49 protein-coding genes (2 of these 49 cut by a window edge) are annotated in these 57671 nt (G+C 42.6%); 24 read left to right on the forward strand and 25 right to left on the reverse strand.

From position 1 onward, the window contains the following. The 4 genes in view from AC4IFO_RS04320 to AC4IFO_RS04335 are tightly spaced (at most 14 nt apart) and all read left to right on the forward strand, a layout consistent with a single transcriptional unit that may run on beyond the window. On the forward strand, positions 1-645 hold the 3' portion of the coding sequence (locus tag AC4IFO_RS04320) for a fimbrial biogenesis chaperone (RefSeq protein ID WP_490732144.1). It extends 48 nt beyond the left edge of the window; only the last 645 of its 693 coding nucleotides appear in the window; its start codon lies beyond the left edge, outside the window; the stop codon is at positions 643-645. Positions 646-659: 14 nt separating this feature from the next. After that, positions 660-3170 (forward strand): fimbria/pilus outer membrane usher protein, encoded by a 2511-nt coding sequence (locus AC4IFO_RS04325; RefSeq protein ID WP_490732146.1) that lies wholly within the window; start codon positions 660-662, stop codon positions 3168-3170. 11 nt (positions 3171-3181) lie between these two features. Then, positions 3182-4261 carry a fimbrial protein gene (locus tag AC4IFO_RS04330; protein ID WP_490732148.1) on the forward strand — a complete coding sequence of 360 codons (1080 nt, stop codon included), beginning with the start codon at positions 3182-3184 and terminating at the stop codon, positions 4259-4261. 14 nt (positions 4262-4275) lie between these two features. Beyond that, positions 4276-4968 carry a fimbrial biogenesis chaperone gene (locus AC4IFO_RS04335; RefSeq protein WP_490732150.1) on the forward strand — a complete coding sequence of 231 codons (693 nt, stop codon included), beginning with the start codon at positions 4276-4278 and terminating at the stop codon, positions 4966-4968. A 42-nt stretch (positions 4969-5010) separates the two neighbouring features. Here AC4IFO_RS04335 and AC4IFO_RS04340 read toward each other — a convergent pair whose 3' ends face one another. Beyond that, the gene (locus AC4IFO_RS04340) at positions 5011-6162 is read right to left on the reverse strand and encodes a 3-phenylpropionate MFS transporter (RefSeq protein ID WP_490732152.1); all 1152 of its coding nucleotides are present in this window, start codon (positions 6160-6162) and stop codon (positions 5011-5013) included. A gap of 80 nt (positions 6163-6242) precedes the next feature. Then, positions 6243-7496, reverse strand: a complete 1254-nt coding sequence (gene glyA / locus AC4IFO_RS04345; protein WP_490732154.1) for a serine hydroxymethyltransferase — start codon at positions 7494-7496, stop codon at positions 6243-6245. Between the two features lie 464 nt (positions 7497-7960). Between glyA and hmpA the strand changes: the two genes are divergently transcribed. After that, positions 7961-9160 carry an NO-inducible flavohemoprotein gene (hmpA, locus tag AC4IFO_RS04350; protein WP_490732156.1) on the forward strand — a complete coding sequence of 400 codons (1200 nt, stop codon included), beginning with the start codon at positions 7961-7963 and terminating at the stop codon, positions 9158-9160. A gap of 186 nt (positions 9161-9346) precedes the next feature. Here hmpA and glnB read toward each other — a convergent pair whose 3' ends face one another. From glnB to AC4IFO_RS04375, 5 genes are all read right to left on the reverse strand, one after another. After that, a complete protein-coding gene (gene glnB, locus AC4IFO_RS04355) occupies positions 9347-9685 on the reverse strand; it encodes a nitrogen regulatory protein P-II (protein ID WP_004912721.1) in 339 nt (112 codons plus the stop codon). A 12-nt stretch (positions 9686-9697) separates the two neighbouring features. Further along, positions 9698-11320 (reverse strand): NAD+ synthase, encoded by a 1623-nt coding sequence (locus AC4IFO_RS04360; RefSeq protein ID WP_490732158.1) that lies wholly within the window; start codon positions 11318-11320, stop codon positions 9698-9700. A 74-nt stretch (positions 11321-11394) separates the two neighbouring features. Beyond that, positions 11395-12735 carry a two-component system response regulator GlrR gene (gene glrR, locus AC4IFO_RS04365; protein WP_490732160.1) on the reverse strand — a complete coding sequence of 447 codons (1341 nt, stop codon included), beginning with the start codon at positions 12733-12735 and terminating at the stop codon, positions 11395-11397. After that, complete coding sequence (gene qseG / locus AC4IFO_RS04370; protein ID WP_490732162.1) at positions 12732-13541, reverse strand: two-component system QseEF-associated lipoprotein QseG; 810 nt, start codon at positions 13539-13541, stop codon at positions 12732-12734. The genes glrR and qseG overlap by 4 nt, the downstream gene beginning before the upstream one ends. After that, entirely contained in the window at positions 13541-14980 is a 1440-nt protein-coding gene (locus AC4IFO_RS04375; protein ID WP_490732164.1) for a sensor histidine kinase, read from the reverse strand. The genes qseG and AC4IFO_RS04375 overlap by 1 nt, the downstream gene beginning before the upstream one ends. A gap of 981 nt (positions 14981-15961) precedes the next feature. On the opposite strand from AC4IFO_RS04375, the gene AC4IFO_RS04380 reads away from it, so the two are divergent. From AC4IFO_RS04380 to fbpC, 7 genes are all read left to right on the forward strand, one after another. Continuing rightward, complete coding sequence (locus tag AC4IFO_RS04380; protein ID WP_490732166.1) at positions 15962-16993, forward strand: methyltransferase; 1032 nt, start codon at positions 15962-15964, stop codon at positions 16991-16993. Positions 16994-17147: 154 nt separating this feature from the next. Then, positions 17148-17777 (forward strand): response regulator, encoded by a 630-nt coding sequence (locus AC4IFO_RS04385; protein ID WP_490732169.1) that lies wholly within the window; start codon positions 17148-17150, stop codon positions 17775-17777. Positions 17778-17781: 4 nt separating this feature from the next. Beyond that, complete coding sequence (locus AC4IFO_RS04390) at positions 17782-19308, forward strand: MASE1 domain-containing sensor histidine kinase (RefSeq protein ID WP_353243404.1); 1527 nt, start codon at positions 17782-17784, stop codon at positions 19306-19308. Between the two features lie 106 nt (positions 19309-19414). Then, positions 19415-20734 (forward strand): MFS transporter family glucose-6-phosphate receptor UhpC, encoded by a 1320-nt coding sequence (gene uhpC, locus AC4IFO_RS04395; protein ID WP_490732173.1) that lies wholly within the window; start codon positions 19415-19417, stop codon positions 20732-20734. Positions 20735-20754: 20 nt separating this feature from the next. Continuing rightward, positions 20755-21786 carry an ABC transporter substrate-binding protein gene (locus AC4IFO_RS04400; RefSeq protein ID WP_206082490.1) on the forward strand — a complete coding sequence of 344 codons (1032 nt, stop codon included), beginning with the start codon at positions 20755-20757 and terminating at the stop codon, positions 21784-21786. 203 nt (positions 21787-21989) lie between these two features. Further along, on the forward strand, positions 21990-24068 hold the full coding sequence (locus AC4IFO_RS04405) for an ABC transporter permease (RefSeq protein ID WP_353243406.1): 2079 nt from the start codon (positions 21990-21992) through the stop codon (positions 24066-24068). A gap of 16 nt (positions 24069-24084) precedes the next feature. Then, positions 24085-25125 (forward strand): ferric ABC transporter ATP-binding protein, encoded by a 1041-nt coding sequence (gene fbpC, locus AC4IFO_RS04410; protein WP_490732175.1) that lies wholly within the window; start codon positions 24085-24087, stop codon positions 25123-25125. Between the two features lie 113 nt (positions 25126-25238). On the opposite strand, the gene ulaG is transcribed toward fbpC, so the two are convergent. Together ulaG and ulaR are read right to left on the reverse strand one after the other, a co-directional pair. Beyond that, positions 25239-26306, reverse strand: coding sequence for an L-ascorbate 6-phosphate lactonase (ulaG, locus tag AC4IFO_RS04415; protein WP_273838170.1), 1068 nt, complete (start codon positions 26304-26306; stop codon positions 25239-25241). Between the two features lie 113 nt (positions 26307-26419). Beyond that, a complete protein-coding gene (gene ulaR / locus AC4IFO_RS04420) occupies positions 26420-27175 on the reverse strand; it encodes an HTH-type transcriptional regulator UlaR (protein WP_490732178.1) in 756 nt (251 codons plus the stop codon). A gap of 402 nt (positions 27176-27577) precedes the next feature. On the opposite strand from ulaR, the gene AC4IFO_RS04425 reads away from it, so the two are divergent. From AC4IFO_RS04425 to AC4IFO_RS04445, 5 genes are all read left to right on the forward strand, one after another. Beyond that, on the forward strand, positions 27578-29329 hold the full coding sequence (locus AC4IFO_RS04425; protein ID WP_490732180.1) for a PTS ascorbate-specific subunit IIBC: 1752 nt from the start codon (positions 27578-27580) through the stop codon (positions 29327-29329). A 69-nt stretch (positions 29330-29398) separates the two neighbouring features. Further along, positions 29399-29875: a PTS sugar transporter subunit IIA gene (locus tag AC4IFO_RS04430; RefSeq protein WP_219246953.1), complete on the forward strand. Its 477-nt coding sequence runs from the start codon at positions 29399-29401 to the stop codon at positions 29873-29875. Between the two features lie 14 nt (positions 29876-29889). Beyond that, the gene (locus AC4IFO_RS04435) at positions 29890-30711 is read left to right on the forward strand and encodes a Cof-type HAD-IIB family hydrolase (RefSeq protein WP_490732182.1); all 822 of its coding nucleotides are present in this window, start codon (positions 29890-29892) and stop codon (positions 30709-30711) included. Positions 30712-30715: 4 nt separating this feature from the next. Continuing rightward, positions 30716-31363 (forward strand): 3-keto-L-gulonate-6-phosphate decarboxylase UlaD, encoded by a 648-nt coding sequence (locus tag AC4IFO_RS04440; RefSeq protein ID WP_490732183.1) that lies wholly within the window; start codon positions 30716-30718, stop codon positions 31361-31363. 151 nt (positions 31364-31514) lie between these two features. Beyond that, complete coding sequence (locus tag AC4IFO_RS04445) at positions 31515-31931, forward strand: hypothetical protein (RefSeq protein ID WP_490732184.1); 417 nt, start codon at positions 31515-31517, stop codon at positions 31929-31931. An 82-nt stretch (positions 31932-32013) separates the two neighbouring features. Here AC4IFO_RS04445 and purL read toward each other — a convergent pair whose 3' ends face one another. Beyond that, entirely contained in the window at positions 32014-35901 is a 3888-nt protein-coding gene (gene purL / locus AC4IFO_RS04450) for a phosphoribosylformylglycinamidine synthase (protein WP_490732185.1), read from the reverse strand. Positions 35902-36174: 273 nt separating this feature from the next. On the opposite strand from purL, the gene mltF reads away from it, so the two are divergent. Then, on the forward strand, positions 36175-37842 hold the full coding sequence (gene mltF, locus AC4IFO_RS04455; RefSeq protein ID WP_490732186.1) for a membrane-bound lytic murein transglycosylase MltF: 1668 nt from the start codon (positions 36175-36177) through the stop codon (positions 37840-37842). A gap of 29 nt (positions 37843-37871) precedes the next feature. Here the strand turns inward: mltF and tadA are convergent, their stop codons facing one another. After that, positions 37872-38363: a tRNA adenosine(34) deaminase TadA gene (gene tadA / locus AC4IFO_RS04460; protein WP_490732187.1), complete on the reverse strand. Its 492-nt coding sequence runs from the start codon at positions 38361-38363 to the stop codon at positions 37872-37874. A 98-nt stretch (positions 38364-38461) separates the two neighbouring features. Next, on the reverse strand, positions 38462-39106 hold the full coding sequence (gene leuE, locus AC4IFO_RS04465; RefSeq protein ID WP_490732188.1) for a leucine efflux protein LeuE: 645 nt from the start codon (positions 39104-39106) through the stop codon (positions 38462-38464). Between the two features lie 532 nt (positions 39107-39638). Here leuE and AC4IFO_RS04470 point away from each other — a divergent pair. Then, entirely contained in the window at positions 39639-39899 is a 261-nt protein-coding gene (locus tag AC4IFO_RS04470; RefSeq protein WP_490732189.1) for a YfhL family 4Fe-4S dicluster ferredoxin, read from the forward strand. A gap of 76 nt (positions 39900-39975) precedes the next feature. Here the strand turns inward: AC4IFO_RS04470 and acpS are convergent, their stop codons facing one another. From acpS to rpoE, 11 genes are all read right to left on the reverse strand, one after another. Further along, positions 39976-40371 (reverse strand): holo-ACP synthase, encoded by a 396-nt coding sequence (gene acpS / locus AC4IFO_RS04475; RefSeq protein ID WP_490732190.1) that lies wholly within the window; start codon positions 40369-40371, stop codon positions 39976-39978. After that, positions 40371-41102, reverse strand: a complete 732-nt coding sequence (gene pdxJ / locus AC4IFO_RS04480) for a pyridoxine 5'-phosphate synthase (RefSeq protein WP_490732191.1) — start codon at positions 41100-41102, stop codon at positions 40371-40373. Before pdxJ ends, acpS begins: the two co-directional genes overlap by 1 nt. A gap of 319 nt (positions 41103-41421) precedes the next feature. Beyond that, the gene (gene recO, locus AC4IFO_RS04485) at positions 41422-42150 is read right to left on the reverse strand and encodes a DNA repair protein RecO (protein ID WP_490732192.1); all 729 of its coding nucleotides are present in this window, start codon (positions 42148-42150) and stop codon (positions 41422-41424) included. Positions 42151-42161: 11 nt separating this feature from the next. Further along, complete coding sequence (gene era, locus AC4IFO_RS04490; RefSeq protein WP_219246923.1) at positions 42162-43070, reverse strand: GTPase Era; 909 nt, start codon at positions 43068-43070, stop codon at positions 42162-42164. Beyond that, complete coding sequence (rnc, locus tag AC4IFO_RS04495; RefSeq protein ID WP_206082511.1) at positions 43067-43747, reverse strand: ribonuclease III; 681 nt, start codon at positions 43745-43747, stop codon at positions 43067-43069. Before rnc ends, era begins: the two co-directional genes overlap by 4 nt. Before the next feature lie 303 nt (positions 43748-44050). Beyond that, entirely contained in the window at positions 44051-45016 is a 966-nt protein-coding gene (lepB, locus tag AC4IFO_RS04500; RefSeq protein WP_353243423.1) for a signal peptidase I, read from the reverse strand. Between the two features lie 17 nt (positions 45017-45033). Further along, a complete protein-coding gene (lepA, locus tag AC4IFO_RS04505; protein WP_490732422.1) occupies positions 45034-46830 on the reverse strand; it encodes a translation elongation factor 4 in 1797 nt (598 codons plus the stop codon). A 385-nt stretch (positions 46831-47215) separates the two neighbouring features. After that, positions 47216-47680, reverse strand: a complete 465-nt coding sequence (rseC, locus tag AC4IFO_RS04510; protein WP_490732195.1) for a SoxR-reducing system protein RseC — start codon at positions 47678-47680, stop codon at positions 47216-47218. Positions 47681-47683: 3 nt separating this feature from the next. Next, positions 47684-48634: a sigma-E factor regulatory protein RseB gene (gene rseB / locus AC4IFO_RS04515; RefSeq protein ID WP_490732196.1), complete on the reverse strand. Its 951-nt coding sequence runs from the start codon at positions 48632-48634 to the stop codon at positions 47684-47686. Continuing rightward, complete coding sequence (rseA, locus tag AC4IFO_RS04520; protein WP_490732198.1) at positions 48634-49257, reverse strand: anti-sigma-E factor RseA; 624 nt, start codon at positions 49255-49257, stop codon at positions 48634-48636. The genes rseB and rseA overlap by 1 nt, the downstream gene beginning before the upstream one ends. A gap of 59 nt (positions 49258-49316) precedes the next feature. Continuing rightward, a complete protein-coding gene (gene rpoE / locus AC4IFO_RS04525; protein ID WP_219246909.1) occupies positions 49317-49895 on the reverse strand; it encodes an RNA polymerase sigma factor RpoE in 579 nt (192 codons plus the stop codon). A 393-nt stretch (positions 49896-50288) separates the two neighbouring features. Between rpoE and nadB the strand changes: the two genes are divergently transcribed. Then, positions 50289-51884, forward strand: coding sequence for an L-aspartate oxidase (nadB, locus tag AC4IFO_RS04530; protein ID WP_490732200.1), 1596 nt, complete (start codon positions 50289-50291; stop codon positions 51882-51884). A 35-nt stretch (positions 51885-51919) separates the two neighbouring features. Here the strand turns inward: nadB and trmN are convergent, their stop codons facing one another. Then, the gene (trmN, locus tag AC4IFO_RS04535) at positions 51920-52654 is read right to left on the reverse strand and encodes a tRNA(1)(Val) (adenine(37)-N(6))-methyltransferase TrmN (RefSeq protein WP_490732202.1); all 735 of its coding nucleotides are present in this window, start codon (positions 52652-52654) and stop codon (positions 51920-51922) included. A 155-nt stretch (positions 52655-52809) separates the two neighbouring features. On the opposite strand from trmN, the gene AC4IFO_RS04540 reads away from it, so the two are divergent. The 4 genes from AC4IFO_RS04540 (at position 52810) to srmB (ending at position 57479) form a co-directional block, all read left to right on the forward strand. Next, the gene (locus tag AC4IFO_RS04540) at positions 52810-53541 is read left to right on the forward strand and encodes an IclR family transcriptional regulator (protein ID WP_490732204.1); all 732 of its coding nucleotides are present in this window, start codon (positions 52810-52812) and stop codon (positions 53539-53541) included. Between the two features lie 2 nt (positions 53542-53543). Next, complete coding sequence (gene hutG, locus AC4IFO_RS04545; protein ID WP_490732206.1) at positions 53544-54461, forward strand: formimidoylglutamase; 918 nt, start codon at positions 53544-53546, stop codon at positions 54459-54461. A 294-nt stretch (positions 54462-54755) separates the two neighbouring features. Then, complete coding sequence (gene gltS, locus AC4IFO_RS04550; RefSeq protein ID WP_490732208.1) at positions 54756-55961, forward strand: sodium/glutamate symporter; 1206 nt, start codon at positions 54756-54758, stop codon at positions 55959-55961. A 180-nt stretch (positions 55962-56141) separates the two neighbouring features. After that, positions 56142-57479: an ATP-dependent RNA helicase SrmB gene (gene srmB, locus AC4IFO_RS04555; RefSeq protein ID WP_490732210.1), complete on the forward strand. Its 1338-nt coding sequence runs from the start codon at positions 56142-56144 to the stop codon at positions 57477-57479. Between the two features lie 35 nt (positions 57480-57514). On the opposite strand, the gene AC4IFO_RS04560 is transcribed toward srmB, so the two are convergent. After that, on the reverse strand, positions 57515-57671 hold the end of the coding sequence (locus AC4IFO_RS04560; RefSeq protein ID WP_490732212.1) for an ankyrin repeat domain-containing protein. 1289 nt of this gene lie beyond the right edge of the window; the window shows 157 of its 1446 coding nt (coding positions 1290-1446); its start codon lies beyond the right edge, outside the window — the gene reads right to left on this strand; the stop codon is at positions 57515-57517.

Genomic DNA, 57671 nt, shown 5'->3' on the forward strand with positions numbered 1-57671 from the left:
ATATTTGCGAATGTCATCATCACAGGAACTCGCGTTATTTACCCCGAAAATGCAGATAGCATTGCTGTGCAATTAACCAATAATAGTCAAACTGTTTCTCTTGTTCAGTCATGGATTGATAATGGCGATGAAAACTCGACTCCCGAAAATTCGGATGCTCCTTTTTACCTGTCCCCCCCTATTGTTAAAATTGAAGGTTTACAAGGACAACAACTTAAAATTAAAAAAATAGATAAGGCGCTACCAAGCCGTATTGAAAGTGTGTTTTATTTAAATGTATTAGATATCCCTAAAACACCCGATACCGCTAAAGGTAAAAATACGATTCAGTTAGCCACACGGTCTCGAATAAAAGTTTTTTATCGTCCTATAGGATTAACCGAATCACCTGACGAAGTTATTAATAAAATTAATTACCAATTAAACAATAACACCCTATTAATAAAAAACAATTCGCAATATCACTTTACGGTTGCTGCACTGACAACAATAAACGATAAAAAAAACTCACTTATTGATTCGGGGATGATATCCCCAATGTCTTCCCTTGAGTTTCCATTAAAACATGCATTAAAAAACCGTGACCTTGTTTTAATTTATGTCGATGATTATGGCGTTTTCAAATCTCACAAAATTAAACTTTAAAAGAAGATATCATCGTGAAAAAAGAAAACTATCTCTATTTCCTAATTCTATTAGGGCTGCAAAGTTGTCTCAAAAACGCGATAGCGGATGAATTTGAGACATCCCTATTGGTCGGTAAATCCGCACAGGGCGATATTTCACGATTTTATACAGACAGTAAAATTCCTTCGGGTAAACAGTTAGCGGACCTTTATGTAAATAATAACTGGAAAGGCCAATTTGAAATTGAGGTTGATAATGACGGTAAGCTCATCAGCCTTTCTTCTGACGATGTGGAAAAATTAAATTTAAACTTATCACCAAGTGTGATTGAAAAAATTCAACAGCAAAACGTTATTCCTATTAATTCTTTAGTGCCAAATGTTCATTACAAATTTAATATCAATGAATTACGCCTCGACATGACTGTGCCCCAGGTGGCATTAAAACAATCCGAAGCCAACTATGTTGACCCGAGTTTATGGAATTACGGCGAACCCGCAATTATATTTTCTTATAATACAAACTATTACAGCTACAAAGAAAAGAAAAACGCCAAAACCAGCAGTGATAATTTTTATGCAACACTCAATTCGGGGGTTAATTTAGGGGCATGGCAATTTAGGGACGAATCAAGTTATCGCAATAGTTCCCATGGTACGTCAAAATGGAAAAATAATACGCGTTATGCCTATCGGCCTATTAGCCAAATAAAATCGGGGGTTAAAGTCGGTGATTTTTACACCCCTGCAGCACTGTTTAACAGCCTGCGAATTCGCGGTATTGCATTGGCGACCGAAATGGGCATGTACCCCAATTCGAGCCAAAATTTTGTTCCTATCATTCGCGGTGTTGCTCAGACCAACGCATTGGTGAGCGTGTATCAAAATAATAACTTGGTTTACCAAGAAAACGTCCCACCGGGTGAATTCACCTTTAACGACCTTCAACCCAGCGCAGGCGGGGGGGATTTATTTGTTGTGGTGCAAGAGGCGGATGGCCGCAAAGAAACCTTCACCGTCCCTTATTCTGCGGTTCCTGACATGCTTAAAGAAGGCATTTATACCTACAACCTTCTTACTGGAAAAACGAAAATTGAAAGCACGCACTACCAGCCTAATTTTACACAAGGTGAAATACACTATGGTCTGAATAACCTCGTCACTCTCTATGCTGGCATGTTATTCAGTGAGAAATACTATTCCGGCGTTGTGGGAAGTGGTTGGAACTTTAGTTTTGGTGCCATTTCTGCCGATGTGACACACGCGAATGCAAAACTAGACGCTGGCTCTCAGAGTGGACAAAGTTACCGGCTGACTTACAGCAAATACATTAATTCAACCTCAACCAATTTAACGTTGGCGTCTTACCGTTACTCAACGAGCGGTTATTATAGCTTTATGGATGCTATCTACGCCCAAGATAACTATCGTGCGTGGAAATCCTATCAAGATGATCTCTCCCAACAACAGGGAAATGATGCCCCTTCCGACCTCTCATTGAGCAATTTTGATGCCCTACGAGGGTCTCGCGCAAAAAATACCTTTACCTTGAATTTAAATCAACAACTCGCGGATGGCTATGGCTCTATTTTTGTTTCTGGTACCCATCGCGATTATTGGAATACCCATGGCAGCAGCCGTGAATACCAAGCTGGTTATGCCAATAACTACAATGATGTGGCCTACAGCGTGTCAGTTTCCCGTATTCGTAATTATGATAATAAAGAAGAAACACGGGTGTATGCGAATGTCAGCGTGCCATTCTCATTGTTTGAAAAACGCGCCAATATTAATCTCGGCAGTTACTTTACCGATTCACATTACCAACAAACGGCGTTGAGTGTTAGCGGCATTGCGGGTAAAAATGATCAAGTCAATTATACCGTGACGGCAACCAACCAAAGTGGCGGAAATAATTTAGTGGGTGCAAATGCCAGTTATCAACTGCCATCGACGACCCTGTCAGGTTCATATACCGAAGCCAATAACTACCGCCAAGCGGGTTTAGGGGCAAGGGGAGCGGTGGTCGCCATTCCTGAACATATTGTTTTTTCAGGGGAAACAGGCCAAACCTACACCATTATCGAAGCGCCGTTGGCCAATAACATGATGGTCAATTCGGATAAAACCACCCTCACCAACCAGCAAGGTGTTGTGTTGGTTGCGAATTCCACACCTTATCGAACAAATACCTATACCCTTTCTGATACTGACAAAACATCAGGCGCAGAAGTCCTCGGCAATATGGGTAATGTGAGCCCATATCAAGGTGCCGTGAATTATATCAAGCTCGAAACGGACACGCGTCAAACTTACATATTCAGAGCATCACTGGCTAATGGGGAGTCCCTACCATTTGGGACTGAAGTGAATAATGCACAACAACAAAATATAGGTTATGTAGGGCAATCTGGGGTGATTTATATCAAGAGCGATCAGTGGCCTTCAGCCTTGTATATCAAGCTCAACCCTAAGGAAAAATCAGAGTGCGTGATTAAGGACCCCGTTAATACGATGGATAGAAACCGTAACTTTTGTCGATAAAGGACGTTATGATGAAAAAGACGCTATTGGCACTCCTCTTACCCGCATTATTACTCGCAAGCTATGATGTTGCTGCCAGTTGCAGCAACTTGGGAGAAAAAAATGTGCCACCACTCAACTTTGACATATCCACGGAACTTACAAGCACATCAACCACGGTCAGCAAGTCAGCTCGAACAGGATTCACGGGGCAATATACCTGCGTAGCACCGGGGCTACTTTTGTCCAATACGGTGGGTATTGATAGCCCATTTCGCCAATCCACAGTCGCGATTGGCTTTAATGGTGGGAAACAAGTGGTTTCTATCTCGGTCAGCGGTATTAGTCAATCAAGTGTAAATAATATACCCCCGGGTACCTACCCCGCCTCTAATTTAGACACAAATTTTACGATTCAATTTAAATTACTCAGCAGCCCACCTGCAAATAATTACAAAGAAGTTGCAGGTAACAGTGTGTTAATCAGCCCAGTGATGATGGCAACGGATGTAACAGAATTAGGCCTTATCCCTTGGCTGCTGCGCCTTGTCTCAGACTTGGTCACGTTTCTCTTAACCCTAAACTGGCCAACACATGCTGAGGATATGTTTTACCAACCAATCACGTTAACCTACGACCCAATCCTAACAACCTGTAATTTTACTAATCAAGGGCTAGTCGTTTCACTTCCGCCTGTCAGTATCAATACAGTCAAAAATGCGACTCGAGCAGGCTACACCCCCTTTACGCTGAATTTCACATGCAAAGATTTCCTCGCGGGTAGCACCGCTTCTCGCGATGTGTCTATGTTTCTATCCAGCGGTAGCTTACTGTCAAATGATAAAGCCACGATAAACAACACCCTCTCCCAAGGTGCTAAAGGTGTTGGTTTTCGGCTCGTCAAAGCGGATAACCTCGCCACCCCTTTATTCCTTTCTGACAGTGTGACGACACAAAACACCGCCACAAGTATTTTTTCTGTCCTAAAAGGTAACCCAATTTCACCGTCCTTTTCCGTCAATTTAGGGGCTTATTATTATCCTTATAACCCCAGTATTGTCACTCAAGGGGCAGTATCTGGTACGGCAACCCTTGTGATGTCTTACAACTAAAAAAGGTGCGAGTGATGAAATACTTAGGGGGAATTGCCTTATTGTTAATAAGTTTACAAACACCTGCAAGCCTTGTATTACAGGGAACTCGGGTTATCTTTCCTAGTGATAAGAAAATGGTTAGCATCCAGATGACTAATTACAGTGAACAGCCGACGTTGACCCAAAGTTGGATAGATGAAGGGAATATTAATTCAACACCCGAAACAACCAATGCACCCTTTATTGTCACCCCCCCTATTAACAAAATAGCCGCGAATGACGGCGTTCAGCTGCGCATTCGTTTTCTCGGCAATAATTTGCCCATGGATAGAGAGTCTGTTTATTATTTAAATGTTTTGGATATTGCGCCAAAACCTAAAAATACCCAAGGTATGAATACACTGCAGCTGGCGATTCAAACCCGGATCAAAGTGTTTTACCGCCCTATATCGCTGTTACCCCTTCCTGATACATTACTGGATAGCGCTAAGTTTTATACCGATAAGGGGTTATTAACCGTAAATAACCCAACACCTTATTTTCTTAGTATTGCCAATATCTACACTGCAAATAACGCCAATGATTCGATTGCTAAAAGTTTAATGATCGCACCATTTTCGACGCAGACAATCCCCTCAGGGAAAAAAGTGGTTAATGGAGAGAATATTACAGTAGTTTATATTGATGATACTGGGCAACAAATTGCGTATCAAGCCAAGCTATAAATACTGATATTTCATCGCATTTATAGCCCAGCAATAGAAATGTTATGACTGAGCAGTGACTTTAGGGCGAATAAATAACGCAGGTACAGCAAGTAACGCCATCAAGTAAAAGACTACGCCGTGGTGAGCAGGCACTCGCTCATAAATATAGCCGACAATAATCGTTAACACGGCTAAACCGCCTCCCGTAGCCAATGCTGAATAAACGCCCTGCAAAGGAATAATTTCATTTTCTTTACGTGCACTGATAAAACGCATTGCCGCAAGATGACAAACCGTAAACGTTCCGCTGTGTAATATTTGTACAATAATAAGCATGGGTAATGCGGTAAATGCCCCCATCATTCCCCAACGGATTATTCCACAGAATGCGGATAACAACAGTAAGTTACGTGCACTCCAGCGCCTAAATAAACGGTGACTCAGCATAAAAACGATCACTTCTGCGACAACGCCCAGTGACCATAAGTTACCAATTACTAAATCTGAATAGCCTGCTTCTTTCCAGAACAGTGATGCAAAACCATAGTAAGCTGCGTGAGCACCTTGCAATAAAGTTACACAAATCAAAAATCTGACTACATTTTTATCAGCAATCAATTGTTTGAATGTAACTTTATTGCCATTGTCCGCTTTTGCGGCTCCAGAAGGCATGATTGCAGGTCTTAACATGGCTCCTAGCAATAAGGCTAAGCAACTGATAATTAAAGCAACCATAATTGATTTATGGCCCCAGACACCGGCCAAGTAGCCCATTAACGAAGAACCTATAATGAAGGCTATCGAGCCCCAAACACGGATTTTGCCGTAATCGAACGTAAATTGCTTCTGCCATGTTCCTGCCAAGGAATCCCCTAATGGAACCATTGGAGCAAAAAATAAGTTAAAACCAATCATCACAAAAAGCAGCCATGCCCAATGTGAGCCAAAGGCAAAGCCAATGGAAAAAATTAAGGACGATGCAGCTAATAGACGTAGCGCGGTAATTAGCTTGGAAGGTTCTTTAACTAATGGGGTGATAAACATCGCACCAAGAAAACGAGCCGCAAGGCCTACCCCAAGCAAAACACCAATCATTTCTGCATCAATACCCTCGCCTTGTAACCAAACCGACCAAAACGGCAAGAAAATACTGTATGCAAAAAAGTAGGTAAAATAATCAATTGCTAGCCAGCGCGTTGATGGAATGACCATCATCCCTCCATTTTTTCAATGCAAAAAACCCGCTCATACTTAACAGTAGAAGCGGGTTTCGATAACTAAAAGTCGTTGTATTATGCGTAAACTGGGTATTTTTTGCAGATTGCTAATACTTTTTGTTTTACGCTCTCAATGGTCGCTTCGTCATTGAGGTTGTCTAGAATATCACACATCCAGCCAGCTAGCTCGCGCGCTTCAGCTTCTTTAAAGCCACGACGGGTAATTGCTGGAGAACCGATACGTACGCCTGAAGTCACAAATGGGCTCTTCGGATCGTTTGGTACGCTGTTTTTGTTTACGGTGATATTTGCACGGCCTAATGCAGCATCAGCATCTTTACCCGTGATATCTTTGTCAACTAAATCAACTAAGAATAAGTGGTTCTCAGTTCCACCAGAAACAACTTTATAACCGCGTTTTTGGAAAACTTCGACCATGGCTTTCGCGTTTTTCGCAACTTGTTGTTGGTAAACTTTGAACTCAGGTTCCATCGCTTCTTTCAATGCAACTGCTTTACCTGCAATCACGTGCATTAAAGGGCCGCCTTGGGAGCCTGGGAATACCGCTGAGTTGATTTTTTTGTACAGCTCTTCGTCACCGCCTTTCGCGAGGATCAAACCACCGCGTGGACCTGCTAACGTTTTGTGGGTTGTGGTTGTCACAACGTGAGCATGTGGAACTGGGTTTGGATAGACACCTGCTGCAATCAGACCCGCAACGTGTGCCATATCAACAAATAAATAAGCGCCAATGGCATCTGCGATTTCACGCATTTTAGCCCAATCAACCACGCCTGAATACGCAGAGAAACCACCGATAATCATTTTTGGTTTATGTTTTTCAGCTTGCGCTTTGATATCGTCGTAGTCAATCTTACCGCTTTCATCGATACCGTAAGGGACGATGTTGTACAGTTTACCCGAGAAGTTAACTGGGGAGCCGTGCGTTAAGTGGCCACCGTGCGCAAGGTTCATACCCAGCACAGTATCACCTGGTTGTAACAGTGCCATGTAAACTGCCGCATTCGCTTGTGAACCAGAGTGTGGCTGCACATTTGCGTAGTCTGCACCAAATAATTCTTTTGCGCGGTCAATCGCTAATTGCTCAACCACATCGACGTACTCACAACCGCCGTAATAGCGCTTGCCTGGATACCCTTCTGCATATTTATTGGTTAGCTGAGAACCTTGAGCCTGCATGACTCGTGGACTGGTATAGTTTTCAGAAGCAATTAATTCAATGTGTTCTTCTTGACGTTGTACTTCTTGCTCCATTGCTTCCCATAATTTTGGATCATAGTCTGCAATATTCATTTCACGCTTTAACATTCGCTTCTCCTGCCTCAGCAATTCAATAGGTTGACAATCAATTCATCGCAATAGCACACAGTGTAAACTCTTTTTCGTTCTTGAGATAGCCCTAAAGAAAAAATATACGCAAACGATTGCATTAATTTTTTTCACGTCATTTAGCACTCTTCGCCTCATTATAAAATAGCCCAAATTTCAAATTTTGACGTATGAATCTCTGGTATTGCGAGTCCCTTCTCATTATGTGTCTATTTTTGCCCTATTTTGTCTGTTTGCGTCTTTACAGATACCCTTAAATATTATAAGTTGTATTTAAAATGCATGTTTATAAATAAACTTTATGTCTCTCAAAAAAAGTATAGGTTTTCGGGAAAAAACCCTGCTATCTCGATGAAAACACAGTGTTATGCTTTTTGATAGCTTAGGAAAAATGCCGGAACCCTTCCTGACTGAGAACATGAAAATAATTCAGGAGCACCTGTATGTTAGACAACCAAACAATCGCCATTGTTAAATCAACCATTCCTGCTATCGCCGCTACTGGGCCTAAACTTACTGCACATTTCTACGACAGAATGTTTAATCAACATCCTGAGTTAAAAGATATTTTCAACATGACCCACCAAGCTAATGGTGCACAACGTGAAGCATTGTTTAACGCCATTTGCGCCTATGCGGTTCATATTGAGACCCCTGAAGCCTTAATCTCAGCTGTTGAAAAAATCGCTCAAAAGCACGTCAGTCTAAATATCAAACCTGAACATTACCCAATCGTTGGCGAAAACTTACTCGCGGCAATTGATGAGCTACTCAATCCCGGCCAAGAAGTACTTGATGCATGGGGGAAAGCCTACGGTGTATTAGCGGATATTTTTATTGGCCGTGAAGCCTCAATCTACCAAGAAAATGCTGACAAAAGTGGCGGTTGGGAAGGTTTACGAGAATTTAAACTAAAACAAAAACAACCACAAAGCGATGTTATCACCAGCTTTGAGTTCGTTCCTGTTGATGGTAAGCCAGTCGCAGGCTATCGCCCAGGTCAATACATCACGATTTATATTAATCATGATGGATTTGAGAACCAAGAGATCCGCCAATACTCCTTAACAACAGCACCTAATAGTCAAAGTTACCGCATCGCAGTAAAACGCGAAGACCAAGGCGCGGTGTCTAATTTCTTACATCAGCATATCAATGAAGGTGACAGTGTTTATTTAGCTCCGCCATGTGGTGATTTCTTTATTGATGTTGATAGCCAAACGCCTGTTACATTGATTTCCGCGGGTGTTGGCCTAACGCCAATGTTGAGCATGTTAAATCACCTCACACAACAAGGCCATGAAGCAACCATCAATTGGCTACATGCGGCGGAAAATGGTGCTGTTCAAGCATTTAACCATGAAATTGAACAATTAATGGCAAGACAGAAAGCTGGCCATAGCGCAATTTGGTTTAATCAGCCTCGGGATAATGACCGCCTCGGCTTTGATTATCAATATGAAGGGTTAATGGATTTACAGAAAGTGCGTGAATGGATTGACCAGCCGAATATGCAGTTCTATTTCTGTGGCCCAGTTGGCTTTATGCAGTATATTGGCCAGCAATTAATTTCAATGGGCGTTAATGCAGATGCAATTCATTATGAATGCTTTGGCCCTCATAAAGTGCTAACCCTCAATTAAGAGATAAAAAAATGCTCTTCGAGTAAGAAGAGCACTTCCTGAAACGTATCAGCCAACAGAAACTGTTCTAATGGCTGGGTGTTTGAAGTTTTTTCACAACTTAGCGGTAACGGGCTCGCATAAAAAATACACTGTTCTAATCCCATTCCTGTGTATTTTACCGTTACCGCCTTTTAATTCAACAGACTAAATCGCTTCTTCGTCCTGTTCTCCCGTACGGATACGGATCACGCGGGCTACATCGTAAACAAAGATTTTACCATCACCAATTTTGCCAGTTTGCGCTGTTTGCATGATAGTTTCAACGCAGTTTTCCACGATATCGTCAGGCACTACAATTTCAATTTTAACTTTCGGTAAAAAGTCCACCATATACTCTGCACCACGGTACAGTTCAGTGTGCCCTTTTTGACGGCCAAACCCTTTCACTTCTGTGACCGTCATACCGGTGATCCCGACTTCGGCCAGCGCTTCACGAACATCATCAAGTTTAAATGGCTTTATAATTGCATCAATTTTTTTCATAAATAGTTCCTGTTATGACCAGTTTTTACGGCCAAAACCTGAAGTGATCGGATAACGGCGGTCTTTACCAAAATTCCGCATGGTAATACGCGGTCCAACAGGTGCTTGTCGGCGTTTATATTCATTAAGATCGACCAAACGCACCACTTTACGGACAACCTCTTTATCAAAACCTAACTTGATAAGGTCATTAACGGATAAGTCTTTTTCAACATAACCTTCTAAGATAGCATCTAATATCTCATAAGGCGGTAAGCTATCTTGGTCTAACTGCCCCGGAGCCAATTCCGCTGACGGTGGCCTATCAATCACACGCTGTGGAATTGCTGGTGAAAGCGTATTGCGGTATTTAGCCAGTTCAAAAACCAGTGTTTTTGGCACATCTTTTAATACATCGAAGCCACCTGCCATATCACCATACAATGTTGAATAACCGACGGCAGATTCGCTCTTATTACTGGTTGTTAAGACTAAACGACGACGTTTATTGGACATCGCCATTAAGATAACAGCGCGGCAGCGTGCTTGTAAGTTTTCTTCAGTGGTATCAACCGCCGTACCCTCAAACATTGGGCTTAACTGCGCCATGAAGGAGTCAAACATCGGTTCGATAGAAACAATATCAAATTCCACGCCTAATAACTCAGCCTGTTCTTTGGCATCATGAATGCTCATTTCGGCAGTATAACGGAACGGCATCATCACCGCTTGTACTCGTTCTTTACCAATAGCGTCTACCGCGATAGCAACGGTTAAACCCGAATCTATCCCACCTGATAGTCCAAGGATTGCACCATTGAAGCCATTTTTATTGATATAATCACGAGTCGACATCACTAAGGCTTGGTATACCTGTGCGACAGGGTCATTTTCAATAAACACACTCCCTTCGCTCACCAATTCCAACTCATCAAATTGTACCGTGACAACTTGTTCTTTGAATTCAGGCAGCTTAAAGGTTTGTTTGCCTTTATTTGCAATGACTTTCGAACCACCATCAAATACTAATTCGTCTTGTCCACCCACTTGGTTAAGGTAAACGATAGGCATGTGGGTGCGTTGGCAATGGTCAATCAATAAGTCGCTACGGATATGTTCTTTGTGAATATCATAAGGCGATGCATTGATTGTTAATAATAACTCAGCGCCAGCGCCTTTAACTGCATCTACAGGCTCGTCATACCAAATGTCTTCACAAATCAATAAGCCTAATTGATAGCCTTTAAATTCCACTACGCAGGTTTTTTCAGCTGCACTGAAATAACGTGGTTCATCAAAAACGCCGTAGTTTGGGAGTTCTTGTTTAAAATAGCGAGCATGCAATTTTCCTTGGTAGAAGAAAGAGAGTGCATTGAAGATTTCATCCCCTTCATAACAAGGGTGACCAACAATAATCGCCGTTTCTGTACTCGCCTTTTGTAAACGTTCAAGCTGAGCTTCACATCTGTCTTCAAAATCTGCGCGGAAAATTAAATCCTCTGGCGGGTACCCCGTCAAAGACAGTTCTGAAAACATCACAATATCGGTTTGTGAGGCTTGTTCACTCACCACTTGCAACATACGATCGCAGTTACCTTCGATGTCACCGACTAACCAGTTAAGTTGTGCGAGTGAAATATTAAGCTTACGGCTCATAACGTGTTTCTTCTCCCGAAGCGTGAATACGGTTTACCTTGTCCACGTAGATTATGTAGACAAATAATAGTTAATTATTCTTTAAAATCATTAGCTTCTAAATCGTGGCGACCAAGCAATTTATAAAACTCGGTACGATTTCGCCCTGCCATGCGTGCAGCTTGTGTGACATTGCCTTTTGTCATCTGCAATAACTTGCGTAAATAATTCAATTCAAATTGATTACGTGCTTCGACAAAGGTTGGCAATGCGGTATTTTCACCTTGTAGCGCTTGGCTGACAAGGGCTTCACTAATAACAGGTGATGTCGTTAACGCCACACATTGTTCAATCACGTTAACCAATTGGCGTACATTACCCGGCCAAGTTGCTGTCATTAGGCATTTCATCGCATCACTTGAAAAACTGCGCACAAAAGGCTTATGCCGAGACGCAGATTCCCTCAATAAATGATTTGCTAACAATGGAATATCTTCTGCACGCTCATTTAGTGCAGGAATGCGTAAATTAACTACATTCAAGCGATAATAGAGATCTTCACGAAATTCATTTTTTTCCATCGCTTTCGGTAAATTACGGTGCGTTGCAGATAAAATACGTACATCGATATCTAAGTCGCGGTTACTCCCTAAAGGACGAACTTTGCGTTCTTGTAACACACGTAATAATTTTACCTGCAAAGGCATTGGCATATCGCCAATTTCGTCAAGAAACAGTGTCCCACCACTTGCGGCAAAAAATAGCCCTTCACGGTTACTCACTGCTCCCGTAAAAGCGCCTTTTGCATGGCCAAATAGCTCAGATTCTAAAAGTTGTTCTGGTAATGCGCCACAGTTGATAGCAATAAATGGTTTACGTGCTCGAGGGCTTGCTTTATGAATGGCTTGCGCTAACACTTCTTTACCCGTCCCACTCTGGCCGTTAATCAGTACGCTAACGTCTGATTGAGCCACCATATGTGCTTGCTCAAGAAGGCGGATCATTAAAGGGCTACGAGTGACTATCCCTGAGCTCCAGGCTTCATCGCTCATGGGTGATGAAGACAATGCTAACGCTTCATCGATTGCTTTATATAAAGCGTCTTTATCGACAGGTTTAGTTAAAAAGCTAAACACACCACGCTGTGTAGCCGCTACAGCATCAGGGATTGAACCATGTGCCGTTAATATAATAACGGGCATATTAGGATGGGCTTTTTGCACTTCATCAAACAGCGCCATGCCATCCATTTCATCCATGCGCAAGTCACTTATCACTAAATCTAACTTTTCTTTCTGTAAGATTTTGAGTGCTTCTGGGCCACTTTCCGCGGTGGTGACTTTAAATCCTTCGCTACTTAGTCGCATCCCTAGCAACTTAAGTAAGCTTGGGTCATCATCCACCAGCAGTAAATTTGCCGACTTACGGTTTGTCATTGTTGCACGTTCTCCGATGAAGGTTGTTCTGCGGGTTTTGGTGCTTCAGATGAGGTCTCTTTATCGCCTTCAACAACGCTTTCGACTTCTTTTTCCGTTTCATTAGTGCTTTTTTTCCGTGAGGAAAGTTGGCGCTCAATGTCTGTTAAATTTTCGAGCTTACGCGATGTCGTATTCAGCTCAAAAGCCAATTTGGCGTTGTCCTCTTTTAGACGATCAAGCTTAGTATCCATTTCTTGCTGTAAGCGTTTATAACGCACACCCGCATCAGAAAGGTTAATAATTTGCACTTGCTGCTCACGCCATAGCTGTAATAACGGGCGTACTGCCGTAGGAAAACTAAGGCTGTAGGAATTAATGCTATCAAGCATTTTACGCCGTTCGGCAATCGTTGGGTCTGCGGAGTTCAACAATATATTCTGTTGAAAGGCCTCTGACCAATTCGTAACATCTATTTTGCTCGCATTTTCACGCGCTTGCGAAGTCTCTGTGCGATCTGCACAGTCCATCATTCGCAACCAGAATAACGCATTTTCGCGAGCGGCTGGTTGCTCATTATCCCAAATCGTATCGCATGGTGCATAACGATAATCAGTGACTCTGACTTCAGGCACAACCACTTGTGCCAGCGTTTCCAGTGGTGATTGACCATTTTTTGCTACGCATCCACTTAGGATAAGGGTAAAAAATACCGCCCCAAAGCTAAACCCAGTTCGTCTCATCACAAACGGGTTTTTTTGATTAAGTTTATTTGGCAGTGCCTTACGATAGAGCACCGTCAAAAAATCTGTAGACCGATTGACCATTATTCATTCTCTGCTGTTAGAGGCAGCTCAATTCTAAAACAGACATCTGCTGATTTATATGGGACTAATGAGAGTTCTCCGCCCATTTGTTTTATACAGTCTTGTGCAATACTCAGCCCCAATCCACTCCCTTTTACCGCACCTTTTCTTTGTAAGGACCCTTGGTAAAAAGGCTCAAAGATCATGCTTTGCTCAGATTCGGGAATTGGCGTACCTGTATTCGCAACTTCAATCAGTAGTTTATTGCCTGTTTGACGACTCGTGATCCAAATATTACCTGATTCGCCGCCATAGTGCACCGCATTGGAGTAGATATTATCAATAACTCGCCCAAGTAAGGTCGGTTCCGCTAAACAGCTTTCGACTTTTAAACGGACTTCCGTTTTAATATTTTTTGCTCTAGCAGGCAAATTATGTGCATTAACAATATCTTCAATCAATTTTTGTAGGTCAACTAATTGTGCTTCTGGTGGGTCATCAACCAATTTACGATTATAATCGAGTAGTTGCTCAATAAGTTGCTGAAGATGCTTACTGCTGTGGTCGAGAATTTCAACGACTTCCCTTTGAGAGTCAGTTAATGGCCCTGCGACTTCATCTGCTAGGAGTTCCGTTCCTTCTCGCATACTGGCGAGCGGTGTTTTTAATTCATGGGAAATGTGGCGTAAAAACTCATGGCGCTGAGACTCAAGCCAAGCTAAGCGCTCACTTAACCAAATAATACGTTGAGCAATGGTTCGCAGTTCTCTTGGCCCTTTAAAGCGTTCAATATTGCTTGCAAGCGTTCGCCCAGTGCCAAGGCGGTTGATCATTCGCTCAATCACTTTGACGGGCCCGATAATCATTCGAGTAAATAGAGTTACAAGCAATGCGCTGAGTAGAAATAGAATCAAGCTTTGCCAACCAAATAATTGGCCTTTGTTTGCAATCGCTTTTTGCAGTTGTTCACCACGGCTAAAAATGACATCACGAGTTTCTTGTACGAGCGCCGTATTTTCTGCTGAGAACTGCTCTAAGGCTTGAGTAACTTTCGCGGTAGGCTCATTATTTTCGCACGTCACTGTTTTAAGCTGTGCCAATGTTGCGGTGAGCTTTGAGGTGTCAGACGTTTGAGGCAAAATGGTTTTTTGCCTTTCAAACATTTGTTCATAATCGACAAATTGTTTTTGATACTGAGTCTTCAACGTTGCGTCTTGCAATACGCAATATTGACGATAGCTTCGCTCCATTTCCAATGCGAGACTGCTCATTACCTCACTGCGCCTTGCATCCAGTAAGGTCGTTTTATTGATATTTGCGGCTTGGTTACTCAGTTGTTCTAAGCTTTGATACGCTTGATATGCCAAAACTAATAAAGGCAACAAGACGAGCCAAAATGCCATCACAACCAGTTGACGCAAGGAACGCGGGAAAAAACGCCATTTGCTCAATACATTCATCTCATACCTATTAAACGTATTTCAATGGTAGCAGAACTCACTCCCACGCGAAAAGATGAATTCGGGTTCTGAGTTCCATAGCATAAAAATCAGACTAACTATGACCGAATGACTGCAATCTACGTGCCAGTTTATTACATAAAAATGAGTATTTTCAGTGTGGTATATTCTACATTTGAATAGGTGAGTCGCTTGAGGTAACGACTATTCAATGATTAATTGTACGTACTTTGTGCAGATAGAGTGCTGAAGTTTGATGTATGGCAGATACAGGAAGGCGGAGATAAGGATCGACCTTAACTCCGCCAGCGATGATTTACTGCTTTTATAGGATTATGTCTTTACATTAAAGATAATCATATAGGTGGTGCCTCACTCCACGTGTCGCCCTGTGTTTGATAAGGCCCGAAGGCGAATATCTGTGCTGTTGGACGGTAGGCACCTTACTTTGGCGTCATTCTTGCTTTATGTGGTATGTACCCAACTATTTTTGGACCGACATAATAAATTGAATGAGCAACTGGGTATTATTATGCACAACCCATGCCAACTTTTCAATGTCATTTTTATCCTACTGAATAATATGAAAATTTAACTTTTCCTTTCTTTTGACTCTTTCTGAATACGCTGAAACGGTTTATCCAGCTCTTGGAATTGTCGCTAATTTAAGACACTCAAATACTCAATTGATAAATACCTTATATATCATACAGATAAATGTCTCCATTTGGAGACAGTGCATACCGGGGTTTGTCTCCTATTTTATACACTCTCGGTTTCATTACCCTCAGAATTATCACTCGCTGTTAAAATAAATCAATATAATTAATGTTTAATTTAAAACATCAAAAATATAAAATAATATTTATATCAACACATTAAATAAGAATAAATTCTATTTTCAAGCTATAAATATTATCAAACATAATTAATACTTAAATAATAATTATGTATTTACACTATTTTTATTAAGGCACTTCCATGAATACAAACTATCTCCCTGCATCTGATATTCATCAGCTTCAACCCGCAGTGCATGTTCTCGAACAATCGCTCGGTTATTTATACCAAGCCGCTTTGCGTGCTGCCGTCAAATTACAACTTGCGGAGCATTTACAATCAGGCCCTAAAACAGCAGAGCAACTTGCCCATGAAACAGGAGCAACACCAAGAGAACTCATTCGTATCGTCAGGCTCCTTGCAACCAAAAATATCTTTCAACTGTCCTCTGATAACCAACTCGCACTAACGCCTGCCGCACAATTCCTGTCTAAAGAACACAAGTACTCACTGCGACAAGCAGTTTTAACATTCACCGATCCTACTTTTTGGTTACCTGCTGGTGAATTACATCGCTTTGCATTAGAACCGCATTTATTCAACAACATTTTTGGAATGGGTTTTTATGAATATTGGGAGAAAAACATTGATGCCCCAGATAATTTTCATAAAGGTATGTCTTCCGTCAGTGCCTTAGAAAATATATTTGTTGTTAATAGCTACCCTTTTCCAAATGATGGCGTGATCGCGGATATCGGCGGAGGCTGGGGAGGACTTCTATTAGAGATCCTAAAAAATCATTCAACACTCAAAGGTATATTATTTGACAGAGAAACCGTTGTGGAAAATCACCTTCTTTATCAATTACAAGATGATTCTCGCTGGGAGGTTCAAACAGGCTCATTCTTAGAACGTTGCCCTGAAGCTGATATTTATTTACTTAAATATATTGTACACAACTGGTCAGACTCTGTTGCGGTTAAGATATTAAAATCTGTTAGAAAATCGATGAAGCCATCATCTAAGGTTTTGATTATAGAGAACATAATATCTAATGACCCCATCCCTCATTTCAGTAAAAATATGGATCTTGTTCAAATGGCATTACTCGAGGAAGGGCACGAACGTACTGAAGATGAATTCATACAACTACTTACAAGTGCAAATTTAAAACTCAATCGTGTCATAACGACACAATGCCATATTGGCATAATCGAAGCATTGCCAATATAACCTCACCCCCTGCTTAGTGGCTTCAGTGGCCACTATAGTAAAAAATATCTGACTTTCTGATGAATATCAGAATTCTAAATGATGTTAGTAGCTTATCCCTGCTCATCTTGATATAAGATTTATCAATACCCCTCTCATCACAGAATATAACAATATGATAAAAATCGCCTTAGTTGATGACCACATTGTTGTGCGCTCCGGTTTCGCACAATTACTGACGCTTGAACCCGATATTTCCGTTGTCGGGCAATATGCGAGCGCCCAAGAAGCATTGCTAAACCTCCTTAGTTTAGAGATTGATGTCGCCATTATGGACATTTCAATGCCAGATGAAAATGGCTTACAGCTGTTATCACGCCTTCGCCAAAAAAAGCCCGACTTTAGAACCATTATTCTTAGCATTTACGACACCCCCGCTTTTGTACAAAGTGCATTGGATGCCGGAGCAAGCGCTTATTTGACTAAACGTTGCGGGCCAGAAGAGTTAGTGCAAGCGGTACGTTCTGTTCACCAAGGAGGCTGCTATTTATGTGCGGACGCCATGCGAGCCCTGCGTCATTCACCGCAGCAGCACCAAGGCATACAAGAGTTAACGCCACGGGAGCGGGAAATCTTTGATTTATTGGTGGCGGGTCTCAGCGTAAAAGTCATCGCAGAGCAACTCGAGCTTAGCCATAAAACAGTGCATGTCCATCGCGCTAATGTGCTCGGTAAATTACAATGCGAAAACACCATCGACCTTGTGCACTACGCACTAGAACATAACCTTATTTCAAGATCTTAATGGTATGAGTAAAAGCCTGCGTTTGACATTACAATCCATTTTTTTGCTTTTTACCTACTCATTATTGTGGATTGGGCTGTGGATCATTGGCTTTTATTTAAGTGAAAATAGCTTTCAGGCAACCTTGTTTTTACCCCAAGGGCTTCGCCTTGCCTTGATGATAATCCTCTGGCGGCGCTATTGGCCTACTTTGCTACTCAGCGAAGGTATTTTGAATTTTTGGTTATCTGGGGAACAACTGCTCTTCCAGCCGATTTTGCTGCTCTCCCCACTGTTAAGCCTTGGTGTGGCTTTTGTTATTCAAGATATTTGGTGGCGCTATACCTTATATTGGCAGCGCTTATTGCTATTGCTGGCGGGTGTCGCTGCAAACAGTGTCCTACACGCATTACTGTTTGGCTGGCTATCGTCCTATTCCATTAGTCAGCTCTTTTTAACAACATTTACGGGTGGAATACTGCTCTCGCCATTTGTTTATCTTATTTATGAATATCTCCATGAGCAGCACTACCAGATGTTACTTGATTATGGAACGCCAGATAAGCAGTTACGCACCTCATTGATTGTTTGGTGCTTCTTATTTTGTGTTGTCGGTCTTAGCGCCCAAGTCTTTTTCGCCCCTGAAATCGAACGTTTGATTGTATTACTGGTTTTTATTCCGAATGTATTTATGGCTTACCGCTATGGTTGGCAAGGCGGTGTGCTTTCGGCATTATTAGGCAGTTTAATTATTACTTTTGCTCGGCAATTTCATGGCGCGTTTGCAGACTTAGAAGAACTGGAAATGTTCCTCAGTACTCAGGCTTTGATCGGTATTGGGTTAGGGATTGCTATTAGCCGCCAAAAACAGCTCGCGAGTAACCTGCAGCGTTATCGGCAACGCTTAGAGCAAGAGTTAAAAGCACGACGCGACCTAATGCGCCAGCTAGTTCATACTGAGGAAGATATCAAAAAAGCCATCGCTCGCGAATTACATGATGAAATTGGGCAGAATATTACCGCCATTCAAATTCAATCCATGCTAGTGAAAAAAACGGCACCAGATTCATTAAGCCACCAAGCGGCTAGCCAAATTAATGAGCTTGCTCAGCAAATTCACCAATCGACTCGTCAACTGTTACGACAATTACGTCCACCCGTTTTGGACGAAATGTCCCTTGAGGATGCGCTTACCCATCTCATTGCCGAATTTTCGTTTCCTGAAAATAATATTCAATGCCATTTTCGTTATGCCCTGCAAGAAACGCCAGTCAATGAAACCGTTCTGTTTACGTTATATCGCCTTGTTCAGGAATTGCTGAACAATATCAGTAAGCACGCGAAAGCCACACAAATCCACATCTCACTTGAGCAATTAGGTGACTCGATCCAGCTTATTGTTGATGACAATGGTGTGGGCATCCCTTTTAGCAAACGCACCAGTGGCTTCGGTTTACGCGGTATTGAAGAGCGCGTTAGAGCCCTCGGTGGGGATTGGACACTCACCACGCAAAACGGCACACAAATAATTGTTAACTTGCCCACATTTTGAGATAAAACATCGCAAAACTAGGAATTATTCCTAGTCCTCTAATACCTTCTCTCATCCCTTTTGTTAAAAACTTGATTACATTTTGCCAAACACGAGAAACACCATCATGACAGGTAAAAATACGTTGGATCTGGATAACACTTATCGTTTTTGGCGTCGCCGACTGATGTTATTCATGATTGTTGGCTATGCCACCTTTTATCTAACGCGAAAGAGCTTCAATTTCGTGATGCCTGTTATGCAAAGCGAATTGTTACTCGACAAAAGTGATATTGGTTGGATTGCTACCGCGTTTTACCTGACGTATGGCATTTCGAAGTTTTTGTCCGGTATTTTCCACGATATCACAGGCTACCGCTGGTTTATGGGGGCGGGCCTTGTGATGACGGGGATACTGAACATCATTTTTGCCTATTGTTTATCGTTCCCTGCTCTCTTGCTGGTTTGGACGTTAAACGGGTTTTTCCAAGGTTGGGGATGGCCACCTTGTGCACGAATTCTGACTCACTGGTATTCACGCAATGAACGTGGTTTCTGGTGGGGTTTATGGAATATCTCCATTAATCTCGGTGGCATGCTGCTGCCTTTGCTCACCGCGTTGTTAGCAACGCAATACAGTTGGCAAATGGCATTGATAGTGCCTGGTGTGATTGGTGTGGTCGTTGGGCTTTGGTTGTGCGGCCAGCTACGGGGCACGCCACAAGAAGAGCAACTCCCCAGTGTTGGGCAATGGCGTCAAGATGTACTGGAGCTGCGCCAAGAGCGTTTGTCTCCTCCCATGCCAATGTGGGTGATTTTAAAAGACGCGATTGTTTTCAACCGAATGATTTGGTTATTAGGTTTCTCTTATATTTTGGTTTATCTCATTCGTATGGCGATAAACGATTGGGGAAATCTCTGGTTAACAGAAACACATGGCACCAATTTACTCAGTGCCAACGCAACATTGTCGTTATTTGAATTAGGTGGGCTGCTTGGCGCACTGTGCTCAGGATGGGGCTCTGATATTTTGTTTCGCGGGCAGCGGGCGCCAATGATTTTGCTGTTTTCATTGGGGTTGTGTATCTCAGTCAGTGCCTTGTGGCTTACCCCTATTCATCATTACGCTTTATTAGCGGTGTGTTTTTTTGCTATTGGCTTTTTTGTTTTTGGACCACAAATGTTAATCGGTCTCGCTGCAACAGAATATTGTCATAAAAAAGCAGCGGGAGCGGTAACGGGTTACCTTGGGTTGTATGCCTATTTAGGGGCAGCAATTGCAGGGTGGCCGCTCTCTCAAGTCATCGCACATTACGGTTGGTCTGGGATGTTTACCTTACTCGCCAGTGCCGCTGCCTTGATGGGGCTACTGCTTATGCCGCTTTTGATTGCGAACGTCAGCAAACGAGAGCACATGGCAGGATCTGTTTCACCCTCTGATAATTAAAATCTGATAAAGGATTGAAAATGAAACTGAAAACTCTCTCTACTCTAATCGCAGCAGGCTTATCCCTCGCCGCAATTTCGACCACTGCAAGTGCGGCGGGTCGCCTTGTGGTTTACTGTAGCGCAACCAATGCAATGTGCGAAACAGAAACCCAAGCATTCGCTAAAAAATATGATGTGAAAACCACGTTTGTGCGTAACGGTTCGGGCAGTACTTTAGCTAAAATCGAAGCTGAAAAACGTAACCCACAAGCAGACGTGTGGTATGGCGGTACATTAGATCCGCATTCACAAGCGGGAGAAATGGATTTACTTGAACCATACAAATCACCAAAACTCGCTGAGATCATGCCACAATTCCAAGACCCAGCGAAACGTAAAGGTAACTACTCCTCAGCGGTTTACATCGGAATTTTAGGTTTTGGTGTGAATAAAGATCGCTTAAAAGAAAAAGGCTTACCTATTCCGACTTGCTGGAAAGATTTAACCAAACCTGAGTACAAAGGCGAAATTCAAATCGCTGACCCACAAAGTTCAGGAACTGCGTATACCGCATTGGCAACATTTGATCAGCTGTGGGGTAATGAGCAAGCCTTTGATTATTTGAAAAAATTAAACTCAAATATCTCTCAATATACCAAATCAGGTATTGCCCCAGCACGTAACGCCGCGCGTGGCGAGTCTGCCATTGGTATCGGCTTCTTACATGATTATTCATTAGAAGTGGAAAATGGCGCGCCATTAGAGTTAATCGCACCTTGTGAAGGTACAGGTTATGAAATCGGCGGGATCAGTATCCTGAAAAATGCCCGTAATATGGACAACGCTAAACTGTTCGTCGATTTCGTGTTGTCTAAAGAAGCCCAAGAGCTGAGCTGGAAAGAAGGTAAATCTTACCAAATCCTCACCAATACCACGGCAGAATCATCACCAATTTCGTTAAAACTGAATGACCTGAACCTGATTAATTACGATATGGATAAATATGGCGACGCCGATGTCCGTAAGAATTTAATCAACAAGTGGGTTACTGAAGTCAAAATGAGTAAATAACCACCCTGTGCGGCGTGAATGCGCCGCACTGAGCACTTACTTAACTAAAATAAAAATTAATTTAATTAAGCTCTAAATAGTTTGTGTTGTCACAAGGCGGCAAGTGGACGTTATTCCTAGGAACATACACAAGTATGTGACTAGGATAACAGATCGCAGCCAACACCGTGACAGCGCAAAATATGACGAGCTTAGGGGGATCTATGTCTCAAACCCTAGCTCTGACACCACCTAAAAAGCGAGATAGCACCTTTTTTTGGCTGCTATTAGCTTGGGTTGGTTTCGCCTTGTTACCGTCTTGGAGCCTGGATTATGGCTTACTTGACTCGACGCAAGATGAAATCCTCGCCGCTTATGGGTGGAGCAGCCTGAATATTAGCTGGCTTTGGTATCTCTTGCCATCTGTGCTGTTTATTCGCCCGTTAACACCAGCGGATCGTTACCATAAAACTCGCCATTATTTCGATATTGCCGTTGCGGCACTCACTGCCGTTGTGGTGATAATCACCGCTTACCTTGATGGTAAGGGGCTTGGTTATTCAGCCATTGTGCTGTTTATTGCCTTAGGTATGGTGATGACGCACGCGTTAACCCGCCTTGAATGGCTGGGTGGCGACCAATTTGTCATTGGCTCACTGATCACCGTAGTTGCACTGATCACACTGTTTATCGTCTTCCCAAGTGTAGCGATTTTTATCCCCATGTTTACCGATGGTAATGGGGATTTTGCGCCATTTGCCTTTGTGGCAATTTTAACGCAATCCCATATTGTTCAAGTTATTATTAACTCGGTCTTTCTCTCTTTAGCCGTAGGCGCAGGTTGTACCTTCTTTGGGTTAATTTTAGCTATCTACACCACACGTATTGCGAAACGCTCTGCCATTATTGGTCGCGTGTTTTCTATCTTACCAATTGTGACACCACCATTCGTTGTCGGCCTTGGTGTGACCTTGATGATGGGTCGCTCAGGCTATATTACTGAATTTCTCGCCACTTACATGGGGTTAGAAAATACCAACTGGTTGTATGGTTTTACGGGAATTTGGCTCGCACAGGTTCTGGCCTTTACACCCATGTCATTTATGATTTTGGATGGTGCGATTAAAACTATTCACCCATCTTTGGAAGAAGCCTCTTACACCCTGCGTGCTAACCGCTACCAAACCTTCTTTAATGTGTTTATGCCATTATTGAAGCCTGCGCTAGCTAACGCATTTTTAATCGTTATTGTTCAGTCTTTAGCGGACTTTAGTAACCCGTTAGTATTAGGCGGTAACTTTGACGTCTTAGCGACACAAATCTACTTCTACATCACAGGTTCACAGTTAGATTACCAAGCTGCCAGTACCTTGGGTGCATCACTGTTAGTATTCTCACTGCTGGTATTCTGCGTGCAGTATATGTGGATTGGTAAGCGTTCGTACGTCACGGTCTCTGGTAAATCTTACCGTGGTGATGTCCAGCCGCTGCCATCATCTTTAATTACCACGGTTACTCTCTTCTTAGCGATTTGGGTTGCCTTTAACGTGCTGTTATACGGTAGCATTTTCTACGGAAGCTTTACGGTGAACTGGGGTGTGGACTACACCTTAACTCTGGATAACTTTATTAAGTTATTCGGCCAAGGTATGAGTGACGGCGCATGGCCTTCATTGCTCGATACCCTTCTGTATGCGGGGATTGCGGCACCAATTACGGCTATTCTCGGCTTGTTAATTGCTTATATCGTGGTGCGCCAAGATTTCCGTGGCAAGAAAACCATCGAATTCACCACCATGTTATGTTTCGCCGTACCGGGTACCGTTGCTGGTGTGTCATACATCTTAGCCTTTAACGACACCCCGTTCTATTTAACGGGTACAGCCGCCATCGTGATTATTTCGATGACCATGCGTAACGTCCCTGTAGGGATCCGCGCAGGTATCGCAGGCTTGGGGCAAATTGATAAATCATTAGATGAAGCGTCATTAAGCCTGCGAGCAGGTTCCATGCGCACCATTTTCTTTATCTTACTGCCACTCTTACGCCCTGCCATTTTGTCCGCGCTGATTTACAGCTTTGTCCGTGCCATCACCACGGTCAGTGCGATTGTGTTCTTGGTTACCCCTGATACACGCGTTGCCACCGCTTACATTCTTAACCGTGTTGAGGATGGTGAGTATGGCGTTGCGATTGCTTATGGCTCCATTTTGATTGTGGTCATGCTCGCAATTATCTTCTTATTTGACTATTTGATTGGCGAAGCCCGTGTTTCACGTTCCAAAGCCAAAAATGCACAGTGATCAGGGAGTAACTGACATGACACAACATAATTTTGTTGAATTAAAAAATGTGACTAAACGCTTTGGCACCAACACGGTCATTGATGATTTAAGTCTTTCTATTCCTCAAGGTAGCATGGTGACCTTATTAGGCCCATCAGGTTGCGGGAAAACCACCGTTTTACGTTTAGTTGCAGGGCTCGAAAAGCCGACCGAAGGCCGCATGTTTATTGACGGTGAAGATGTAACCGACCGTTCAATACAACAACGCGATATTTGTATGGTATTCCAGTCCTATGCCTTGTTCCCACACATGTCTTTAGGGGATAACGTAGGTTACGGTTTGAAGATGTTAGGCTTACCGAAAGCTGAAATCAAAAAACGGGTCGATGAAGCCTTAGAGCTGGTGGATTTAGCCGGCTTTGCTGACCGTTTTGTTGACCAAATTTCTGGGGGGCAACAACAGCGTGTCGCCTTAGCCCGTGCCTTAATCCTCAAGCCAAAAGTGTTGTTATTTGATGAGCCGTTAAGTAACTTGGATGCCAACTTACGCCGCAGCATGCGTGAGAAAATTCGTGAACTACAACAACAATTTAACATCACCTCTTTGTACGTTACCCATGACCAAAGTGAAGCTTTCGCGGTATCTGACATGGTTCTGGTGATGAATAAAGGGAAAATCATGCAATTGGGTTCACCGCAGGAACTCTATCGCCAACCAGCATCGAAATTTATGGCCAGCTTTATGGGAGATGCCAACATTTTTCCTGCGACATTGACCACAGACTTTGTTGATATCTTTAATTATCGCTTGCCACGCCCTGCGCAAATTACCTCAGCGCAAACGCAGGTCACTGTGGGTGTTCGCCCTGAAGCCATTACCTTGAATACACAAGGTGATGATAGCCAACGCTGTACCATCACCTACGTTGCCTATATGGGGCCACAATATGAAGTAACAGTTGATTGGCATGGTCAATCTATGTTGCTGCAAATTAATGCTACCCAGTTACAACCAAGTGTAGGGGAAAATTTGTACCTGCAAATTCACCCTTACGGCATGTTTGTGCTTGAATAATCAGCCGTTACCTTAAACACCAAACCGCCACATCCTGTTGGCGGTTTTTTTATGCTTCAAAATAAAAAAAGCAGAAGCGTTTTCGCCTCTGCTATGAATGAATTTACCAATAACTATAAGAATGCTTTATATGGCAGCTCTGGCTCATTTTTAAAGATATCGTTAAAGCCACGGAAGTGCTGATAATGCATACGATCTTTATCGGTTGGGTAAGTATATTTGCCGCCCACTTGCCAGAAGAACGGGGCAAACGTGTATTGCAAACGCTCTTTTTTCATATTCCACAACACTTCAATTTCACGCGGGTCGTTTTGGAAGTTAGCCCAAATATCGTGGTGGAATGGAATAACGCGTTCGCAATTTAATGATTCTGCGGCACGCAAAATATCTGAAGAGGTCATTTTATCCGTCACACCACGAGGGTTTTCGCCGTAAGACAGTAATGCGACGTCGATATTGTAACGGTTACCGTGGGCCGCATAATAGTTTGAATAGTGGGAATCACCTGAGTGATAAACAGAACCGCCCGTGGTTTCAATTAAATAGTTCACTGCACGGGAGTCCATGCCATCTAAAATAGCTTTATCGTATGAAGACACCCCCTGCGGCAACGTCACTAACGCTGTGCGGTCGAAAGAGTCTAATACACGGATTTTCATGTCTCCGACTTCTAGCACATCGCCCACTTTTGCCACCACACAACGCTCAGCAGGTACGCCCCATTTTGTCCATAAATCCACACACGCTTGTGGGCCAATAAACTTAACGTGGTCGCCGCAGTTTTGTAGCACGGCTGCCGCTACGTTAACATCGATATGGTCAGCATGGTCGTGTGAGGCTAAAATCGCATCCACCTCTTTAATTGCGAATGGGTCAAGGGGAAAAATTGCTGTACGCAAGTTAGGTTGTAGCGCTTCGACTCCCCCCATACGCATCATTTGGTGTTGCTTGTTCATCAGTGGATTTTTTTGTGTTTTTTTCCCTGTGCCACACCAAAAATCGATAGAAATATTGGTATTACCCGCACTTTTCAACCAAATACCTGTGCAACCTAACCACCACATTGAAAATGTATTGGGCTCAACAACGGTTTTTTCAATTTCTTCATTTAGCCACGTCCCCCACTCAGGAAACGTACTTAAAATCCAAGATTCACGTGTAATTTCATTGACTTTGCTCATAGTGATAATACCTTTTCCAGAATTTTAGATGTCAGGAGCCCGATGCCTTAATGAAAGAATTAAGGCATGAAGGCAAATTTGTTTAAATTCAATAAATCAGGTAGTCGGCTAAACTAGACGAGGATCACGCGAGTCCCTTGCGCTTCAATCCCTTTAATCACCTCAGGGTTTGCATTTCTTCCCGTGATAAGTACATCAATCTTATTTGCTGGGCAAAATAACATCCCTGTTCGATGGCCTACCTTAGAACTGTCGACAACCACCACTAATTTATCGATTTGGTCTAGCATCTGCTGCTCAGCCACGGCGGTTAGCATATCGGCTTTATATAAACCGGCTTCCGTTAGCCCCTTCCCTGACGTGAACATCCAGTTACCTGCGTAGCCCATCAGTGTATTGAGGGCTGGATTTAAAAAGATGTTTTGTGCCTTGTTATACTGCCCACCAATTAAAATGACATCATCATGGTCTTCATCAATCAAATAACTGGCTAGCGGGAAGTAATTGGTCACAATCTGTACGTTTTTACCGCAAAGCTGCTGCCCTAACATAAAGGCCGTTGAACCACAGTTAATCACTGCGCTTTCTCCTGGGAGACAAAGCTCCGCAGCTTTGATAGCAATTTCTGATTTTTCTTCGTAGTGGTCAGTGCTATTAATATTGAGCGGTGTCCACTTACGCTTTTTCTTTTCAATTCGTTCTGCACCATTACGGACTTTCCGTAACTTACCTTGCTCATCAAGCTTTGAAATATCACGACGAGCGGTTGCAGGAGACACATTAAACTGTTCGGTAATATGAGAAACGCTAATCACCCGCTGCGTTTCTAATAACGACAAGATTTCATTGTGTCTTTGCACTTCATTCATAACTATCGCCTTATTAAGAAATAATCATATCAATGACAACTAATGATTGAAAATGATTATTGGTGATTAGTTTTGATTCTATTTATCTCACCTAATGTTGTCAACCTTTGCTAGTGCAAAAATTGAATATTTGACATAAATAAAATTACCATGTTGATTTTATTGAATATTTAAAATTTTACGTGATCAGGTCGCCATTTATTTATTTTTTTACTGGTAAAAAAACAGACAAATGCAAACAATCATAAAAGAGCAATTCGTGATTACATTTGATCATAATTGATTTTTGCGCGACCATTTATCTGTTTTAAATGATTATATCGCAATAACACCAGATACGATCAATATGATTAATCTCTGACCCATATAAATTACAAATACAATTTGATTAGAGGTAAAAATATGGATTTTTTATACGACGCTTTCTATATTTTTTACAGCCAAGTAATGACTAAAGCGCCTCTACTACTCGGCTTAGTCACATTTATTGGTTACTGGCTATTAAAGCGTGATGGTACGACAATCCTCAAGGGGACAATCAAAACAATTGTCGGCTTTATGTTAGTGGGTGTTGGAGCAAGCACCTTGGTGTCTAGCTTTAAACCTGTCATCGAAAAAATGTCTGAATACCACGGCCTTACCGGTTCAGTGATAGACCCATACACTTCAATGATGGCCACCATGGAAACCATGGGTGATAACTATTCGTGGGTCGGTTATACCGTGTTACTCGCCCTTGCGATTAACATACTATTAGTGCTATTTCGCCGTGTCACCGGTATTCGTACCATCATGTTGACAGGGCACATCATGTTCCAGCAAGCTGGCTTGATTGCTGTTTTCTACTTTGTGCTGGGTTCAAGCATGTGGGAAACCATTTTGTATTCCGCAGTCTTGATGGCGCTGTACTGGGGGATCTCCTCCAATATCATGTTTAAACCAACCCAAGAAGTGACTGGCGGAGCTGGTTTTTCTATCGGTCACCAACAGCAGTTCGCTTCATGGATAGCGACCAAAGTTGCCCCAAAACTGGGGGATAAAAAAGACAGTGTTGATAACTTAAAATTGCCAAAATGGCTGCATATTTTCCACGATAGCATCTCAGCGACAGCTATTGTAATGACACTCTTCTTTGGCGTTATTTTGATTTCTTTTGGTCTGACTAACCTGCAAACTATGGCAGGCACCACGCACTGGACTATCTACATTATTGAAACAGGCCTGAAATTTGCCGTTGCCATTCAAATCATCGTGACAGGTGTACGGATGTTCGTCGCAGAGCTTTCTGAGGCATTTAAAGGTATTTCTGAGCGCGTTATTCCTAATGCTGTGCTCGCTATCGACTGTGCGGCTATCTATGCTTTCTCTCCGAATGCGATGGTATTCGGCTTTATGTGGGGCGCAATCGGCCAGTTTGCTGCGGTATTGGGGATGTTAGCCTTCAATTCGCCGATTATGATCATCCCCGGTTTTATTCCGATGTTCTTCTCCAATGCCACCATCGGTATCTTTGCAAACCACTTTGGCGGTTGGAAAGCCGTGATGAAAGTGTGTTTCGTGATGGGAGTCATCGAAATTTTAGGTTCCGCATGGGCTATCGACTTAATCAACCGTCAAGGCACCGATTTTAGTGGCTGGATGGGAATGGCTGACTGGGCGCTTGCATTCCCAGTGATTATGCAAGGCCTGTCATTCTCAAAAATGTTCTTCTTTGTCATTGTCGCACTTTCCCTTGTCTACATGTACTTCGCCGCGAAAAAACTGCGTGCAGAAGAAGATGCTGAAGGCGCCCTTGAAGCGGAAATTGAAACAGTAGACGACGTTGAATCAGCCCCGATTGAGCACAGTGGTGCCAAACCGGTACGCATCTTAGCGGTATGTGGTAATGGTCAAGGTTCCTCCATGATGATGAAAATGAAAATTGGCCAGTACCTTGAGAAAAAAGGCATCCCACACATCATGGATTCCTGTGCGGTATCCGACTATAAATCGAAATTAACAGCAACAGACATTATTGTTTCGTCAAAGCACTTAAGTTCAGAAATGGACCCAGGTGAAGGAAAGTTCGTTCTTGGCGTACAAAATATGCTCAACCCAAATTCATTCGGTGATGAGTTGCTCAATATCATTCATACCAATTTTATTCGTCACTAATCATGTTGATACCTCGATAGACGCTACTGCGCATCTATCGAGGTAAATATCATCCAAGAGGAAGTCATAATGGGATTCAAACAATCATTAATCGACAACAATTCTATCCAACTCCATGCCAATGCAACAAATTGGCGTGATGCGATTAAAATTGGTACAGACATGCTAATTGCCTCTGGTGCCATCAAGCCCGATTATCATAACGCCATCATCAGCAGTGTCGAAAAACTGGGCCCGTATATCTGCATCGCCCCAAACTTGGCCTTACCCCACGCACGCCCTGAAGATGGCGTTATTCGCACCGCTTTTGCGTTGGTGACCTTAGAAAAACCCATTATTTTTGATGGGGAAGATGAGCCCGTCGACGTTTTAATTACACTTGCGGGTAGCTCTTCGGACGAACATATGGAAGGATTGATGGAGGTCACCCAAGTTCTTGATGATGAGGACAGCGAAACGGGTGTCGATCTTAACAAACTGCGCCAATGCCACACAGCCGACGATGTGTATCGCGTGATTGATGAGGCACTCGCGAAAAACGCTTAAAAGGATTAATTAATATGTATAAAGTGCTCGCATTAGATTTAGATGGGACGGTTCTGACGGCTCAACACACTATCCACCCAGAAGTGCGGTCTGCCATCCAAGACGCGGCAAAACATTGCCACGTGATGATTGTGACAGGTCGTCACCATACCGCTGCGCGCCCTTATTACGATGAACTGGGGTTAACCACACCCATTATTTGCTGCAATGGCACCTATATCTATGATTACCAAAATGAAAAGGTGCTAACACAAACCTCAATTGCTAAAGACGATGCCTTGGCCTTTATTGAATTGGCACAAAAAAACCAATTCAAACTGGTGCTGTATACCACCAATGAAATGACCTATTCAAAATCACAACCCATTGACTATATGAAAGATATGGAGCTGTGGGCGGCAGACCCAAGCCTTACACATCCCCCAAAAATCTACCGTATTGATTCATTTGAAGAACAGGTTCGTGATACCGATTACGTTTGGAAATTTGTCGTTGAAGGCGACCCGAATGCCATCGAGCAATTAATGGACGTCTCGTGGGTGAATGACAAATTCACGGCTGAACGTTCGTGGGTTAATCGCATTGATATCGCCTGTAAAGGTAACAACAAAGGCATGCGCTTAGCACAATACGTTAACCAGCTTGGTCTCAAGCCTGAGCAAGTGATTGCCGTTGGCGACAACCATAATGATATTTCCATGATCCAATACGCAGGGCTCGGTGTTGCTATGCCACATGCTGATGAGGCAGTCAAAGCACAAGCCAATGCTATCTGCGCCACTGATAACAATCACGACGGACTTGCCCGTTTGATACGAGAAAAAATTCAAGGATAAAACCATGACTAAACCGTTGATCCAAATCGCGTTAGACCAAACTAACTTACCTGCGGCACTAGATGTTGCTGAAAATGTGCACACTTTTGTTGATATCATTGAAGTGGGCACAATTTTAGCGTTTGCCGATGGCATGAATGCCGTGTCGACGTTACGCCAAAAATATCCAAATCACATTCTGGTTTGCGATATGAAAACCACTGACGGTGGCGCTATTTTGTCGAAAATGGCATTTGAGGCAGGGGCGGATTGGATCACGGTGTCAGCGGCGGCGCATATCGCTACTATTGCGGCCTGTAAAAAAGTGGCTGACGAATTTCAGCGTGAAATTCAAATTGAAATTTACGGCAATTGGACATTTGAAGATGCTAAAAATTGGGTAGATTTAGGCATTACTCAAGCTATTTACCATCGTTCTCGTGATGCCGAACTTGCGGGTATTGGCTGGACCAATGAAGATATCGAAAAAATGCGCAAATTATCTGATTTAGGGCTCGCATTATCCATTACAGGCGGTATTGTGCCTGAAGATATTCACCTATTTAATGGCATTAAAGCCAAAGCCTTTATTGCAGGGCGCGCCTTAGTGGGTGAAAAAGGCAAACAAACCGCAGAAGCATTACGTGAGCAAATTAATCGCTTCTGGAAATAAGCCCCAGATTTACGCCCTATCCGCTTTGCAGATAGGGCGCCATCTATTTAATCACCAATATCCCGCGCTTTACCCTGCTATTTTTTGCCTTTATCTTTTATTCTCAATGATAAAATTGAATCTATACCTCCTTTTAATAAGACATAATCAAATGAAAAAATTATTGATTGCCGCATTTGCTGTTTCTGCATTAACTTGGCAAGTTTCTGCTTCGGCACGTACAGACCAAGTGAAAATTCATGATGGTGGTGAAGTATCCTGTGAGCAATGTGGCAAAGGCGCTGCTGTTAGCTGGATTAGTGTGGGTGATGCGTACTTTGGTATTGGCTCACAAGTTCATGAAACTAACCGTTGGGCGCTGTTGCGTGAAGATGCCGGCATTTCTTGCCCTGCGGGTAAATGGTACTTTATTGATAAGAAAAATAAACGCTTAGAGTTAGAAGAAGCTACCGCAGTCGGTGCTGATTGCAATGAAATTGAAGCCGTTAAACTCACTGAAGTGGACGATGGGCTAAAAGTCAGCGTGAAAACTTACAATGGATTAAACCAAGAGTTTATCTTGAACTAATCATTCTATTTTTAAGCGATAAAAAAACAGGCCAGTGAGCAAATCAACTGGCCTGATGTTTATTCAATTAGCTTACTGATTATTAGCCTAATTGCTTGCGTGCATTACGGAAAATACGCATCCATGGGCTATCTTCCCCCCATGTTTCTGGGTGCCAAGAGTTGCTCACTGTACGGAAAACACGCTCTGGGTGCGGCATCATAATGGTTGCTCGGCCATCTTTTGATGTCACTGACGTAATACCATTAACTGAACCGTTCGGGTTCGCAGGGTATTGTTCCGTCACTTGCCCATAGTTGTTCACAAAACGCATAGCCACCAAGCCGTTATCTTCTAATTGCTGAAGATGTGCCCCGGCGCGAGTTTCCACTTGCCCTTCACCATGAGAGACCGCAATTGCCATACGAGAGCCCGCCATGTCTTGCAGTAATAATGATGGACTATTGGCGATTTCCACTAAGCTAAAGCGGGCTTCGAAACGCTCTGAACGGTTGCGGACAAAACGTGGCCAAAACTCTGCACCTGGGATCAGCTCATGCAAGTTAGACATCATCTGGCAACCGTTACATACACCCAGTGATAAAGTATCTGGGCGGTTAAAGAATGCTGCAAACTCGTCACGCACTTGGTTGTTGAACAAGATAGATTTCGCCCAACCTTCCCCTGCCCCCAATACATCACCGTAAGAGAAACCGCCACACGCCACCAGCGTTTGGAATTGCTCAAGAGATACGTTACCCGCCAGCAAATCGCTCATATGCACATCAACGGCATCAAAACCTGCACGATCAAAAGCTGCTGCCATCTCAACGTGGGAGTTAACCCCTTGCTCACGCAGCACGGCAACTTTCGGGCGTACACCGGATAAAATAAACGGCGCCGCAATATCATCTTCAATATCATAAGTTAGCTTAGCATTTAAGCCCGGGTCTTGGTTATCTTGCTTCAGCGTATGTTCTTCGTCTGCACACACTTCGTTATCACGCAAGCGCTGCATCTGCCATGTGGTTTCTGCCCACCATTGACGTAATAAACTGCGGGACTCGCGGTAAACTACCGTATCACGGCTATTGATGATCACGATATCGTCATGAATTGCTGAGCCTAAATAATGCACACAATTGGCTAAACCTGCCTCTGCAAAGCACGCTTCAACGTAATCTTTATCAGCGCCATTGATTTGAATGACTGCACCTAGCTCTTCGTTGAATAATGCAGCTAAAGTGTCTTCATCAAATGAACTGATGTCGACATTGATTCCGCAATGACCTGCAAATGCCATTTCCGCTAAAGTGACGAATAAACCACCGTCTGAGCGGTCATGGTAAGCCAGTAATTTTTGCTCAGATAACAGTTTTTGAATGGTATTGAAGAAGCCGAGTAAACGCTCAGGGCTATGGACATCAGGTGCTTTGTTGCCTAATTGACGGTAAACCTGCGCAAGGGCTGAACCGCCTAACGCGTTTTGACCTTCACCTAAGTCAATTAATAATAACGCGTTATCTTCTACCGTTTTTAATTCAGGCGTTACGGTTAAACGAACATCTTCAACGCGACCAAATGCGGTGATCACCAATGACAATGGCGAGGTCATTTCACGCTCTTCGCCATTTTGTTGCCAGCGGGTTTTCATCGACATGGAGTCTTTACCCACAGGGATCGTTAAACCTAATGCAGGACAAAGTTCTTCACCAACAGCTTTTACCGCTTCATATAACCCGGCATCTTCACCTGGGTGACCCGCAGCTGCCATCCAGTTTGCGGATAATTTCACACGTTTGAGGTCTTGCACGTAAGAACAGGCAAGGTTAGTCAGTGCTTCACCTACCGCCATACGCGCAGAAGCAGCAAAATCCACTAATGCCACTGGCGTTCTTTCACCAATTGACATGGACTCGCCGTAGTAGCTGTCTAAGCTTGCTGTTGTCACGGCGCAGTCAGCTACGGGGATTTGCCAAGGGCCGACCATTTGGTCGCGGGCAACCATCCCAGTTACCGTACGGTCACCAATGGTGATCAAGAAAGTTTTCTCTGCGACTGCGGGTAAATGTAAAACACGTTTAGCCGCTTCATTTAAATTGATGGCCGTTCTGTCTAATGCTTCAGGTTCTGCTTTAAGGGTTTTCACATCACGCAGCATTTTTGGCGTTTTACCCAGCAATACATCCAGTGGCATATCAATCGGTTGATTATCAAAATGCGCATCATTTAAGGTAAGATGACGTTCTTCTGTCGCTTCACCAATCACCGCAAATGGCGCACGTTCACGCTCACAAATCGCCGTAAATTCCGCCAGCTTCTCAGGTGCAACTGCCATCACATAACGTTCTTGGGATTCGTTACACCACACTTCTAATGGGCTCATGCCTGGTTCGTCGTTCAAAATTTTACGTAATTCGAAACGACCACCGCGACCACCATCGCTCACCAACTCTGGCATAGCATTGGATAAACCGCCTGCTCCCACATCGTGAATAAATAAAATTGGGTTATCGCCACCCAACTGCCAACATCTGTCGATCACCTCTTGGCAACGGCGCTCCATTTCAGCGTTATCCCGCTGAACTGACGCAAAATCGAGGTCTGCATCTGATTGACCTGATGCCATCGATGACGCAGCCCCACCACCTAAACCAATGTTCATTGATGGGCCACCTAGCACGATCAATTTCGCACCCACGGTGATCTCACCTTTTTGAACGTGATCCGCACGAATATTACCAATACCGCCCGCCAACATAATTGGCTTATGGTAACCTCGTAATTCTTCGCCATTGTGACTGTTCACTTTTTCTTCATAAGTACGGAAGTAACCCAATAATGCAGGGCGACCAAATTCGTTATTGAACGCAGCACCACCTAGAGGGCCTTCCATCATAATATCCAACGCATTCACAATGCGGTCTGGCTTGCCAAAATTCTCTTCCCAAGGCTGTTCAAAGCCAGGAATACGTAAGTTAGAAACGGAAAATCCCACTAAACCTGCTTTTGGTTTTGCGCCGCGCCCTGTCGCGCCTTCGTCACGAATTTCCCCACCTGAACCTGTCGCCGCACCCGGCCATGGCGAAATAGCCGTTGGGTGGTTATGGGTTTCCACTTTCATTAAAATGTGAGTGTCTTCTTGGTGATAGCGATACGTACGCCCTTCAGGCTCAGGGAAGAAGCGCCCCACCAAAGAGCCTTCCATCACGGCCGCGTTGTCTTTATAAGCCGATAACACGTGTTCTGGCGTTTTTTCGAAGGTGTTTTTAATCATCTTAAACAGCGATTTTGGCTGTTCTTCGCCATCAATGACCCAATCTGCGTTAAAAATCTTATGGCGGCAATGTTCGGAGTTCGCTTGCGCAAACATATATAATTCAACGTCTGTTGGGTTACGTTTTAAGCCTGTGAAGGCCGCTTGCAGATAGTCAATTTCGTCATCCGCCAGTGCTAAACCCATTTCTGTATTTGCGGTTGCCAGTGCTTCGCGCCCGCCATTGATGATATCAATGGTTTTCATTGGGGCAGGCTGTTGGTGCGCAAACAAAGCATCTGCTTGTTCAAAAGAAGAAAAAATTGTTTCCATCATGCGGTCATGTAACAGTGCAATCACTTCATGCCACTGCGTTTGCGTTAATGCATCCCCCTGAACGTAGTAGGCAATACCGCGTTCAATGCGTTTAACTTGGCTAAGGCCACAGTTGTGAGCAATATCCGTTGCTTTAGATGACCAAGGAGAAATTGTACCCGGACGTGGAGTGACTAAAATCAGCTTACCGAAAGGGTCATGCTCTGTCAGAGAAGGACCATATTTTAACAAACTGCTCAGTTTGCCTTGCTCACTGTCACTTAACGGCGCTGATAAATCAGCAAAGTGCATATATTCAGCATAGATATCTGTTACAGGCAGTTGTTTTTCTGCAAACAACGCCAAAAGGCGGGTAATACGAAATGCTGATAGAGCAGGTGAACCACGCAAAATTTCCATAGTCTTAATTTCTCTCTTTTAAACGCCAGCCCTGAACATGAAAGCAGGGAAACCGGTGCCCATTATAGAGCAATGTTCATCAATACGAAACCGTTTGCGTGATTAAAAATAAAGCGATTAGTTAAATATTATTCTGTGCTAAATACGATAATATAGGTTGCACCGATCATAATTGTTGAGCAAAATACCCAACCACTGGAATTATAACCATTACTTAGCCATACTCTTTTTTAGACACCACACAACACCAGAGATTGCACGAGAAATTATTATTTGAATAACTTAAAAGTTAACTACTTAATCATCGTGGTTATCGCGCTACTGGCTTCAATGGTCATCGGCTTTAATATCCGCTGGCCCAATACGCAAGATTCACAAATTAATAAAATACTGTCACAAGGTGAATTACGTATTAGTGCCGTCAGCTCGCCACTTATCTATATAGATGAGCAAAAACAGCTTCGTGGTTTTGACTACGAACTTGCTCAAGGCTTTGCTTCGTACCTAGGAGTCAAACTTAAAATCACTATCCGCCCAACATTCGAGCAAATATTTGATGACCTCGAAAATGGTGATGCTGACATCGCTGTTGCTGGGCTTTTGTATAATAAAGACCGATTAACTAAGACAAAAACAGGCCCAAGTTACCTGACGGTAACTCAACAATTGGTCTATCGTAAAGGTTCAACACGGCCGAAATCATTTAATGACATCAACGGTAAGCTGCTTGTCACCTCTGGAACTGCCCACGCGAGTACCTTAAAAGAGCTCGCCAAAGAATATCCAAATTTAAAATGGGAAGAGACATCTAAATACAATACCAATCAAATCCTTGAAATGCTTGCTGATGGTGAAATCGACTATACCCTTGAAGACTCCATTGCGGTTGCATTACAACAGCGCATTCACCCACAAATCGCTGTCGCCTTTGATTTACTCGATGATCACGCGGTCACGTGGTATATGCGTCGTGGTGATGAAAACAGCTTAGATGCTGCCCTGCTTGATTTTTTCAATCAAGGCAATGAAACGGAGCTATTAGCGCGCTTAAATGAAAAATATTTTAGCCATGTAGAATCGTTCGATTATTTCGATACGATGGCATTTATTAAGGCAATAGATAATAAGCTACCTGAATATCAGCCGTTATTTGAAAAATACGCTGAAGTTATTGATTGGAAACTTCTCGCTGCGATTGCATGGCAAGAGTCTCATTGGGACCCCCTTGCGACTTCACCAACGGGTGTTCGGGGCTTAATGATGCTAACAAAACCGACGGCAGCTACCATGGGTATCGCTGACAGGTTAGATGCGGAAGAAAGCATTAAAGGTGGCGCCGCGTATATTGCTTATATCATGGAAAGATTGCCAGAAACTATCGCGGAAGATGACCGCATTTGGTTTGCACTTTCTGCTTATAATATGGGCTATGGGCATATGTTGGATGTGCGAAAACTCACTCAGATGCTTGGTGGTGACCCCGATAGGTGGCTCGATGTGAAAGCACGCCTTCCACTGTTAACTCAGAAAAAATATTACTCACAGCTCACTTATGGTTATGCGCGCGGCCATGAGGCTTATCGTTATGTGGAAAATATTCGGCGATATCATCAAAGCCTGGTGGGGTATCTTCAAAGTCAAGAACGTAAGCAACATGCACTCGATATCGCCCAGCAGTCTTTAACTTATTTAATTTTGCCTGAGAATTTAAAAACCGATGGGTCAAAAGCAATTGAAAATCAATCTCCCATCCCTGAAAAAGACAATGTTAGTCATTTAAGCGAATTGAACTCATCAAGGCTACCTCAAAATAGCAGTGAAGAGGTCAAAACGTCACTTGGCCAATACCTTATTTCATTGCATCCAGACTTACAAGATACTGAATTAGGTCAAAAGCCTGCATCAATTTCCCCGCTTAAAGTGCCTGATACTGCACCTTAATCAGCACGCATAAATCAACTCACAAAGCGCTAATTTTGTTGGCGCTTTTGTTCTTTTTTCTGTGCTCTGCGCATTTTAAAAAAAGCACTCAGCATTGAAGAACACGCGTCTTCTAAAATTCCGCCAGTGACTTCCACATAGTGGTTTAGCCCTGCTTGTTCCATGATATTGATGTAAGAACCACAAGCCCCTGTTTTGAAGTCTTTTGCGCCATAGACAACACGACCAATACGGCTATGGATCATCGCGCCAGCGCACATTATGCAAGGCTCTAAAGTGACATACAACGTGGTATCAAGCAGACGGTAATTGCTCAACGTTTGCCCTGCTTGTTGCAAAGCCATAATTTCTGCATGAGCAGTCGGGTTATGGTCGATAATCGAACGATTCCAACCAGAGGCAATTAACTGATTATCTTTAACTAACAATGCACCAACTGGGATCTCGCCAACATCTTGCGCTTTCAATGCAAGTTCAAGGGCTTGCTTCATCCAATATTCATCAATTTCTATTTGTGTCACTCTTACCTCTGGACAATTAACTCGAAAGCTAATTATTACCAAATGTCAGAGTGACTGCAATTTTAAATCTTAGTCAGGTGGTTAATTCACCTTACACACTAATTACTCAATGCAAGTTTTGCGGCAAAGCCCATAAAGAAAGCCCCAACGGTACAATTTCCCAATTTTGCGAGAATTTTTTTCTCACGTAAAAACTTAGCAATTAAATAACCACTAAAAATCAGTATGCTTAAATATAAAAAGCTGACTAACTCTAAGATTGTAGCCAACACAAGGTATGGCACCCATGCATTTGCATAGTTAAAATCAACAAACTGAATAAAAAACGAAATATAAAACAAAATCGCTTTTGGATTTGTCAGACTTAACACCAAAGCACGCACAAAATGATTTTCTGATTTAGTTGCCACAGCAGCCTCTTCACTCTCACCCTGTGACTTGCGCTTTAATGTGCCATATAAAATTTTACAGCCTAGATATAAAAGATAAGCCGCGCCAAGATAGCGAACAATCATAAAAAGGGTTGGTGAAGCTTTAATCACGGATGCTACGCCGATAAAGGATAAAAAAATCAATATAGCATCACCGGCAAAGACCCCAAGCGCAGCTCGATAGCCATACCGAGCACCACTAGAGGTACTCGTTTTAAGCACATAAATTGAGTTAGGCCCTGGCACAATAATAATGAAGACTAACCCAGCAAGGTAAGTCCAGAAGTTAAGAACCCCGAGATTTTCGAACATGTTTACGTTCCTTTATATTTTTTTATTATTACTACCATAGATTCAGCTATTTGTGAATAATATCTAAATTTGATTTTTCATATAAAAAACAACATGTTAAATAAAACCCAAAAGGATACCACTTTAATTCATTTAACCACAGAATTTATAAAATGAAATTTCTTTCAAAAGAGATAATTATAAAAATCTTTTTTGATAGTCGAGTAAACTTAAATACAATTTCAGTACAGCGTCTAATTACATCACGATTTTTATAATCTCTTGTTATCATGATATTAATCATGGATGAAATCGAGTATTGGTGTAATTTATTCGACTCCGCAGCTCAGGACGTTTAAAATAGACTTATTACTACGGAACCTAAACACACCGACTAATACATCGTTTACATGTAAAATGTAGTGGTTCTGTATTACAACCTTCTGCTTTTCAATACGAAATATAGCTTAAGTAAAATCTAAACTGGAAGTAACGAATAGGTGCAAGATATAAGTTACTGATTATTAACTTAATTGAATGCAAGTTATTATAAATGGCACTGTTAATTACCAAAAAATGTATCAATTGCGATATGTGCGAACCCGAATGCCCTAATGACGCAATTTTTATGGGCGCTGAAATTTATGAAATCGACGCAAAACTATGTACCGAATGCGTTGGTCACTATGATAAACCGACATGCCAGTCAGTTTGCCCTATAACAAACACCATCATTACTGATCCTCAGCATATTGAAACTGAAGAACAATTGTGGGATAAGTTCGTCGCAATACACCACGCTGATAAAATTTAGGCTTATCGCCCACCCACACTTCATTTTGATTCTTAACGCTGCCAGATATAGCACTGACAGCGTTATGCCTTACCCGTTAGGCAGACTCGCCAAGGCGTTCTATGATCACCGTCGCTGACGCATAATGTCGCTCATCAGTGATAGAGACATGGAAACAGGTTGCATTCAAACTGTTAGCTAGCTTTAATGCTTCGCCCTTTAAATGCAGCAATGGCTTACCTAGTTCATCATTTGTCACTTCAAATTGGTTAAAAGCCAGACCATTACGGATCCCCGTCCCTAACGCTTTAGCGGCGGCTTCTTTAACTGCAAAGCGTTTTGCCAAAAAACGAGCTGGTTTTGCTTGCTGTTGATATTGCAAAAACTCTTTTTCAGTCAAAATTCGCTTTGCTAAGCTATCGCCAGTGCGTTCAATAACCGACTCAATGCGTGTTATTTCGACGATATCCGTTCCTAACCCAACAATTGCCATTATTTGCGCGCTTCTAACATGATTTTTTTCATATCGGCAACCGCCTGTGCCAATCCACTAAATAGAGCACGACCAATAATTGCATGACCAATATTTAGCTCATAAATTTCAGGCAACTGCGCAATGCGCTGAACGTTATGGTAAGTCAAACCATGCCCTGCATTGACCTTGATACCTTTACCCGCAGCGTAAGTGACGCCATCGCGAATACGGCGAAACTCTAACTCTTGTTCCTGTTCCGTTTTGGCATCCGCATATGTCCCTGTATGGATTTCAATAAATGGAGCCCCACATTCCTGTGCAGCATCAATTTGTGCATGGTCAGCATCAATAAAGAGAGAGACTAAGATACCTGCTTCCGTTAAGCGCTTCACTGCATCTGCCACTTTTTGCTTTTGACCTGCAACATCCAAGCCCCCTTCAGTGGTGACTTCCTCACGCTTCTCCGGCACAAGGCAACAAAATGCAGGTTTAATTCGACACGCAATATCAACCATTTCCTCTGTCACTGCCATTTCAAGGTTCATGCGCGTTTGTATTGTTTCGTTGAGTAGCGCAACATCCCTATCCGTAATATGACGGCGGTCCTCACGTAAATGTACGGTGATACCATCTGCGCCTGCTTGTTCAGCAACAAATGCGGCCTGTACAGGGTCGGGATACTGTGTTCCTCTTGCATTTCTGACTGTCGCAATGTGGTCAATATTAACGCCTAATAAAAGCTCTGCCATTTTATACTCCCTTCAATAAACGGTAACCGATATTTCAATGCCACTATCCTACTGTAATTTTCAAGGTTCGGGGAATAAATCTCATATCATTCGAGGCAAATTCCAAAACAGCTAGGTTATTGCATGTAAGGGATAAAATTTTTGCGAAGCGCTTCGTAAACTTTATGATGAGGCGCAAAACTTAGTGGTTTAACACCATAAAATTAGGTACAACAAACACAGTTGAACGCGATAAGTTAGAAAGGATAAGCAGGAAAACATAAAAAGGACTCAAACAAAACATAGCAGCTAATATATAAATAAAATCAATAATGAAAGATTAGTTTGATTTGTTTGAAGTGGCGGGTGAAACAGTAAATTGCCTAAACAACTCTCTGCTTTTTAGTGGTTTACCACCTAAATAAGGTTTTAACGCGATGCGAGTGAAACGCTTAGCGGCCTTTAAGGTGTCAGCATCAGGGAAATCACGACTTGCGAGTGCTTTTAGTTGTTTGCCCGTAAAACTGAGTTGGTCAACAACTAAACTGCCTATAAAGCCTTTTTCCTCTCGGTAACGGTACGTCATTGTGTCAGAAACAGCTTCCCCGCTACCTGCACAATGTAAGAAGTCAACGCCATAACCCAGGTAAGATAGCAACGCCAGCTCAAACTGACGTAAGGCAAACTCAGGAGTACGCTCGCTCGCAGCTAGGACTTGTAAGCATGAAAGGTAATCAAAAAATAGCGCGGAATACGGCGTCCCAAACTCAAGTACACGTGCGGTTAATTCATTAAGATACAGACCGCTATAAAGGACAGTTCCACTCAGAGGAAGTGCCAACGAAACAGGGTCAGCATTGATTAGAGTTTTGATTTCACCTTTGCCGCTCCAACGGATTAGCAAAGGTGTGAAAGGCTGTAAACAGCCTCTTAAAGGAGAGCGATTTCGGCGGGCACCTTTAGCCAGTAAGCGAATTTTCCCTTCACCTTCAGTGAAGAAATCAAGTAACAAACTTGTTTCACTGTAAGGCCTTGAATGGAGTACAAACGCGCGTTGCCAACCACTCACTTCGCCACCTACTATTTTAGATCGTCAACATAACCCAGACTGCGTAATGCTCTTTCGTCATCCGCCCAGCCTGATTTAACTTTAACCCAAAGCTCGAGGTGAACTTTGTTATCAAACATGCGTTCCATGTCAATACGAGCTTCCGTACCGATGGTTTTCAGTTTGCTACCTTTGTTACCAATGACCATTTTCTTCTGGCCTTCGCGTTCAACAAGAATTAAGCCATTGATATGGTAAATACCCGTTTCAGTAACTTTAAATTGTTCAATTTCAACAGTAACGGAGTAAGGTAGTTCATCACCCAAGAAGCGCATTAACTTCTCACGGATCATTTCTGACGCCATAAAACGCTGAGAACGATCTGTAATATAGTCTTCCGGGAAGTGATGTGCTGCTTCCGGAATATGTTGCTTCACAATTTTAGCGATAGTATCCACGCCAGTGCCTTTTTCTGCACTGATTGGCACAACGTCTAAAAAATTCATTTTTTGGCTAATCGCGCCAATATGTGGCAATAAAACCGTTTTATCCGTCACGTTATCAATCTTATTGATAGCTAAAATGACAGGGCAACGTAAGCTTGATAACTTAGTCAGCACCATTTCATCGTCAGCGGTCCAGTTAGTACCTTCGACAACAAAAATAACCAGTTCAACATCACCGATCGAGCTTGATGCCGCACGGTTCATTAAACGGTTAATCGCACGTTTTTCTTCAATATGTAATCCTGGGGTATCAACATAGATAATTTGGTAATTATCTTCTGTGTGGATCCCCATAATACGATGGCGAGTCGTCTGTGGCTTTCTCGATGTAATCGAGACTTTTTGCCCCAGTAATTGATTTAATAATGTCGATTTACCGACATTCGGCCGTCCAACTATGGCAACGAAACCACAGTGGGATTGTAATTCACTCATTCAAGCTCCAAAATTTTCAATGCTTGCTCTGCTGCGGCTTGCTCTGCTTTACGACGACTTGAACCAACACCATGGATGGGTTGTTCGATGCCACTCACTTGGCAGTGGATCGTAAACTCCTGATCATGAGCCTCACCTTTTACTTGAACTACTAAATAGTTCGGTAATGGTAAGTGACGCCCTTGCAGATATTCTTGTAACCGTGTTTTCGGGTCTTTTTGTTTATCACCCGGACTAATTTCAATTAGTCGGCTTTGATACCAATCTAAAATAATTCTTTCGATCGTCTGAATATCGCTGTCTAAGAAAATACCGCCAATCAGCGCTTCTACTGTATCGGCAAGAATAGATTCTCGGCGAAATCCACCACTTTTTAATTCCCCCGGACCTAAGCGTAAACATTCACCGAGTTCAAACTCACGAGCAATTTCTGCCAATGTATTCCCACGAACGAGTGTTGCACGCATCCGGCTCATATCACCCTCGTCCACTTTTGGAAAACGATGATAGAGGTCATTTGCAATCACAAAACTTAAAATTGAATCCCCTAAAAACTCTAGGCGTTCATTATGTTTGCTACTTGCGCTTCTGTGTGTTAACGCCTGAATCAACAAATCATGTTGTTTGAATTGATAACCAAGCTTACGTTGTAATCTTTCTACTAAAGAGGGGTTCATGTGCGCCCAACCATTTTTATTTGATAAAAAAGCACACGCAACAGACCTGTAAAATAGTCTATTTTACAAAACTGTTGCGTTTGCACTGACTCCTTATCTACCCACATTTTTTGCAGCTCAGTAAAACTAATGATTTAAACTTTATTAGTTACAATGAGTTATAAAAGAAAGGAGTTATAATTGGGGAGCCAATAATATTAAGTAAATTATATTGTACACTGGGTAAAATAATAATGCTTCGGTTAATGCGGATTTTCAAATGAAAACCCGCACCTTCACTGCTGGCATATCCAATCTATGGAATTATAGTGGACCAATTCGACTAAAGCGAATGCCTGTTGGCCATTCGTTTTCTTGCTTATCGAGGCTTAACCAAATAAACACAGCTCGACCAACTAAATTTTGCTCCGGTACAAAGCCCCACATACGGCTATCAGAACTATTATCCCGGTTATCACCCATCATAAAATATTGTTTTTCAGGAACAATCCATTCGTTTAATGGCATACCTGGTTGTATATATTTTGCTTCAGTGATTGCTTGACGAATAATTAGGATTTGGTGTTCAACCGTACCTAATTTTTCGCTACGCTCATATTGTCTCAGTGCATTACGTGGTAATTCTTGATCCAATGGAACTTCATAGTTCCCTTTTTGGCTATCAACAACCGATGCAACGTCAAAAAACATTGTCCATTCACTCGGGTCCAATGGCCCATAAGTAATTGGTAAGTTTTCTGTGCATTTGTTATCAGCACAATTTGGGTAAATCGTCAGTTCTTTCGCATCCGGGTTATAAACAATTTTATCGCCCGGGAGGCCAATTACACGTTTAACAAAATCGACATTGGGGTCACGCGGGTATTTAAATACCGCAATATCACCACGTTTTGGTTTACCTGTTTCTATCAAGGTCGTTTGTGTAATAGGGTCTTTTAAACCATAAGCAAACTTCTCAACCAACATAAAGTCACCAACTAATAGCGTTGGCATCATTGACCCAGATGGTATTTGAAATGGCTCATAAATAAATGAGCGTACAATCAGTACAATAGCTAGAACAGGGAAAATAGATGTTCCTGTTTCTAGCCATGAAGGGCGGCGGACAGCATTCGCTACATCCGCCTCACTCACTGCACCATTTGTTGCATCCTGTAACTGCTTAAGTTTTGCTTTGCGCGCAGGCGCAAATTTAAACTTATCTAAACACCAAATAATCCCAGTGATTAAGGTTGCCAGTGTTAGGATCAAGGCAAAGGTGTTAGCCATTGAGACTCCTTGTAAACTTAGTTGTCTTTACCAACGTGCAATATAGCAAGGAACGCTTCTTGTGGTAGCTCAACGTTACCCACTTGTTTCATACGTTTCTTACCATCCTTTTGCTTCTGTAGCAGTTTCTTCTTACGGCTAACGTCACCACCATAACATTTGGCAAGTACGTTTTTACGCAGCTGTTTAACTGTAGAACGAGCAATAATATGGTTACCAATCGCGGCTTGAATCGCAATATCAAACTGCTGGCGCGGGATCAGTTCTTTCATTTTTTCAACTAACTCACGGCCTCGGTATTGTGAATTTGCACGGTGCGTAATTAACGCTAATGCATCAACACGTTCGTTATTGATAAGCACATCAACCCTAACCATATCTGATGGTTGGAAGCGTTTAAATGCATAATCCAATGAAGCATAACCACGAGATGTCGATTTCAAACGGTCAAAGAAATCCAGTACCACTTCAGACATTGGAATTTCATAAGTTAATGAAACTTGATTACCATGATAGACCATATTGGTTTGAACGCCACGTTTCTCAATACAAAGCGTAATCACGTTACCTAAGTATTCTTTAGGCATTAACATGTGGCACTCAGCGATTGGCTCACGCAGCTCTTCAATATTGTTTAATGCAGGCAGTTTTGATGGGCTATCTACATAAACAATTTCACCATTGGTCTGCTGAACTTCATACACTACCGTTGGTGCCGTGGTAATCAGGTCAAGATCGTATTCACGCTCTAAACGCTCTTGGATGATTTCCATGTGCAGTAAGCCAAGGAAACCACAACGGAAACCAAAACCTAAGGCAGTTGATGTTTCTGGCTCATAGAATAACGAAGCATCGTTTAAGCTAAGTTTACCCAGCGCATCACGGAAACCTTCGTAATCATCGGAACTCACAGGGAACAGACCGGCATAAACCTGTGGTTTGACTTTTTTAAAGCCCGGAAGTGCTTTTTCCGCAGGGTTACGAGCACCTGTTAAGGTATCCCCCACTGGCGCACCGGTGATGTCTTTAATCGCACAGACTAACCAGCCCACTTCGCCACAACTAAGTACATCACGGTCAACTTGTTTTGGTGTAAAAATACCAAGGCGGTCGGCGTTATAAACCTGCCCTGTACTCATGACTTTAACTTTGTCGCCTTTTTTCAGTGAACCGTTTTTAATCCGGATCAATGAAACAACGCCTAAGTAGTTATCAAACCACGAGTCAATAATCAACGCTTGTAGAGGTGCATCCACATCACCAACAGGCGGTGGGATCTCTTTAACAAGACGTTCAATCACGTCCTGAACACCAATACCGGTTTTTGCAGAACAGCGAACTGCATCGTGGGCATCAAGACCAACGATGTCTTCAATCTCATCAGCGACACGTTCTGGGTCTGCCGCAGGTAAGTCAATCTTGTTTAAAACAGGAACGACTTCTAAATCCATTTCAATCGCGGTATAGCAGTTAGCGAGTGTTTGTGCTTCAACACCTTGCCCTGCATCGACAACTAAAAGCGCCCCTTCACACGCGGCAAGAGAACGCGAAACTTCATAAGAGAAGTCAACGTGGCCAGGAGTATCGATAAAGTTTAGTTGGTAGGTTTCACCATCAGAAGCTTTATAATCAAGCGTAACGCTCTGTGCTTTGATGGTAATCCCACGCTCACGTTCCAGATCCATTGAGTCTAGAACTTGCGCTGCCATTTCGCGATCCGTTAAACCACCACAAATCTGAATAATGCGGTCAGATAATGTGGACTTGCCATGGTCGATATGAGCAATGATAGAAAAGTTTCTTATATTATTGATTTTCAAGGTAATATCTTCTTTTAAATTGCCTTACAAAATCAGCTTTGTGCAAATATCGCGACAAAACTAAAATGCTATGATTATCACAAGATTGTTAATTAGCAGCATTTTACATATAAGACCCCGCTAACACAAAGATTCAATGTAAAACAACTGTAAACTTGCCAAAGGTTAATGAGTTAGAACACTAATTTAGCGCTAATTTAACCCTCAAAATACTCATTTATTACGAACAATAACGAGTTTCTTTTGATTCTTATCTCAAAAGAGACAGAAAAATCAATTAATTGGTTATTAAACTCAATAAACCACAAAAGGAAAACATTACGTTTTCCTCTTTTTTATCATGGTATCAAATAATGAATTGAATACAATCTATTGATATTTAGCAGTTAACCTGCACTGAAAGCTCAGAAGGTGGTAAGCCTATTTGCAAGACGACAGGTTGAAATGCGTCATCATCACGCCAATGAGAAGCAAATTTCCGTGCGGTATAAAAGCCGATCACGCCACCTAACACACCAGAAACAGCCACTAAAAATTGGCTAAAATCAAACGATTGAGCTAATCCTGCAAAAATAAACAATCCTAAAATCGGTGTTAAATACACCAGCATTGCCGAACGAATTAAACTTCCTTCAGGAATACCAACTTCGATTTTTTGCCCTTCAACCAAAGGCTGTTCAATCGCAATTTCCAATTCATGTTCCGTGTTTGGTCCTATTTTACTCAGCGCATAAGAACCACACGTTTTACGAGCACCGCAACTTCCGCATCCTGATGAAGAACCATAACGTAGTAATGCTCTTCCGTTTTGCCAACGAATGACAGTTGCCCACTCTTTTACCATAACCTACTCCCGAAACTGAACACTACCTGCAATAACTTGTGCCGTTGGCAAAGGTAATTCACCAATTACAGTAATGACATTTTGCTTTTGTGTCATTGTATAAATTGAACGACGCCCATTTTGCATAGGTTGGTCTAACAATGGACCTTTCGCCGATTTCGTCACATTAACTGAGAAGGTAAATAACCCATCGCTGAACATTGCGCTTTCCACAACGTCGTCCTCACTTAATTTACGTATAGAACGCGATGTTTCTTCAAAACCAGGAGGAAGCATACCCACTTGCCATTTGAAAGATGGCGCTGCATTTTTAGGGTACACTAACAACGGCGGCATATTTACCTTACTCAGTGCAAGTAATGAATCATTTACTGTTTTACTGTCTAGCACTGTAGAGATAACCCGAAACTGCTCTAATGTTTGGCTGTTGTTATCCAGCAAATCAATACGTAATGGCAGTTTCGTTTCCTCATCAATTAATAGTACATAATTAAATCGAGAATTGTCTTTCGATATTATGCGGATCACTAAAGCAGGCCGATCACCGATATGTGTGCGCCCTGCATCAATAAAATTGTAGTACGGTTTTATCTGTTCATAATTAGCAAATAAAACAGAAGGTAAGTTATCAACGATATTTTTGCCATTTAAACTAAACGCATCGAAGCCAGGCTCAAAATAACTGATGCTGTTACCTTTTTGAACAATTTCCCTGCGAGATGAATCCATCTGTATCATTTGTGAAACAGGGATATTGTTAATAATTGCGTGGCGATATCTTACAGGTGTAATTGTTTGCGGACTGAAAGTCATAAATGACATTTCATAAGAGAGGTTTTGGGCAGCATTCCCCATTTCTTTAAAAAGAACATCGGCACCTATTTCAGATGCCGAAGCTTGATTAGAAATAATCAGGCTGCCCGTCAGGCAGATGACGGATAACCATTTTTTCATTATTTCAGCTTAACTCCTGCTTCGGATGCAGGTTGTTCAGATTGTTGATATTGCTGGTTCAGCATTGAGCGTCTTTCAATTTCGTATTGTTGCAGCATCGCATTAATACGTTGATTTTGCTGCTCAACCTGTTGAAGTTGCTGTTCATTACCAAATAATTGGTTGTCTGAAATGTTTAAGCTCACAGGCGCGCCACTTCCAACAGGGATGGTATTAAACATTGGCTCATCAACCGTGGAATCAACAGCATTACTTTGATTGTATTGCTGTACACCCACAATAACGGCCAGTGAAACACATGCCGCAACACCAATTTGAGTTATTTGGCTTGCCCAAGGACGGATTTTGCCCCAGAACGGGAAAGCACCCCAAGTCGCAGGTTCAGGCTGCGATTCGACAACTACCTGAGGATTAATACGCACAGCTTCATTCTCTAATGCTGCCGCAACTTTACTTGCAATATCAAAGTGCATGACATCGCCAGTATCATTACGCAGAGTATCACGAATAAGATGATAGCTCTCCCAACGTTGCTTTAACGTTGAATCACATGAAATGGCATTCACAAGCTCTAAATCTAGAGCCTCGCCATCCATCATTGCGGAAAGTTTCTCTCTTTGCATGCCCAATTACCTTCAGTTAATTGCATCACAATTATAATTAATCTGCTGATTTAATAGCATTAGTGCTGTTGAATCAGAGGTTGTACTTTATTATCAATCGCTTCCCTTGCCCTAAAAATGCGTGAACGTACAGTTCCTACCGGGCAATCCATAATTTCCGCGATTTCTTCATAGCTTAAACCATCAAGTTCACGGAGCGTGATTGCCATTCGTAAATCTTCAGGCAACGATTCGATGGTTTTGAAAACAACTTTCTTTAATTCTTCAGACAACATTAAGTTCTCTGGGTTCGAAATTTCTTTTAAAGCACCGGCGCTCTCAAAGTTTTCAGCATCACTCGCTTCAAGATCTGACGCGGGAGGGCGTCTGTCTTGTGCGACTAAATAATTTTTAGCCGTATTGACCGCAATACGATAAAGCCAAGTATAAAATGCGCTGTCACCACGAAACGAGCCGATAGCACGATACGCTTTTATAAATGATTCTTGTGCCACATCAGGCACGTCCGCTTGCGGCACATAACGGGATACTAAGCTGGCAACTTTGTGCTGGTATTTAATTACCAGTAAGTTGAAAGCTTGTTGATCGCCTTTTTGTACCTTTTCAACCAATAATTGGTCTGTTAATTGCTCGCTCATTTCGGAAAGCATCTCCCGAATTCAGGCTGATAATATGTTGACTTGTTCATGTTCTCCCATCCTAAAGCAAGCACTACTTTGAGTTATAGAAACCATTGAAGTTCAATTTAATCTAAAAAAATAGTCAAAAATTTACAAAAGTGCTGTTTTTTCATTTTCGAAGATCCCAAAGATCCTCATTAAAACAATTGTGTACAAATTCCTGAAGGCCAAGAATACAGCATACGGATTTTGCAAATGAATGCTATAGCTATCACATTAATACAACATGAATAAGTAAATAGACCTAAGTCAAGATAGTGACTGTAAACCGCTACCCAGCAATAGTAATCGACAATCTGATAGGCTAACATAAAAAAACACACTACATACTATTATATACAGCAAACACACATGAACGGATCCACACAGCATTACACTGATATTTTAATCATTGGCAGTGGTGTCGCAGGACTATCCGCCGCCTTACGACTTGCCCCCTTTCATCAAGTCACCATTTTGAGTAAAAGTAGTCTTAGTGAAGGAGCGTCTTATTATGCCCAAGGTGGTATTGCCGCCGTATTTGATGATACCGACAGCATAGAGTCCCACGTCGAAGACACGCTTATTGCAGGTGCTGGCATCTGCCATAAAGAAGCCGTTGAATTTATCGCTTCAAATGCAAAGGATTGCGTACAGTGGCTTATCAAACAAGGGGTTCTATTTGACACTGAAATCTCAGAAAGTGGCGAAACTCAGTACCACTTAACCCGTGAAGGTGGTCACAGCCATCGTCGTATACTTCACCATGCCGATGCCACAGGAAAAGAAGTCGAAACCACCCTTGTTGACCTTGCTTTTGCTCACCCAAATATCCATATAAAAGAACGCTATAACGCCGTTGACCTAATCCTATCCGAAGGCGAAGCACCTTCACGTATTTTAGGTGCTTATGTTTGGAATCGACAACAAGAGCAGGTTGAAACGATCCGTGCCAAAACCGTTATTTTAGCAACAGGTGGCGCAGCAAAAGTCTATCAATACACCACGAACCCAGACATTTCGTCAGGAGATGGTATCGCCATGGCATGGCGGGCAGGTTGCCGCGTTGCTAACTTAGAATTCAACCAATTTCACCCCACGTGTTTATTCCACCCACAGGCACGAAACTTCTTACTTACCGAAGCATTGCGCGGTGAAGGTGCCTATTTAAAACGCCCTGATGGTAGCCGTTTTATGCCTGATTATGACGAACGCGAAGAACTCGCGCCTCGTGACATTGTTGCCCGGGCCATTGACCATGAAATGAAACGCCTTGGTGCAGACTGCATGTACCTTGATATCAGCCATAAGCCAACCGATTTTGTGCAGCATCATTTCCCAACCATTTATGCCAAGCTTATGACGCTAGGGTTAGACATCACCAAAGAGCCTATCCCTATCGTGCCTGCGGCGCATTATACCTGTGGAGGGGTGATTGTTAACCAAACGGGTATGACCGATATCGCTAACTTATATGCCATTGGTGAAGTCAGCTATACTGGCTTACACGGTGCGAACCGTATGGCATCTAATTCATTGTTGGAATGCCTTGTGTACGGCTGGTCAGCAGCAGAAAATATCAAATCAACACTGCAAAATATTGATGAAGTGCCGCACTTACCTGAGTGGGATGAAAGCCGAGTACATAATTCAGATGAACAAGTCGTAATCCAACATAACTGGCATGAATTACGCTTGTTTATGTGGGACTACATGGGGATTGTGAGAACAACGAAACGTCTCGAACGCGCACTTCGTCGCATTCATTTATTGCAGCAAGAAATTCACGACTATTATGCTAACTTCCGTATTTCCAATAACTTACTGGAGCTACGAAATCTTGTGCAAGTTGCAGAATTAATGGTGCGATGTGCTTTGGAGCGCAAAGAAAGCCGAGGGCTGCATTACACATTAGACTATCCCGATATGTTAGAAAATTCAGGACCAACTATTTTAAAACCGGAATAAGCCACAAAACCAACGGGATAATCATTCCGTTGGTTTTAATATTTAAGATAAAACGGCTGGATCAATGTACGAAAATCTTCAGTATATTCGCCGTTTTGTGCTTTTAGCGCTAAATTGCTCACCTGAGCGTGTGAATTCACCAATCGCAAGCCTAATAACATACGGTGAAATGGTGTTGTAGGTTTATCACTCACATTGACTCTCAGCGCTGTAAACCACCCGCCATCTTCAGCCATGGCTTGCACTTTTTCACCAACTTCATACGGTAATACTAAGCAAAACAGCCCATTTTCCTTTAAACAACGCTGTGCACATTCTAATAATACGTCATGAGTTAATGCGCCTGTATAGCGTGCTTGTTCACGTTGTTCATCTCTGCACGCCACCGCAGGTTCGAAATAAGGCGGGTTGCTCACAATCAAATCATATTGCGTGTGTGAATGCTGACTATAGTGGATAATATCCTGATTAATAATACTTAATCGCTTCGTCCAAGGTGACTCAGCAAAATTTGCTTCGGCTTGATGTGCAGCTTGCACGTCCAGCTCAACCGCATCAATCTGTGCATTTTGTTGGCGCTGCGCTAACATTAGCGCAACTAACCCACTCCCGCTGCCAATATCCAATGCAGATTGAACATCATCAACAGGCACCCACGCTCCTAACAAAACGCCATCAGTGCCCACTTTCATTGCACACTGGTCATGGGCCACAAAAAACTGTTTAAATGTAAACCCACCCTTTCGGTGTTTTTTTTTCTGCTCGTTCATCCACACACTCTGTTTATCTAAGTCTTACTATTTTCTCATATTGAGCAAATAAAAGTCATCGTTTAACCTATTTGCCACAATATAATTCTTGCAATATGAGAATTATATTTGAGACGTAAAAATTTTACTGTTAAGTTCGAAAAAAAGGAGATGCGATGAACAGCATTAATAGAACCTTAGATGTCTTGTCTTACATCACAAGTTGCGCATCCCCAGTGACGCCACAGGTTATTTCAACCGCATTGGATATTCCATTATCAACGGTTTATCGCTTGCTAACAATTCTCATAGATTGGGAATTTGTTTCTCATGCAAAGCAGTATGGTACCTATTGTGTCGGCTCGCAGAGTATCAAAAACCACGAAAAATACTATCACCACAGTTTATTGATGGAAGCCACTAAATCAGAGCTTCAATCATTAGCCAAAAAAACACGCGAAACCGCAGCGATTATTACCTCAAATCTGCGAGAAACAATTTGTGTAGACATGATTGAAAGTGAACAAGCCTTGCGCTGCTCATTTATCATCGGTCGCGGTAATACCCTTATCAAGGGCGCCAGTGCCAAAACATTGTTGGCTTTTCACCAAACACAATACCAAGAACAAGTGTTTGAGATACATGCAAAACAACTAATTTCTGACGTAGATAAGCTGAAGTTACAACAAGATCTACAACAGATCCGCAAGCAAGGTTATGGCACATCAACCAGTGAGATTGATGAGGGTGTATTTGGTGCTTCGGCACCTATCTTTAAAGGAAATGATGTACTAGCAGTTGTTTCTGTTATGGCACCTGAATTTCGTTCAACTCACCGTATTGACGAGCTAATTATGCACACACGTCAAGCGGCGGATAACATCACTAAATTGATTAATTTGGAGTAACTATGACACAACCTTTCCAATGGCAAGGGCGCACGGATGGTGAAACACAAGAACATTTGCGTATTCATCAAGTCATTAACAAAGTTTCACCTGCACAATTTACGTTGATAGGCTTTGCCTCCGATGAGGGTGTTAGGCGCAATAAAGGCCGTCAAGGGGCTAAAGCTGGTCCTGATGCCATTCGCCGCCAACTTGCTGGATTACCTATCCACCAGCCACTAGCGATCAAAGATATGGGAACCGTAAGTTGTGATGATGGCAACCTTGAAGCTGCACAACGTCGTTTATCCGATAAAATTATTGAAAGCCTAACCGCAAATGAGCACCCGATTATTTTAGGGGGTGGTCATGAAGTTGCCTTTGCCAGCTTCCAAGGGCTATTTGATTATGTCGAACAAAATCAATCAGGTAAAACCATTGGTATTATCAATTTTGATGCCCATTTTGATTTACGTGAAGCACCTGAAGCAACCTCCGGCACGCCTTTTTTGCAATCTGCACATTTATGTGAAAAACATCAACGCCCATTCCATTACCTGTGTTTGGGCATCGCTGATCATGGCAACACCAAGGTGCTATTCGATACCGCAGACCGCTTAAGCTGCCAATACATTCGTGACAAACAACTGAGTTTTTCACAACTTCCACAAGCCATTAAGCAACTCCAAGCATTTATTGATACCGTTGATTATTTATATGTCACGGTGGATTTAGATGTGTTCTCTGCTGCTATTGCCCCTGGTGTTAGCGCCCCTGCACCTAAAGGTATCTCTACTGAAACATTTGATGAGCTTTTTGCCATCATTAAAGGCAGCAAAAAAATCGCCCTCTTCGATATCGCAGAGTGCAATCCTGAATTTGATATTGACAACCACACCGCCAAACTCGCGGCTTATTTGATTTACCAATATTTATTCTAATAAAACAACACAACAATTCGACTGATAAATAAACTGTTCGCTTCAATCTGTTGAGATAGCGTCTATTCAAACACCACAATAAAAATAGGTTTGAAAAGAAATATCAACTTAGCTGTAACCATCTGAATTTTAATGTTTTTCATAATAAGTATTTTAACTATTAGATTTCAAGTTACAGCTAGGCGGCTAACGAAGATAGCTGTAGGAGCATACTGGAGTATGTGACTAGGGTGAGCCAGAGAAGCCAACAACGCTGTAGCTAGAAAGATAAAGGTATAACACAAAGGGAAACTTATGATTCTACACCTAGACGCACTATCCACCTTATTCCTCACCGTCATCTGCCTCCTCATGGGCATCCACTTAAAAAAGCGCATTGAGTGGTTACAACGGTTTTGTATCCCATCTCCTGTAATTGGTGGATTTTTAGTGAGTTTAATCATTTGGGGATTGAAATCATTCAACCTCGCCGAAATCAATTTCGACACCAGTTTACAAACCTTCTTGATGGTCGCATTCTTCACCACGATAGGTATTGATGGCAGCTTCCGCATTCTCAAAACAGGTGGTCGCTTATTATTTATGTACCTATTTATTTGCTGGTTTGTGGTGATTTTCCAAGACACCTTTGGTGCAGGGTTAGCGCACTTATTAGGCATCGAACCCGTTATTGGCATTATGGCTGGAGGCGTATCTCTTACTGGCGGTCATGGTGGAGCAGCCGCCTTTGGTGGTATGGCAGAAGGGCTTGGCGTACAATCGGCGACAGTTGCCGCCATTGCCGCAGCCACCTTTGGTTTGATTACAGGCAGCTTATTAGGCGGCCCAATCGCCACCTATCTAATCAAAAAATTCAACGTTCGCATTCAAGCAGACGATCAAGTCGAAAAAATTCAAGTGCCTGAAACTATTGCAGGGAAAATTGAATCTATTGATGCGCATGCTTTCTTAAAAATGCTCGCCTTGATCTTAGGGATCATGGTGATTGGCCAATTTGCTTCTGCGCAGTTTACCAAAGCCACTGGTTTTTCATTGCCTAGCTATGTTGGTGCGATGATCATTGCGATTGTCATTCGTAATATCAATGATCAGGTCGAATTATTTCGTATCAACCAAAAATCTATCGACCTGATTTCTGAAGTCTCGCTAGGCCTGTTCTTAACCATGGCCATGATGTCACTGAAGATTTGGGAATTAAAAGCTGTGGCACTTCCACTCTTCACCATTTTATTGGCACAAGTTATCGTTTTAATTCTACTCGTCGTCTTTGTGATCTTTAGATTGTTAGGGAAAAACTATGACGCAGCCGTCATGTGTGCAGGCCTAATGGGTCACGGTTTAGGTGCGACACCCAATGCCATGGCGAATATGTCATCCGTGTGTGAGCGCTATAAACAGGTTTCCATGAAAGCCTTTATGATTGTGCCGCTAAGCGGTGCCGTACTCATCGACTTAGTGGGGATCCCATACCATACTTGGTTGATTAATATGCTTAGCTAATAAATATATAAAAGAGGAGAGTTTCGACTCTCCTTATTTCTTTTGCCATTTTGCTGATATTTCCTCGAGTTACCACTCCCTGTCAGACCTGAAAACAGTTACACTGGTGAAAAGCGGATTTTTTCAGGTGAACAATTTTGCTAACCTGTTTATAATCAGCGCCCCAAATAGAGGTATATCATGACTGCATCCACTTTTTCTGAACTTGATCTCGATGAGAGCTTAATTGACGCGCTGTCAGACAAAGGCTATCAACGTCCCACTGCTATCCAAGCTGCTGCTATTCCAGCCGCAATGGATGGTCGTGATGTTTTAGGTTCAGCCCCAACAGGAACAGGTAAAACTGCGGCATTCTTACTGCCAGCAATTCAACATTTACTTGATTTCCCAAGAAAAAAATCAGGGCCACCACGCGTTCTGATCGTCACCCCTACCCGTGAATTAGCCATGCAGGTTGCTGACCAAGCAAAAGAATTATGTGCACATAATCACCTAGACATTGCAACAATCACTGGCGGTGTTGCCTATATGAATCACGCTGAAATTTTCAGCGAAAACCAAGATATCGTTGTTGCCACCACAGGTCGTTTATTACAGTACATTAAAGAAGAAAATTTTGACTGCCGTGCCGTTGAGATTTTGATCCTTGATGAAGCTGACCGCATGTTAGATATGGGCTTTGCGAACGATATTGAGACCATTGCAGGCGAAACACGCTGGCGCAAACAAACCATGCTATTTTCAGCAACCCTTGAGGGTGAAGCCATTCGTGACTTTGCAGAGCGTTTGCTGGAAAATCCAATTGAAATTGACGCAGACCCATCTCGCCGCGAACGTAAAAAAATTCAGCAATTTCATTACCGTGCAGATAATCTCGAACACAAAACAGCACTACTTTGCCACTTACTTAAGCAAAAAGATGTGACAAAAGCGATTGTGTTCGTCCGCAAACGTGAACGCTTACGTGAACTGGTTCAATGGCTACGAGAAGCGGGCATCGAGCCTTGTTATCTTGAAGGTGAAATGCCCCAAGCTAAACGTAACGAAGCTGTTCGTCGTCTTGTTGATGGCCAAGTGAAAGTTCTTGTTGCGACCGATGTCGCATCCCGTGGTTTAGACATCGATAATGTCAGCCATGTTTTTAACTTTGACTTACCAATAACGGCTGATGTTTACCTGCATCGTATCGGCCGTACAGGCCGCGCTGGTCGTAAAGGTACAGCAATTTCTTTAGTTGAAGCACATGACTTCCCATTATTGGGTAAAATTACACGTTACATTGAAGACCCAATCAAAGTGCGTGTAATCGATGACTTGCGCCCAACGACAAAAGCCCCGTCTGAAGCGATGTTAAATAAGCCTAAACCGTCGAAAAAAGTGCTTGCAAAGCGCAAAGAAAAGAAAAAAGAAGAACAAACGAAGAAAAAAGAAAAAGTACGCCATCGCGATAAGAAAAATATTGGGAAACGTCGTACTCCGGTTAATCCTGCTGCATCAGCGACTAGCGATAAATCGTAATAATCAATCAAACGGGTTTCGGCCCGTTTTTTATTTTATCCCATCATATTGACTATTTTATCCCGCATTCTTTTTCCTTCTGGTGTTAATAGCTCTGGTTTGATTATGTGATTTTCGATTATATCTTTGCAATCTAGTCCTTGGTTATTTTTCGTTCGCCAGTCGGCTCCATTGGCTAATAATAATTCAGCC

Source organism: Providencia sp. UF-224 (assembly GCF_058245955.1).

What these genes read in the sequence shown, in the direction of transcription:
- AC4IFO_RS04360 (WP_490732158.1), bottom strand. Translation starts at nt 11,320, where the DNA reads ATGAGCCGTAAGCTTAATATTTCACTCGCACAACTTAACTGGTTAGTC.
- ulaR (WP_490732178.1), bottom strand. Translation starts at nt 27,175, where the DNA reads ATGAATGAAGTGCAAAGACACAATGAAATCTTGTCGTTATTAGAAACG.
- pdxJ (WP_490732191.1), bottom strand. Translation starts at nt 41,102, where the DNA reads ATGGCAGAGCTTTTATTAGGCGTTAATATTGACCACATTGCGACAGTC.
- AC4IFO_RS04380 (WP_490732166.1), top strand. Translation starts at nt 15,962, where the DNA reads ATGAATACAAACTATCTCCCTGCATCTGATATTCATCAGCTTCAACCC.
- AC4IFO_RS04330 (WP_490732148.1), top strand. Translation starts at nt 3,182, where the DNA reads ATGAAAAAGACGCTATTGGCACTCCTCTTACCCGCATTATTACTCGCA.
- hmpA (WP_490732156.1), top strand. Translation starts at nt 7,961, where the DNA reads ATGTTAGACAACCAAACAATCGCCATTGTTAAATCAACCATTCCTGCT.
- AC4IFO_RS04540 (WP_490732204.1), top strand. Translation starts at nt 52,810, where the DNA reads ATGAACAGCATTAATAGAACCTTAGATGTCTTGTCTTACATCACAAGT.
- AC4IFO_RS04425 (WP_490732180.1), top strand. Translation starts at nt 27,578, where the DNA reads ATGGATTTTTTATACGACGCTTTCTATATTTTTTACAGCCAAGTAATG.
- hutG (WP_490732206.1), top strand. Translation starts at nt 53,544, where the DNA reads ATGACACAACCTTTCCAATGGCAAGGGCGCACGGATGGTGAAACACAA.
- AC4IFO_RS04470 (WP_490732189.1), top strand. Translation starts at nt 39,639, where the DNA reads ATGGCACTGTTAATTACCAAAAAATGTATCAATTGCGATATGTGCGAA.
- glrR (WP_490732160.1), bottom strand. Translation starts at nt 12,735, where the DNA reads ATGACAAACCGTAAGTCGGCAAATTTACTGCTGGTGGATGATGACCCA.
- AC4IFO_RS04375 (WP_490732164.1), bottom strand. Translation starts at nt 14,980, where the DNA reads ATGAATGTATTGAGCAAATGGCGTTTTTTCCCGCGTTCCTTGCGTCAA.
- uhpC (WP_490732173.1), top strand. Translation starts at nt 19,415, where the DNA reads ATGACAGGTAAAAATACGTTGGATCTGGATAACACTTATCGTTTTTGG.
- AC4IFO_RS04385 (WP_490732169.1), top strand. Translation starts at nt 17,148, where the DNA reads ATGATAAAAATCGCCTTAGTTGATGACCACATTGTTGTGCGCTCCGGT.
- AC4IFO_RS04405 (WP_353243406.1), top strand. Translation starts at nt 21,990, where the DNA reads ATGTCTCAAACCCTAGCTCTGACACCACCTAAAAAGCGAGATAGCACC.
- nadB (WP_490732200.1), top strand. Translation starts at nt 50,289, where the DNA reads ATGAACGGATCCACACAGCATTACACTGATATTTTAATCATTGGCAGT.
- ulaG (WP_273838170.1), bottom strand. Translation starts at nt 26,306, where the DNA reads ATGAGCAAAGTCAATGAAATTACACGTGAATCTTGGATTTTAAGTACG.
- AC4IFO_RS04435 (WP_490732182.1), top strand. Translation starts at nt 29,890, where the DNA reads ATGTATAAAGTGCTCGCATTAGATTTAGATGGGACGGTTCTGACGGCT.
- rseA (WP_490732198.1), bottom strand. Translation starts at nt 49,257, where the DNA reads ATGCAAAGAGAGAAACTTTCCGCAATGATGGATGGCGAGGCTCTAGAT.
- AC4IFO_RS04445 (WP_490732184.1), top strand. Translation starts at nt 31,515, where the DNA reads ATGAAAAAATTATTGATTGCCGCATTTGCTGTTTCTGCATTAACTTGG.
- AC4IFO_RS04440 (WP_490732183.1), top strand. Translation starts at nt 30,716, where the DNA reads ATGACTAAACCGTTGATCCAAATCGCGTTAGACCAAACTAACTTACCT.
- fbpC (WP_490732175.1), top strand. Translation starts at nt 24,085, where the DNA reads ATGACACAACATAATTTTGTTGAATTAAAAAATGTGACTAAACGCTTT.
- rseB (WP_490732196.1), bottom strand. Translation starts at nt 48,634, where the DNA reads ATGAAAAAATGGTTATCCGTCATCTGCCTGACGGGCAGCCTGATTATT.
- rseC (WP_490732195.1), bottom strand. Translation starts at nt 47,680, where the DNA reads ATGGTAAAAGAGTGGGCAACTGTCATTCGTTGGCAAAACGGAAGAGCA.
- AC4IFO_RS04430 (WP_219246953.1), top strand. Translation starts at nt 29,399, where the DNA reads ATGGGATTCAAACAATCATTAATCGACAACAATTCTATCCAACTCCAT.
- acpS (WP_490732190.1), bottom strand. Translation starts at nt 40,371, where the DNA reads ATGGCAATTGTTGGGTTAGGAACGGATATCGTCGAAATAACACGCATT.
- leuE (WP_490732188.1), bottom strand. Translation starts at nt 39,106, where the DNA reads ATGTTCGAAAATCTCGGGGTTCTTAACTTCTGGACTTACCTTGCTGGG.
- purL (WP_490732185.1), bottom strand. Translation starts at nt 35,901, where the DNA reads ATGGAAATTTTGCGTGGTTCACCTGCTCTATCAGCATTTCGTATTACC.
- trmN (WP_490732202.1), bottom strand. Translation starts at nt 52,654, where the DNA reads ATGAACGAGCAGAAAAAAAAACACCGAAAGGGTGGGTTTACATTTAAA.
- AC4IFO_RS04390 (WP_353243404.1), top strand. Translation starts at nt 17,782, where the DNA reads ATGAGTAAAAGCCTGCGTTTGACATTACAATCCATTTTTTTGCTTTTT.
- glnB (WP_004912721.1), bottom strand. Translation starts at nt 9,685, where the DNA reads ATGAAAAAAATTGATGCAATTATAAAGCCATTTAAACTTGATGATGTT.
- era (WP_219246923.1), bottom strand. Translation starts at nt 43,070, where the DNA reads ATGAGTGAATTACAATCCCACTGTGGTTTCGTTGCCATAGTTGGACGG.
- glyA (WP_490732154.1), bottom strand. Translation starts at nt 7,496, where the DNA reads ATGTTAAAGCGTGAAATGAATATTGCAGACTATGATCCAAAATTATGG.
- rpoE (WP_219246909.1), bottom strand. Translation starts at nt 49,895, where the DNA reads ATGAGCGAGCAATTAACAGACCAATTATTGGTTGAAAAGGTACAAAAA.
- AC4IFO_RS04340 (WP_490732152.1), bottom strand. Translation starts at nt 6,162, where the DNA reads ATGGTCATTCCATCAACGCGCTGGCTAGCAATTGATTATTTTACCTAC.
- lepB (WP_353243423.1), bottom strand. Translation starts at nt 45,016, where the DNA reads ATGGCTAACACCTTTGCCTTGATCCTAACACTGGCAACCTTAATCACT.
- gltS (WP_490732208.1), top strand. Translation starts at nt 54,756, where the DNA reads ATGATTCTACACCTAGACGCACTATCCACCTTATTCCTCACCGTCATC.
- AC4IFO_RS04400 (WP_206082490.1), top strand. Translation starts at nt 20,755, where the DNA reads ATGAAACTGAAAACTCTCTCTACTCTAATCGCAGCAGGCTTATCCCTC.
- AC4IFO_RS04335 (WP_490732150.1), top strand. Translation starts at nt 4,276, where the DNA reads ATGAAATACTTAGGGGGAATTGCCTTATTGTTAATAAGTTTACAAACA.
- rnc (WP_206082511.1), bottom strand. Translation starts at nt 43,747, where the DNA reads ATGAACCCCTCTTTAGTAGAAAGATTACAACGTAAGCTTGGTTATCAA.
- qseG (WP_490732162.1), bottom strand. Translation starts at nt 13,541, where the DNA reads ATGGTCAATCGGTCTACAGATTTTTTGACGGTGCTCTATCGTAAGGCA.
- srmB (WP_490732210.1), top strand. Translation starts at nt 56,142, where the DNA reads ATGACTGCATCCACTTTTTCTGAACTTGATCTCGATGAGAGCTTAATT.